The 55,396-nt window shown below is 41.9% G+C and carries 65 protein-coding genes, 2 pseudogenes and 1 riboswitch (2 of these 68 running past the window's edge); of the genes and pseudogenes, 11 read left to right on the top strand and 56 right to left on the bottom strand.

Annotated features, from left to right (window positions below; genetic code table 11):
* Nucleotides 1–391: the 5' end (the start) of a peptidase U32 family protein gene (locus tag F602_RS0106060; protein WP_018167070.1), read on the bottom strand. Its footprint begins 896 nt before the window's first position; 391 of the gene's 1,287 nt are visible here — the first part of the coding sequence; its start codon is at nucleotides 389–391; its stop codon lies off the left edge, out of view.
* 3 nt (nucleotides 392–394) lie between these two features.
* Entirely contained in the window at nucleotides 395–1,324 is a 930-nt protein-coding gene (locus F602_RS0106055; protein WP_026183334.1) for a peptidase U32 family protein, read from the bottom strand.
* Nucleotides 1,325–1,503: 179 nt separating this feature from the next.
* Here F602_RS0106055 and F602_RS0106050 point away from each other — a divergent pair, with 179 nt between their 5' ends.
* Complete coding sequence (locus F602_RS0106050; RefSeq protein WP_018167068.1) at nucleotides 1,504–1,818, top strand: DUF3270 domain-containing protein; 315 nt, start codon at nucleotides 1,504–1,506, stop codon at nucleotides 1,816–1,818.
* A gap of 74 nt (nucleotides 1,819–1,892) precedes the next feature.
* Here F602_RS0106050 and F602_RS0106045 read toward each other — a convergent pair whose 3' ends face one another.
* From F602_RS0106045 to F602_RS0106005, 9 genes are all read right to left on the bottom strand, one after another.
* Nucleotides 1,893–2,318, bottom strand: coding sequence for a YtxH domain-containing protein (locus F602_RS0106045; protein WP_018167067.1), 426 nt, complete (start codon nucleotides 2,316–2,318; stop codon nucleotides 1,893–1,895).
* 1 nt (nucleotide 2,319) lies between these two features.
* A complete protein-coding gene (locus F602_RS0106040; protein ID WP_018167066.1) occupies nucleotides 2,320–2,721 on the bottom strand; it encodes a DUF948 domain-containing protein in 402 nt (133 codons plus the stop codon).
* 11 nt (nucleotides 2,722–2,732) lie between these two features.
* Nucleotides 2,733–3,515, bottom strand: coding sequence for a prolipoprotein diacylglyceryl transferase (lgt, locus tag F602_RS0106035; protein WP_018167065.1), 783 nt, complete (start codon nucleotides 3,513–3,515; stop codon nucleotides 2,733–2,735).
* The gene (hprK, locus tag F602_RS0106030) at nucleotides 3,512–4,453 is read right to left on the bottom strand and encodes an HPr(Ser) kinase/phosphatase (RefSeq protein WP_018167064.1); all 942 of its coding nucleotides are present in this window, start codon (nucleotides 4,451–4,453) and stop codon (nucleotides 3,512–3,514) included. The genes lgt and hprK overlap by 4 nt, the downstream gene beginning before the upstream one ends.
* 81 nt (nucleotides 4,454–4,534) lie before the next feature.
* On the bottom strand, nucleotides 4,535–5,041 hold the full coding sequence (locus F602_RS0106025) for an NUDIX hydrolase (RefSeq protein WP_018167063.1): 507 nt from the start codon (nucleotides 5,039–5,041) through the stop codon (nucleotides 4,535–4,537).
* Nucleotides 5,041–5,310, bottom strand: coding sequence for a PspC domain-containing protein (locus F602_RS0106020; RefSeq protein ID WP_018167062.1), 270 nt, complete (start codon nucleotides 5,308–5,310; stop codon nucleotides 5,041–5,043). The genes F602_RS0106025 and F602_RS0106020 overlap by 1 nt, the downstream gene beginning before the upstream one ends.
* On the bottom strand, nucleotides 5,294–6,061 hold the full coding sequence (locus F602_RS0106015; RefSeq protein WP_018167061.1) for a hypothetical protein: 768 nt from the start codon (nucleotides 6,059–6,061) through the stop codon (nucleotides 5,294–5,296). The genes F602_RS0106020 and F602_RS0106015 overlap by 17 nt, the downstream gene beginning before the upstream one ends.
* A gap of 71 nt (nucleotides 6,062–6,132) precedes the next feature.
* The gene (locus tag F602_RS0106010; protein WP_018167060.1) at nucleotides 6,133–6,564 is read right to left on the bottom strand and encodes a SprT family protein; all 432 of its coding nucleotides are present in this window, start codon (nucleotides 6,562–6,564) and stop codon (nucleotides 6,133–6,135) included.
* On the bottom strand, nucleotides 6,551–8,680 hold the full coding sequence (locus F602_RS0106005; RefSeq protein WP_018167059.1) for a Tex family protein: 2,130 nt from the start codon (nucleotides 8,678–8,680) through the stop codon (nucleotides 6,551–6,553). Before F602_RS0106005 ends, F602_RS0106010 begins: the two co-directional genes overlap by 14 nt.
* 79 nt (nucleotides 8,681–8,759) lie before the next feature.
* Between F602_RS0106005 and F602_RS0106000 the strand changes: the two genes are divergently transcribed.
* Complete coding sequence (locus F602_RS0106000; RefSeq protein WP_018167058.1) at nucleotides 8,760–9,170, top strand: hypothetical protein; 411 nt, start codon at nucleotides 8,760–8,762, stop codon at nucleotides 9,168–9,170.
* A gap of 50 nt (nucleotides 9,171–9,220) precedes the next feature.
* On the opposite strand, the gene F602_RS0105995 is transcribed toward F602_RS0106000, so the two are convergent.
* From F602_RS0105995 to metK, 9 genes are all read right to left on the bottom strand, one after another.
* Complete coding sequence (locus F602_RS0105995; protein ID WP_026183331.1) at nucleotides 9,221–9,736, bottom strand: QueT transporter family protein; 516 nt, start codon at nucleotides 9,734–9,736, stop codon at nucleotides 9,221–9,223.
* Nucleotides 9,737–9,834: riboswitch (PreQ1 riboswitch) on the bottom strand.
* Nucleotides 9,835–9,896: 62 nt separating this feature from the next.
* Nucleotides 9,897–10,604 (bottom strand): B3/B4 domain-containing protein, encoded by a 708-nt coding sequence (locus tag F602_RS0105990; RefSeq protein ID WP_018167056.1) that lies wholly within the window; start codon nucleotides 10,602–10,604, stop codon nucleotides 9,897–9,899.
* A gap of 105 nt (nucleotides 10,605–10,709) precedes the next feature.
* Nucleotides 10,710–11,645 (bottom strand): YihY/virulence factor BrkB family protein, encoded by a 936-nt coding sequence (locus F602_RS0105985; protein WP_018167055.1) that lies wholly within the window; start codon nucleotides 11,643–11,645, stop codon nucleotides 10,710–10,712.
* Between the two features lie 41 nt (nucleotides 11,646–11,686).
* Complete coding sequence (locus F602_RS0105980) at nucleotides 11,687–12,547, bottom strand: methionyl aminopeptidase (RefSeq protein ID WP_018167054.1); 861 nt, start codon at nucleotides 12,545–12,547, stop codon at nucleotides 11,687–11,689.
* Nucleotides 12,544–13,119: a GNAT family N-acetyltransferase gene (locus F602_RS0105975; RefSeq protein WP_026183330.1), complete on the bottom strand. Its 576-nt coding sequence runs from the start codon at nucleotides 13,117–13,119 to the stop codon at nucleotides 12,544–12,546. Before F602_RS0105975 ends, F602_RS0105980 begins: the two co-directional genes overlap by 4 nt.
* 70 nt (nucleotides 13,120–13,189) lie before the next feature.
* Nucleotides 13,190–14,449: a UDP-N-acetylglucosamine 1-carboxyvinyltransferase gene (locus F602_RS0105970; RefSeq protein WP_018167052.1), complete on the bottom strand. Its 1,260-nt coding sequence runs from the start codon at nucleotides 14,447–14,449 to the stop codon at nucleotides 13,190–13,192.
* A 174-nt stretch (nucleotides 14,450–14,623) separates the two neighbouring features.
* Nucleotides 14,624–15,553 (bottom strand): cysteine peptidase family C39 domain-containing protein, encoded by a 930-nt coding sequence (locus F602_RS0105965; protein WP_026183329.1) that lies wholly within the window; start codon nucleotides 15,551–15,553, stop codon nucleotides 14,624–14,626.
* 17 nt (nucleotides 15,554–15,570) lie between these two features.
* A complete protein-coding gene (locus F602_RS0105960) occupies nucleotides 15,571–16,404 on the bottom strand; it encodes an AraC family transcriptional regulator (RefSeq protein WP_018167050.1) in 834 nt (277 codons plus the stop codon).
* A 131-nt stretch (nucleotides 16,405–16,535) separates the two neighbouring features.
* Complete coding sequence (gene metK, locus F602_RS0105955) at nucleotides 16,536–17,726, bottom strand: methionine adenosyltransferase (RefSeq protein WP_018167049.1); 1,191 nt, start codon at nucleotides 17,724–17,726, stop codon at nucleotides 16,536–16,538.
* A gap of 395 nt (nucleotides 17,727–18,121) precedes the next feature.
* Between metK and F602_RS0105950 the strand changes: the two genes are divergently transcribed.
* Complete coding sequence (locus F602_RS0105950) at nucleotides 18,122–19,027, top strand: hypothetical protein (protein ID WP_018167048.1); 906 nt, start codon at nucleotides 18,122–18,124, stop codon at nucleotides 19,025–19,027.
* Nucleotides 19,028–19,076: 49 nt separating this feature from the next.
* Here the strand turns inward: F602_RS0105950 and F602_RS0105945 are convergent, their stop codons facing one another.
* Nucleotides 19,077–19,544: a deoxycytidylate deaminase gene (locus F602_RS0105945; RefSeq protein WP_018167047.1), complete on the bottom strand. Its 468-nt coding sequence runs from the start codon at nucleotides 19,542–19,544 to the stop codon at nucleotides 19,077–19,079.
* Nucleotides 19,545–19,707: 163 nt separating this feature from the next.
* Here F602_RS0105945 and ypfJ point away from each other — a divergent pair, with 163 nt between their 5' ends.
* Entirely contained in the window at nucleotides 19,708–20,613 is a 906-nt protein-coding gene (gene ypfJ / locus F602_RS0105940; RefSeq protein WP_018167046.1) for a KPN_02809 family neutral zinc metallopeptidase, read from the top strand.
* Nucleotides 20,614–20,621: 8 nt separating this feature from the next.
* Nucleotides 20,622–20,978 (top strand): thioesterase family protein, encoded by a 357-nt coding sequence (locus F602_RS0105935; protein ID WP_018167045.1) that lies wholly within the window; start codon nucleotides 20,622–20,624, stop codon nucleotides 20,976–20,978.
* A gap of 49 nt (nucleotides 20,979–21,027) precedes the next feature.
* Here F602_RS0105935 and F602_RS0105930 read toward each other — a convergent pair whose 3' ends face one another.
* Nucleotides 21,028–22,062, bottom strand: a complete 1,035-nt coding sequence (locus F602_RS0105930; protein WP_018167044.1) for a M42 family metallopeptidase — start codon at nucleotides 22,060–22,062, stop codon at nucleotides 21,028–21,030.
* Between the two features lie 72 nt (nucleotides 22,063–22,134).
* Here F602_RS0105930 and birA point away from each other — a divergent pair, with 72 nt between their 5' ends.
* Entirely contained in the window at nucleotides 22,135–23,070 is a 936-nt protein-coding gene (birA, locus tag F602_RS0105925) for a bifunctional biotin--[acetyl-CoA-carboxylase] ligase/biotin operon repressor BirA (RefSeq protein WP_018167043.1), read from the top strand.
* On the opposite strand, the gene F602_RS0105920 is transcribed toward birA, so the two are convergent.
* The 10 genes from F602_RS0105920 to udk form a co-directional block, all read right to left on the bottom strand.
* Entirely contained in the window at nucleotides 23,051–23,245 is a 195-nt protein-coding gene (locus tag F602_RS0105920; RefSeq protein WP_018167042.1) for a DUF3272 family protein, read from the bottom strand. The two genes, birA and F602_RS0105920, sit on opposite strands and share 20 nt — an antisense overlap.
* A 48-nt stretch (nucleotides 23,246–23,293) precedes the next feature.
* Entirely contained in the window at nucleotides 23,294–24,964 is a 1,671-nt protein-coding gene (dnaX, locus tag F602_RS0105915) for a DNA polymerase III subunit gamma/tau (RefSeq protein WP_018167041.1), read from the bottom strand.
* Nucleotides 24,964–25,461 carry a GAF domain-containing protein gene (locus F602_RS0105910; protein WP_026183327.1) on the bottom strand — a complete coding sequence of 166 codons (498 nt, stop codon included), beginning with the start codon at nucleotides 25,459–25,461 and terminating at the stop codon, nucleotides 24,964–24,966. The genes dnaX and F602_RS0105910 overlap by 1 nt, the downstream gene beginning before the upstream one ends.
* Nucleotides 25,462–25,527: 66 nt before the next feature.
* On the bottom strand, nucleotides 25,528–26,121 hold the full coding sequence (gene leuD / locus F602_RS0105905; protein ID WP_018167039.1) for a 3-isopropylmalate dehydratase small subunit: 594 nt from the start codon (nucleotides 26,119–26,121) through the stop codon (nucleotides 25,528–25,530).
* A gap of 6 nt (nucleotides 26,122–26,127) precedes the next feature.
* Nucleotides 26,128–27,510 (bottom strand): 3-isopropylmalate dehydratase large subunit, encoded by a 1,383-nt coding sequence (leuC, locus tag F602_RS0105900; RefSeq protein ID WP_018167038.1) that lies wholly within the window; start codon nucleotides 27,508–27,510, stop codon nucleotides 26,128–26,130.
* A 3-nt stretch (nucleotides 27,511–27,513) separates the two neighbouring features.
* Complete coding sequence (locus tag F602_RS0105895; RefSeq protein ID WP_018167037.1) at nucleotides 27,514–27,783, bottom strand: DUF1294 domain-containing protein; 270 nt, start codon at nucleotides 27,781–27,783, stop codon at nucleotides 27,514–27,516.
* Complete coding sequence (gene leuB, locus F602_RS0105890) at nucleotides 27,780–28,817, bottom strand: 3-isopropylmalate dehydrogenase (RefSeq protein WP_018167036.1); 1,038 nt, start codon at nucleotides 28,815–28,817, stop codon at nucleotides 27,780–27,782. The genes F602_RS0105895 and leuB overlap by 4 nt, the downstream gene beginning before the upstream one ends.
* A gap of 26 nt (nucleotides 28,818–28,843) precedes the next feature.
* Entirely contained in the window at nucleotides 28,844–30,382 is a 1,539-nt protein-coding gene (locus tag F602_RS0105885) for a 2-isopropylmalate synthase (protein WP_018167035.1), read from the bottom strand.
* Between the two features lie 270 nt (nucleotides 30,383–30,652).
* Nucleotides 30,653–31,195: a PadR family transcriptional regulator gene (locus F602_RS0105880; protein ID WP_018167034.1), complete on the bottom strand. Its 543-nt coding sequence runs from the start codon at nucleotides 31,193–31,195 to the stop codon at nucleotides 30,653–30,655.
* Nucleotide 31,196: 1 nt separating this feature from the next.
* Nucleotides 31,197–31,826 carry a uridine kinase gene (gene udk / locus F602_RS0105875; protein WP_018167033.1) on the bottom strand — a complete coding sequence of 210 codons (630 nt, stop codon included), beginning with the start codon at nucleotides 31,824–31,826 and terminating at the stop codon, nucleotides 31,197–31,199.
* A gap of 122 nt (nucleotides 31,827–31,948) precedes the next feature.
* Here udk and F602_RS0105870 point away from each other — a divergent pair, with 122 nt between their 5' ends.
* Entirely contained in the window at nucleotides 31,949–33,031 is a 1,083-nt protein-coding gene (locus F602_RS0105870) for a DEAD/DEAH box helicase (RefSeq protein WP_018167032.1), read from the top strand.
* A 30-nt stretch (nucleotides 33,032–33,061) separates the two neighbouring features.
* Here F602_RS0105870 and F602_RS0105865 read toward each other — a convergent pair whose 3' ends face one another.
* From F602_RS0105865 to F602_RS0105855, 3 genes are all read right to left on the bottom strand, one after another.
* Nucleotides 33,062–34,459, bottom strand: coding sequence for a polysaccharide deacetylase family protein (locus F602_RS0105865; protein ID WP_018167031.1), 1,398 nt, complete (start codon nucleotides 34,457–34,459; stop codon nucleotides 33,062–33,064).
* 142 nt (nucleotides 34,460–34,601) lie between these two features.
* Entirely contained in the window at nucleotides 34,602–34,985 is a 384-nt protein-coding gene (gene gloA, locus F602_RS0105860; RefSeq protein WP_018167030.1) for a lactoylglutathione lyase, read from the bottom strand.
* An 84-nt stretch (nucleotides 34,986–35,069) separates the two neighbouring features.
* On the bottom strand, nucleotides 35,070–35,765 hold the full coding sequence (locus F602_RS0105855; RefSeq protein ID WP_018167029.1) for a phosphoglycerate mutase: 696 nt from the start codon (nucleotides 35,763–35,765) through the stop codon (nucleotides 35,070–35,072).
* 211 nt (nucleotides 35,766–35,976) lie between these two features.
* Between F602_RS0105855 and F602_RS0105850 the strand changes: the two genes are divergently transcribed.
* The 3 genes from F602_RS0105850 (at nucleotide 35,977) to F602_RS0105840 (ending at nucleotide 39,656) form a co-directional block, all read left to right on the top strand.
* Nucleotides 35,977–37,170: an acetyl-CoA C-acetyltransferase gene (locus tag F602_RS0105850; RefSeq protein ID WP_018167028.1), complete on the top strand. Its 1,194-nt coding sequence runs from the start codon at nucleotides 35,977–35,979 to the stop codon at nucleotides 37,168–37,170.
* A 2-nt stretch (nucleotides 37,171–37,172) separates the two neighbouring features.
* On the top strand, nucleotides 37,173–38,333 hold the full coding sequence (locus F602_RS0105845; RefSeq protein WP_018167027.1) for a hydroxymethylglutaryl-CoA synthase: 1,161 nt from the start codon (nucleotides 37,173–37,175) through the stop codon (nucleotides 38,331–38,333).
* A gap of 63 nt (nucleotides 38,334–38,396) precedes the next feature.
* Entirely contained in the window at nucleotides 38,397–39,656 is a 1,260-nt protein-coding gene (locus F602_RS0105840) for a hydroxymethylglutaryl-CoA reductase, degradative (protein ID WP_018167026.1), read from the top strand.
* 20 nt (nucleotides 39,657–39,676) lie between these two features.
* On the opposite strand, the gene F602_RS0105835 is transcribed toward F602_RS0105840, so the two are convergent.
* The 4 genes from F602_RS0105835 to F602_RS0105820 all read right to left on the bottom strand — a co-directional run bounded on the left by F602_RS0105835 (nucleotide 39,677) and on the right by F602_RS0105820 (nucleotide 42,349).
* Entirely contained in the window at nucleotides 39,677–40,168 is a 492-nt protein-coding gene (locus F602_RS0105835) for a GNAT family N-acetyltransferase (RefSeq protein WP_040839937.1), read from the bottom strand.
* Nucleotides 40,169–40,477: 309 nt separating this feature from the next.
* A complete protein-coding gene (locus F602_RS0105830; protein WP_018167024.1) occupies nucleotides 40,478–40,783 on the bottom strand; it encodes a hypothetical protein in 306 nt (101 codons plus the stop codon).
* Nucleotides 40,784–40,974: 191 nt separating this feature from the next.
* Nucleotides 40,975–42,030, bottom strand: coding sequence for a DUF389 domain-containing protein (locus F602_RS0105825; protein ID WP_018167023.1), 1,056 nt, complete (start codon nucleotides 42,028–42,030; stop codon nucleotides 40,975–40,977).
* Nucleotides 42,020–42,349 carry a potassium channel family protein gene (locus F602_RS0105820; protein ID WP_026183326.1) on the bottom strand — a complete coding sequence of 110 codons (330 nt, stop codon included), beginning with the start codon at nucleotides 42,347–42,349 and terminating at the stop codon, nucleotides 42,020–42,022. The genes F602_RS0105825 and F602_RS0105820 overlap by 11 nt, the downstream gene beginning before the upstream one ends.
* A gap of 252 nt (nucleotides 42,350–42,601) precedes the next feature.
* Between F602_RS0105820 and F602_RS10900 the strand changes: the two genes are divergently transcribed.
* Nucleotides 42,602–42,748, top strand: coding sequence for a hypothetical protein (locus F602_RS10900; RefSeq protein WP_156801866.1), 147 nt, complete (start codon nucleotides 42,602–42,604; stop codon nucleotides 42,746–42,748).
* 559 nt (nucleotides 42,749–43,307) lie between these two features.
* Here the strand turns inward: F602_RS10900 and tehB are convergent.
* The 17 genes and pseudogenes from tehB to era all read right to left on the bottom strand — a co-directional run.
* Nucleotides 43,308–44,165, bottom strand: a complete 858-nt coding sequence (tehB, locus tag F602_RS0105815) for an SAM-dependent methyltransferase TehB (RefSeq protein ID WP_018167021.1) — start codon at nucleotides 44,163–44,165, stop codon at nucleotides 43,308–43,310.
* Between the two features lie 8 nt (nucleotides 44,166–44,173).
* Nucleotides 44,174–44,641: an SsrA-binding protein SmpB gene (gene smpB, locus F602_RS0105810; RefSeq protein ID WP_018167020.1), complete on the bottom strand. Its 468-nt coding sequence runs from the start codon at nucleotides 44,639–44,641 to the stop codon at nucleotides 44,174–44,176.
* Nucleotides 44,604–46,937 carry a ribonuclease R gene (gene rnr / locus F602_RS0105805; RefSeq protein WP_018167019.1) on the bottom strand — a complete coding sequence of 778 codons (2,334 nt, stop codon included), beginning with the start codon at nucleotides 46,935–46,937 and terminating at the stop codon, nucleotides 44,604–44,606. Before rnr ends, smpB begins: the two co-directional genes overlap by 38 nt.
* A gap of 59 nt (nucleotides 46,938–46,996) precedes the next feature.
* Nucleotides 46,997–47,233 carry a preprotein translocase subunit SecG gene (gene secG, locus F602_RS0105800; protein WP_018167018.1) on the bottom strand — a complete coding sequence of 79 codons (237 nt, stop codon included), beginning with the start codon at nucleotides 47,231–47,233 and terminating at the stop codon, nucleotides 46,997–46,999.
* 46 nt (nucleotides 47,234–47,279) lie between these two features.
* Entirely contained in the window at nucleotides 47,280–47,429 is a 150-nt protein-coding gene (gene rpmG, locus F602_RS10740) for a 50S ribosomal protein L33 (RefSeq protein WP_083915244.1), read from the bottom strand.
* Nucleotides 47,430–47,628: 199 nt separating this feature from the next.
* The gene (gene coaE / locus F602_RS0105795) at nucleotides 47,629–48,216 is read right to left on the bottom strand and encodes a dephospho-CoA kinase (RefSeq protein ID WP_026183325.1); all 588 of its coding nucleotides are present in this window, start codon (nucleotides 48,214–48,216) and stop codon (nucleotides 47,629–47,631) included.
* Nucleotides 48,217–48,287: 71 nt separating this feature from the next.
* Complete coding sequence (locus F602_RS10390; protein ID WP_124776154.1) at nucleotides 48,288–48,743, bottom strand: hypothetical protein; 456 nt, start codon at nucleotides 48,741–48,743, stop codon at nucleotides 48,288–48,290.
* A 2-nt stretch (nucleotides 48,744–48,745) separates the two neighbouring features.
* Nucleotides 48,746–49,573, bottom strand: a complete 828-nt coding sequence (gene mutM / locus F602_RS0105785) for a DNA-formamidopyrimidine glycosylase (protein WP_026183324.1) — start codon at nucleotides 49,571–49,573, stop codon at nucleotides 48,746–48,748.
* 205 nt (nucleotides 49,574–49,778) lie between these two features.
* A complete protein-coding gene (locus tag F602_RS0105780) occupies nucleotides 49,779–50,597 on the bottom strand; it encodes a transporter substrate-binding domain-containing protein (protein ID WP_018167014.1) in 819 nt (272 codons plus the stop codon).
* A 104-nt stretch (nucleotides 50,598–50,701) separates the two neighbouring features.
* Complete coding sequence (locus F602_RS0105775; protein ID WP_018167013.1) at nucleotides 50,702–51,826, bottom strand: aminotransferase; 1,125 nt, start codon at nucleotides 51,824–51,826, stop codon at nucleotides 50,702–50,704.
* Between the two features lie 114 nt (nucleotides 51,827–51,940).
* A pseudogene (locus tag F602_RS10385) lies at nucleotides 51,941–52,270 on the bottom strand (NUDIX domain-containing protein); the annotation flags it as partial.
* A 35-nt stretch (nucleotides 52,271–52,305) separates the two neighbouring features.
* Nucleotides 52,306–52,827, bottom strand: a complete 522-nt coding sequence (locus F602_RS0105765; protein ID WP_018167011.1) for an ATP-binding protein — start codon at nucleotides 52,825–52,827, stop codon at nucleotides 52,306–52,308.
* Between the two features lies 1 nt (nucleotide 52,828).
* Nucleotides 52,829–53,212, bottom strand: coding sequence for an ASCH domain-containing protein (locus tag F602_RS0105760; protein WP_018167010.1), 384 nt, complete (start codon nucleotides 53,210–53,212; stop codon nucleotides 52,829–52,831).
* Nucleotides 53,190–54,239: a GNAT family N-acetyltransferase gene (locus F602_RS0105755; RefSeq protein WP_018167009.1), complete on the bottom strand. Its 1,050-nt coding sequence runs from the start codon at nucleotides 54,237–54,239 to the stop codon at nucleotides 53,190–53,192. The genes F602_RS0105760 and F602_RS0105755 overlap by 23 nt, the downstream gene beginning before the upstream one ends.
* 53 nt (nucleotides 54,240–54,292) lie before the next feature.
* Nucleotides 54,293–54,454: pseudogene (locus F602_RS10380) on the bottom strand (DNA mismatch repair protein MutT); the annotation flags it as partial.
* 442 nt (nucleotides 54,455–54,896) lie between these two features.
* On the bottom strand, nucleotides 54,897–55,319 hold the full coding sequence (locus F602_RS0105745) for a hypothetical protein (RefSeq protein WP_018167007.1): 423 nt from the start codon (nucleotides 55,317–55,319) through the stop codon (nucleotides 54,897–54,899).
* A protein-coding gene (era, locus tag F602_RS0105740; protein ID WP_018167006.1) for a GTPase Era crosses the window boundary here: on the bottom strand, nucleotides 55,319–55,396 show its 3' end. Its footprint extends 822 nt past the window's final position; only the last 78 of its 900 coding nucleotides appear in the window; its start codon lies off the right edge, out of view — the gene reads right to left on this strand; the stop codon is at nucleotides 55,319–55,321. The genes F602_RS0105745 and era overlap by 1 nt, the downstream gene beginning before the upstream one ends.

Here is a 55,396-nt window from a genome sequence, read left to right as displayed (position 1 = left end):
ATGATTCATAGTTGGTAGAAGAAGCTTGTGTAGATAGGTGGATTTCAAGGCCAGGTGCTTCTGTGGCACAGATGACAATCAGAGCAGGATCTGATACGATTACCGCATCTAAGCCCATATCCCTCAATTCACGGAACCAGGCTCCCGCCCCTTCTTCATTACCTTCATGAGTCACCATATTGGCAGCCACATAGACCTTGGCTCCGCGAGCATGAGCATATTCGATGCCCTCTCGCATCTGTTCCATAGAAAAATTCCCTGCTCGGCTACGCAAACCATAGGCTTGGCCACCAACAAAGACAGCATCCGCACCGTAATCAACAGCTACTTTAAGCTTTTCCAAAGTTCCCGCAGGCGATAACACCTCAGGACGTTTTAATGTTTTTGACATTTTTTACTTTACCTTATCCTTATCATAATCGTAAAAGCCTGTGTCCAAACCACGCTCTGCTGGATGGAGTTTGCGTACTTCTTCTTCCAAGAGAAAGGCCTGATCATAACTGAATTGGCCTCTTTCAATCAAATCACGAGCTTGAACAAATAGCTTAGTAAGGGCCACAAAATTCTGTCCTGGGCAGAAAATGCCGTCCAGCTTCCAGTTGCGGTAACCATGCTCCACTAACTCTATGAGCTTCGTCATCAGACTAATATCGTTATTGATAAAAATATGGGTTCCATGTTTGTCTTCAAAAATAGAGTAGTGACTATCTGGATCCCCTGGTTCTGCCAGAAAAAGACCTCGCTCTTTTGACTTATCGTTTTCTTCTGCTCCAATGAAATTATAATAATTCTGCAAGAGAGTCCGCTTCGAGTGGTGGATAACAGAAGCACCATAGACCAGTATTTCTGCTGGAATGGCCAAGTTTTCTGCAATAGCAAAGAGTTCCTCTGATGGAATCTCTCGTGCCAAAACAGCTTCAACTGCTCCATGGTCCTTCCAGAAGTTGATTTGACGACTAGATGTTACAAAGACAGATGTATCGTAGATCAATTTAAAATTGTAGCCGTCACGCTTGTTGATATAGAAAACACCTGCGTCGCCAACTACCAAATAGTCTACCTGAATCTCTTTCATCAGATCCATGAAGGGCTTGATATTGTCCATCATATCTTGATGCATCAAAGCATTTGCAGCTACTGTCAGTTCTTTTCCAGCCGTATGAACCAGATGTGCTATTTCCCGCAACTCATCGTGACTAAAATTTTTAGGCAGCCGTAAACCACAATCTTCTTCTCCAACATAGATACGATCAACGCCAGCTGCTAGAAGATTCTTTACCTGTTCAATACTTTCAGCAGTTGCTGTAATAATTATTTTCTCCATAAGAATCATTATAGCAAAAACCAGACTAGCTGATAAGATTTTATGAGAAATTTAATGTTCTGACTTTTCTAATCCTCTTTTACCTAATTCTAAGAGCCATTGTAACCTGATTGTAATATTTTTGTTACAATTCATCAGTATAAATATGGTATGCTGAGTTGTAGAAAAAAGGAGACCGTATGGCATTAAGACAAGAACGGCCTGACCCATCCCTGTATGAAGAACACCTCCCGAAAGAGCAACAGGCCACCTATCAAGAATATCAAGCGCGAAAACCCCACGAAAATCGTTTAAGAGAATTATTGTTTTTTGTTAATTTAGCGATTTTTAGCATTATCACCGTCATGGCGACTTATGTGTATCTATCCATGAAATTTCCAGCTTTCCTAGCTTTTGTACTAGGAATAGCAACTGGATTTTTAGCCTTACGAGTGATTCAAATTGCTCTTCGTAAACAATACAATCGTATGAGAATTAAGAGACGCTCTCGATAAGCGTCCTTTTTTTCTGAAAACGGATACAAAAACTATAAACCCCCTTGAACTCTATGTTCAAGGGGGTCTTCCTTTTACAAGTTAATTTCAATATCATCTTGTACAACAACATCTTCTTCAGGAACTTCAATGATAGGCGCTACTTCCTCATCTTTAGTTGCCTCAGAACCCTTCGTTTCTGAAAACTTATCCTTAATCTGTCCTGTCAAATCTTGGACTTTTTCCTTACCTGTTTGAAGAAGGTCATCAATCGTCAAATCACCAGATTCTAACTGGCTCTTGACATCTTCAAACTTATCCACTGCCTGATCTTTTAGATCTTGAGCTTTATTGACCAAATCAGCGTTGATTTCTTCATGATTTTCCTGGTAATCTTTGACAAAGTCTGTCACTTGTTTTTTAATTTTTTTACCAGATTCAGTTGCTAGAAAAGCCGCTGCTGCTGCACCTCCAGCAACTCCTAATATAACGCTAGTGAAAATACCGAATTTTTTTGCCATCTTATGATCCTTTCTTTTTTTTGCCTAAAATAGATGAAAACAAATTGAGGGTGGTTAAGATTCCACCTGCTTTAGCTGTATTTTTTACACCAGTTCTGGCTTTGCCCGTAAGACCACGTGCAGAATGATTCAGATCTGATACAGACACAGACAAATCTGCCACAGCTGTAAAGAGGGGATTGAGAGTAGCTACCTTTCCGTTGACATCTTCTACCAAAACATTGGCTTTTGCCAATAATTCATTGGTCTGATAGAGGGTCACATTGACATCGCTCGTCAACACTTTCAAGGTTTGTTGGGTTTCTTCTGCAACAACAGATAGTTTTTTAAGGAAAAGAACCAGATAAACGGCTACTGCGATAATAACGATAGCCACAACTAATAAAAATATTTCAAGTGTCATATAAAATCTCCTTATTCAGACTGATAATAGGGAATATCTTGCTGTTTCCGACGGAAAAGAAAGAATACGAGGCCTGCTCCTACCAAGAGGAGTGATAACCATTGGGAGACGCGAAGACCTGCTAGCATGAGGCTATCTGTCCGCATACCTTCGATAACGAAACGGCCAACACCGTACCACACGAGGTAAAAGAGGGTAATCTCTCCTTGTTTAAAGAACTTGGCTTTTCTACGTAAGATAAGAATGAGGATAAAACCAAGTAAATTCCAAAGTGACTCGTAGAGGAAGGTGGGCTGACGGTAGCTACCCTCGATATACATTTGGTCTCGGATAAAGCCAGGTAGATAATCTAGGTTCGCTACTTTATTACCATAGGCTTCTTGATTAAAGAAGTTCCCCCAGCGACCGATGGATTGGGCAATCATCACTGATGGGGCAGCAATATCTAAAAAATCCCAAGTATTGATAAAGCGATGGCGTGTAAAAAATATCAAAACCAAAAATCCTGCTAAGAGTCCTCCATAAATGGCAATGCCACCATTCCAAACAGCAAAAATTTCTAGTGGATTGTCTTTATATTGCTCCCAAGAAAAGAGGACATAATAGAGACGGGCCCCAATAATGGCTAATGGAAAAGCGTAAAGAATAAAGTCGTAGACATCATCTGCTAGAATCTTCTTACGAGGAGCCTCCTTGGCAGATAGATAGACCGCTAGGACTAAGCCTAGCACGATACTAAGAGCATACCAGCGTATACTAATCGGTCCCAGTTGGAAGGCTATTGGGTCAATCATTTCTTATCACCCTCTTCCTTATTGGTTTCGATGAGTCTAGCCAAACGGCGTTCAAAGCTCTTGGTTGCATCAAAGCCCATCTGCTTCGCTCGATAGTTCATCGCAGCAGCTTCAATCACAACGGAAATATTACGCCCTGTGGTGACTGGTATGCGAACCTGTGGCAATTCAATACCTGCAATTTCAATTGTTTCACCACCATTACCCAGACGATCAAACATTTTTCCTTTTTCAAAGTTTTCCAAATAGATGGCTAGTTGGACCTGAGATGACTCTTTTACTGCACTAGCCCCGTATAGGCTCATAATATCAATAATCCCCACACCTCGTATTTCCAAAAGGTGACGAAGAATTTCAGCTGGTTCTCCCCAGAGGGTCACATCATCCTTGGCATAAACATCCACGCGGTCATCTGCAACAATCCGGTGACCACGCTTGACCAACTCCAACCCCGTTTCACTCTTACCAATACCGGAATCCCCTTGGATGAGAACTCCCATACCATAGATATCCATCAAGACACCATGCACACTGGTCCGTTTAGCAAGACGAGAATCCAAGAAAGAAGACAACTCACCAGCCAAGCGACTTGTTGCTGACTTGCTCTGGAAAATAGCAATTCTATTTTCCTTAGCTGCCTGAAACATCTCTTCTGGAATATCCAGACCACGCGCTACAATGACTACTGGCGTTTCTGGCTGAAACATTTGACGGAAAATCTGATGGCGATTGTGAGGCGTCATAGACATGACATAGGACCACTCTTTCATCCCAATCAGCTGAATCCGCTCTGGCGAATAATAATCAAAATACCCTGTCATCTCCAAACCTGGTCTGGTGATATCAGAGGTTGTAATTTCCTTGTTCAGAAGTTCCTCTGTCCCATAAACACAGGTTACCTGAACATGATTGATTAAATCTTTAACAAACGCTGTCATCCATAATCCTCGTTCTTTCTAATAATGTTATTATACCATAAGAAAGCGTTATTTTCTTTGTTTTGACACTAAAAAAAGCGATTAGTCGCTTTCTTTCCCTAGGTAACCTAAGAGTTGTTGACGCTGATTTTTGAAGACTGGTTGCTCAACTAAAAAGCTTTCTATCTCATTAGGAGCAACCCAACAATGGGCATCAGTCTCGCCTGCTTGATAAGAAAGAGCATCTTTGTCACAGGAAACTGTCACCAAGTAGGTATCAAAATGGGTTAAGTGCTTCTTTTCTGTGAAAGAAAAAAGAAAATCCATCTGCTCAGCTGCCAAGCCCGTTTCCTCTAAAAGTTCACGCTTGGCTGCATCTAGAGAGGATTCTCCTTGATGAACAGAACCACCAGCACCCAACTCATACACTCCTGGATAATGACTTTTTTGACTGGATCTTCTCATAAAGAGCCAGTGCCCATCTTCATGCTGAACCCAGATATTGACTGCTAGATGATAAAATCCTTCTGGATAAGGAAACGCAGTGCGCTCCAGCAAAACATGTGGAATCAGGTTCCGATGTTCATCATAAGCATCCCAGATTTCCATCAAAAGAAGCCACCACCGTCAATTTTTTCAGCATCCTTTCGCTTACGTGGTCCACTACCATAACGTTCTGCATCCATTTCTTCCTTAATTGGCAGAAAGATAGAGGCTGCAATGTAGAGACCTACAGGTATCATTCTTGCCCTTGTAAAAAAGAGAATAGCTAGAAAAACTCCTCGGACCAACCAGATATCCCACTTAAACTTATCAGCTAGACCTGCTAAGACACCTGTCAACAGCCGATTTCTTCTTAATCTATAAAATTCGTACATCTTTTATTCCTTTCAAGATAACGGGACTGGCTTGTGTCTGCACCTGCAGATAGACCACCTTATCTCCGCTTTTTTCACAAATATAGGGACTAGTTTGCTTTTTCCTGTTGATAACCAACTGGCCCTGACTACTTTCAAAACGACCCTTTAGGCCTTGCTCCTTAGACATAACTAGGTGAATAGGAGCTTGGCGAAGTTCCAAATGGAGGTGCTGGGTGAACGTTCGACATGGCGTCACTCGAATATCCTGTTGCTTTTTATCCGAATGGCTATGAATTGAAACATCCTCAAAGGGAAGAAAATCTAAGCGAGCGTCCGCCTGACCCAAACCTAGATCTAAAACAGACATCCAGCAGTCTGGTAAAGATACGGTGATGTAGCAAGGCAGAGTGGATGAAAAATGTAAGGATTTATTTTCCACATAAATCTGTGGCAAAACCTTATCCTGAGGCAATTGGGGATAAGAAATTCCAAAATAAATATCCGGCTCCTTACCCTTTTGAAAAATAATTTTCCCTTCGCTCAGATTGATGTTCATAGACTCTACCGCTGAAAAACGAAAATCTTGTTTCAATTTTGAGGAAGAGAAAATTTTCAGACTTGGAAGGCTAAAAGACAACCGTGTTTTTTCTTCCACAAAAAGAAAATCTGGTTCCTCCTCCAGTTCCATGAAACAGGCCTTTGCTTCTTCCTTGGTCAAGATCCCTTTTTCATACAATTCTATCAAACGTTTTTGGCGCTCATCTACCATAATCTTCACCTCTAATCATAACTAGTATATCATTTTTTTGCAAAAAGAAATCAGCCCAAGGGCTGATTTCTTTATTGAGTGATTAGTCGACCACGACACTTACCACAACGGTATTTGTGGGTATTGATTCGTCGTCTACGTTGGTAGTCTTGACCACACAGCAGGCAACGATAGCGATGACAATTTTGTACCTTCTCTACCAGTTGTGGTGTAAAACGTAAACCATCAACTTGCTGAAGCAAGGTTTTAAAGTCCTTGTCTTTATGCCGGTAGCCTTTCTTCTCGAAAAAAAGATGGTAATGGCAGAGTTCATGACGGACAATCTTGCGAAAAACAGCTAGACCATGAATGTCTAAGATTTTAGGATTAAAATCCAAATGACCATCCTTTGGGAAAAACCGACCACCCGTTGTCCGTAGGCGGGTATTCCATCTAGCCTCATGTCTAAAAACCTTACCAAAATCTTCCTTGGAAACCTGTTGGACATAGCTAGTTAGATTCACGAGGAGCCACCAAAGTCAAGTTGACCTTTTCACGTGCTGTATCCAGCTTATGCACCCAAACAGTCACTAGATCTCCGACAGAAACCACTTGACTAGGATGCTTGATAAAGTTATTGCTCATATGGGAGATGTGGATTAGCCCATCCTCGTGAATACCGATGTCCACAAAGGCACCAAAATCAACCACATTGCGGACGACTCCCTCTAGCTTCTGACCAATTTTTAGATCGTTGAAATCCAGAACATCCTGACGCAAAACAGGAGCCGCAAATTCATCCCGTAGGTCACGACCTGGCTTGAGCAGGTCCGCTAAAATATCCTTGAAGGTTTCTTGTCCTAGACCCAATTTTTCAGCCATTTCTGCTATATTGAGAGCCCGTAACCTTTCTTGAGCTTGCTCATCCAACTCAGTAATCCCCAGCAGTCGAAAGAGCTCTGTCACAGCTGCATAGGATTCTGGGTGAACACCCGTATTGTCGAGAAAATTGTCTCCGTTTGGAATCCGCAAGAAACCTGCTGCCTGTTCAAACGCTTTCTCACCGAGACGTGGGACTTGTTTCAACTGATTCCTAGTTTTAAGAGTACCGTGTTCTTCGCGGTACTTAACAATATTTTCAGAGATGGTCTTATTGAGACCTGCTATATGAGAAAGTAAAGCAGAGCTAGCAGTATTGACATTGACACCGACTTGGTTCACTACCGTATCGACGACAAAGTCCAGTCCTTCTGATAATTTCTTCTGGTTGACATCGTGTTGGTATTGACCAACACCGATTGATTTTGGATCTATTTTGACCAACTCAGCTAGTGGATCTTGGAGACGGCGTGCAATGGAAATAGCAGAACGTTTCTCAACCGTCAAATCGGGAAATTCCTGACGAGCCAATTCAGATGCAGAATAGACTGAGGCTCCACTCTCATTGACAATAACATAGCTGACTTCTGGAAAATCCTGCAAGATTTCTGCTACGAAACTTTCTGACTCCCGACTGGCTGTCCCATTACCAATGGCGATGATTTCCACTTCAAACTGACCCAATAAGTCTGCCAAGTCCTTCTTAGCTTGGATAATCTGGCTAGTGGACGCTGGTTTGACTGGGTAGATGACATGAGTGGTCAAGAGTTTTCCGGTCGCATCAACTACCGCCAACTTTGCTCCTGTCCGAAAGGCTGGATCAAATCCAAGAACTGTTTTACCTTTTAAAGGTGGTACTAGAAGGAGATTGCGTAAGTTTTCAGAAAAGAGCTTGATAGCACCATCTTCTGCCGCTTCAGTCAATTCTGTTCGCACGCGACGCTCCATGGCTGGTAAAATTTTCTTTTTTACAGCCTGAGAGATAGCTTCCTCAATGTAGCTATTTTTCTGAGGAAAACGGATAGCAAAGAAGCGTAAAATCTTGTCCAGATTATGCTCAAAGCTGATCTTAAGGACTCCCATTTTTTCTCCACGATTGAGGGCCAGAGTACGGTATCCCTGCATCTTATTGACTTTTTCTGAAAAATCATAATAGATTTGGAAAACCATTTTTTCATCTGCTGCCTGATCTTTGAGACTGGAGAGAATAGCGGAATAGTGCAAAATTTCCTGATAAGTCCAGGCTCTCAGCTTGGTATCTTCTGAGATAGCTTCTGTCAAAATATCCACTGCCCCTGCCAGACAAGCTTCTGGGCTAGTAAAGCTGTCAGAAACAAATTGTTGGGCCTCTTTTTCCAAGTCAGCTACATTTTGAAGAATGAGACGGGCCAAGGGGAAAAGGCCTGCTTCACGTGCAATCGTAGCCTTGGTTCGGCGCTTTTCCTTATAGGGAAGGTATAATTCCTCCACATCGGCCAATTTTTCCGCTTCTTCAATGGCTTTTTTGAGTTCTGGCGTCAGTTTTCCTTGCTCCTCAATCTTGGCCAATACTGCCTCCTTTCGCTCAGATAAGGCAGTCAGAGACTTATCGAGGTCAATAATTCCTTTGATGATGACCTCATCCAGATTTCCTGTCGCCTCCTTACGATATCGAGCAATAAATGGAATCGTATTGCCTTCAGCTGTGAGAGTCAAAACCGTATCAATTTGCTTTAAACTTACACCCAATTCCTGGGAAATTTTTTCATATTTTTTGTCCATAAGACCATTATAACATAAGACCCATTTGACGCTAGTAGCTACTTAAGTTAAAATAGGATAAAAATAAGGGAGATAGCTGATGGACTGGGAAAAAATGGAGACCCTGGAAAAAAAAGGCTTCAAAGGCTATATTCGGCCAAGGAGAGATGATGATTACGAGCTGGCAGAAGACTTCCAGAGAGATAAGTTTGCCAGAAGGATGCTTCAAATTATCTTTTCTCTCCTAATAGTTTCAGAATCCTATCACTTTTTCCAACTCCAGAAAGAGGAATTGTTCCGATTAGATGATTGGAGTAATGAGGCCTTATTGGAAGCTATCTATGAAGCTCTAACCAAGGACAGCTGGCCTCTTTACCTCTATCTCGAGAATCAAAATAGTCTATTGGTGCTCAATAAGAGCCAAGCCTGCCCTATCTACTCACAAAATGAAGTCTGGCTAGAAACACTAAAAGAGCAGCTAGAGACACATGGATTAGCATTTGAAATATAAAAAAGCCAGGATAATATATCCCGGCTTTTTTGACCTCCCAGTCAGGTTGTTTATTTTGTAAAGTCTATTTGTTTGGCTAGGCGTTCGATGACAAATGCTCCAACCAAGAGCGAAGCCAATTCCCCCACACCAGTTGTGAACCAGGTAAAAAAGAAAGGCAGTTGGTAGAGGACCGTTAACTCAAGAGCGATGGTAAACATGCTAAGGGCAAAGAAAATAGAAAAGTAAAAAAATGCCTTATTAAAAAGTCCACCTAAGATACGCTCATTCATGTATTTTTTAAAGAGGAAGACACCCAGTGTCACAAAGACCAGAGTAGAACCACCTCCAACAAAGACATCAATCAACTCAAAACTGTAAAAATTGGCAATCATACAGCCAATAGTCACAGCGATAATGTACTTGCGATGATAGAAAGTAAGGAAATTGAGCATCTCTGACACTCGGAATTGATAAGCCCCATAAGCAATGGTATTGAGGGGTGGGGTCATAGTCAGAGCCACATAAAGGGCTGCAACTAAAGCAATCTGGACGAGATCTAGGGCTGTCCATTTTTTCGTATTCATCATTGTTTCTCCTTTGGCGGCTATACCGCTTGTAATATGCTTGGCTAAAGGGAGGAAGTGCCAAGGGTTGCTTTCACAACGTTGCCTAGTATAGCATATTTGAAGGAGAAATGGTAGTATTTTTGACAAACAATTGAAAAAGCCTTTCATAGGCCTTTTCTTATATCGTCACGGATGGTTGCTGGTGCGTCAAATGAGTCACTTGTCCAGTAACATCAAAATAATCATGAATAAGCTGGTTCAAAGCCTCCATAGCCTCCTGGGCACGTACTTTTTGCCTAGGGTTAACAGCCTCGATGACCAAAATCGCATCCTTGGTATTCTCCGTCAACATAGTCCGTTGTGCTTCTCGCCAATTCAGATTGCGGCAAACAGCCCCTGCTTCGTCATAATAGATGATTTCTTCAGGCAGGGCAGGGGCATCCTCTTCTGCTCCCAGAGGGAAGAAGGATTCACCTCCCTTGGCCTTGCCTAAGTGCAGGTCTCCCTGAATACTGGCCACATCCTCTCCACCACAAGGTAGGGCATAAGCGAGAGAAATGCTGTTGTAGAGGTCTACTAACGGATTGATGGGACGAAATTCACGTCCTTGACTGACCCGTTTGAGTAGTGCCTCAATAGAAGAACGAGCTCCCTTTTTGGTTTTGAACTTACCGAAGGCCTCCCGCCACTCCTGAATCACTTCATTCTGCGAAAAAGCTTCATCAGGTAAAAATGCAAGAGCTTTTTTACTAGCCTGATGGAGTAGATCCTGAAAATAAGGATCCTGACTCTCATCTACCTGATTGTTCAAGCCCTTGACTGATAAGATCGAAATCTGTGCATCTGGAAATACTTCCCAGAAATTGTCATCTACAATCACCTTCATAAGTAGCTCCTTTTACATACTATTTTATCATTATTGTAATCTTATTAGCCATTTTTTTCAAGTAATAACAAAACAAGCTCGAGCGAGCTTGCTGATTTGGTTCTTTTAATGCTGTTTATTATTAGCACCTGTCTTGCGAAAGCGGGCCTTGAGGCGGTTGAAAACGGTGAATATATCTCCAGCTCGGGTGGAAAATTCTCCTACAAACATCCGTTGGACAGTCGCATTCAATACCGCACCTGTAATCAGAATACTGGCCATAAAGACAAACCAGAGCATGAGGACTAAAATCACCACCGAAGTGACAAAACGGAAGTCCATCAGACGTGCTGCATAGGAATTGACATAGATAGCAAAGAGATTGCCCACTGTTCCCATGACAACCATGACAAAAATGGCTCCAGGTACGACAAAACGAATTTTCTTAATCCGTACATTGGGTAGGAAAAAGTAGAGCATCAAAAGAGCCAAAAAGAGGGCTAAATAGATGATTGGTGTCGTCTGATTAGCTAAATCTAAGTAAATAGCCTGTTCTAAGTCCAAGAAATGCTGTAAGGTCTGCAAGACCGTTTTGCCAAAAGCAAGGACCAAAACGCTCAGGGTAATGATGAGTTGGAGACCGATTCCCAAAAAAATTCCTACTACGTGAGTGATGATAAAATCGCGGTTTTCGACCACTCCGTAAGCCTTGTTAAAAGCCTTTTGAAGAGCAGCCATGGATTTAGAGATAGCCCACAGAGTGGATACAATAGAAATCCCCAACCAAGAAGAGGAAGGCTGAGTCAGAGCAGTTGAGACTAAATTTGCAACTGTAGGATAGATTTGCTTGGGGAAAAGTTCCTCAATAACTCCTAAAACCTGACTGACATTAAATTGGAAATAGGGCAGAAGGCTGGCTAGCAACATAAGGGCTGGGAAAACAGAGACAATGATATAGTATGCAACAGCCACACTGGTAATGTCTATGTCGGCTGACATATAGAAGGAAAGAAAGGTTTTGATAAACTCTCTGAATTTAGATGATGCTTTTTTCTCTTTCATACTACTCCTTTCACACAAAGACTAGGTTTTCGTCTAAATGTTTAATACGTTCCTTCTTCGCCCTGGCTGGTCAAGATACGGGGACCATCTTTGGTGATGACAAATTGGTGTTCGTATTGGCAGGATAGACCTCCATCAATGGTCTTGTGTGCCCAACCTGTCTTCATGTCAGTATCGATTTCCCAAGTGCCTGTGTTAATCATTGGTTCGATGGTCAAGACCATCCCTTCCTTGAGACGAAGACCACGACCTGCTCGACCAAAATGTGGCACCATCGGCTCTTCATGCATAGTTGGCCCCACACCGTGCCCAACCAAATCACGGACAACTCCATAACCTCGACTCTCTGCATATTCCTGAATAGCTGCGCCAATGTCACCGATGCGATTTCCAACCTTGGCCTGTTCAATACCAATGTACAAGCATTGCTTGGTCACATCCATCAAGTCCTTGACTTCCTGAGAGACATTCCCAACTGCGTAAGCCCAGCAGGAATCTGCCAAACCACCGCTATAATCAACAGTGTATTTTTTCATGAGTTCAACATTGTTAAAATCCAGTTTGGAGACATCCAAGATAGACTTGTCCAAAGGTTCACTCAAGACCATATCCACCTTGAGTAAGTCGCCTTCTTTCAACTTATAGTGACGTGGAAAAGCATGAGCCACTTCGTCATTGATTCCACAACAAGTTGCGTAAGGATAGTCCATCATATGCCCATCCACGCCTATTTGAAGAGGTAAGACATTTGCCTCCTTGCAACGTTTGCGGACATATTCTTCTACATCCCATAGATCTAATCCTGGTTTAATCAAATCGCGCAAGCCAATATGAATGCTGGCTAGGAAATCCCCTGCTCGGTCCATAGCTTCAATTTCTCTTTGTGATTTAATGGTAATCATCTTTTCTTTTTATCTCTTTCTAATGCTACTAAGTGTTTTTTGGTGAGGTGATAATGTTTATATTCTCTCATTTTGTGGGTGTACCGATCACTTCCTCTGTACTGTCTAAGCAGCGTAAAGCCAGCTTTTTCAGCCACTTTTTGACTGGCAATATTTTCTAAATGAGCAATAATACTAATATCTGTCAAACCCAGCTCATAGAGGGCTAGGAAACTAATGTTTTGGACTGCTTCTGTTGCAAATCCCATTCCCCAGTAATCACTATGGATGAAATAGCCCAATTCTGCCTGTTTGGTTTGCTCATGTAATTTTTCAAAAGAAATAGCTCCAATCAATCGCTGGTTTCCCTTATTCACAATAGCCCACTTACCCAGCGGAGCTTTCATAAACATTTCCACCATCAAATCCATCGCTTCTTTTTTACTGGCTTTTACAGGAAAAATAAATTCCAGATTGTTGGGATTAGATACTACTTGGTAAAAATCCTCGCTATCTGTAGCTATAAAGGGGCGTAAGAATAAGCGTTCCGTTTCCAGACTGGCATAGGCAGCCAATTTTGTCCATATCATCATAGACTTCCTTTATGAAAAAAAGAGTGAGGATGCCAAAATTTCGGTATCTTCTCACTCAGGATAGAATGGTTTAGTCTTCAATCAACTGAATATCAGCACCCAAGTCCGTCAATTTTTCAATGATATTCGAATAGCCTCGCAGGATAAACTCAACATTGGTGATTTCAGTTTGACCTTGGGCCATCAGACCTGCAATAATCATCGCAGCTCCAGCTCGTAAGTCCGTAGCCTTCACTTGCGCACCAATCAGTTCATTAGGACCCTGATAGGTGATATAATTGCTTCGAGTGGCAATTTGAGCACCCATTTTCGCTAGTTCTGCTACATGTCCGACCCGCTTCTCATAAATGGTATCAATGATGCGGCCGTTTCCTGTAGTTTTCAGTAAAAGAGGAGTCAAAGGTTGTTGCAAATCCGTTGCCACTCCGGGATAAGGAGACGTTTTAATAGATACAGCCTTGAGCTGTTCTTGTTTTTCAACAAAAACGCTATCTTCTGAGACTGTCATCCGAACGCCCATCTCTTCTAGCTTGGCAATATAGGACTCTAAGTGCTCGTAAAGGACATTGTCAATTTGAATTCCCTGACCAACTGCTGCCGCTAGAGCGATATAGGTACCTGCCTCAATCCGGTCTGGGATGACTTGATGGCGTGTGCCATGCAACTTGTCCACTCCCTCGATGATAATGACATCTGTACCAGCACCCCGAACACGTGCCCCCATGTTATTGAGTAGAGTCGCTACATCAATGATTTCTGGTTCACGAGCCGCATTTTCAATAACAGTCCGACCATGAGCCTTGACAGCCGCCAACATGGTATTGATGGTCGCCCCAACACTGACAGTGTCCATAAAAATATGAGCTCCATGTAGATGCTTATCACCTGCTACCAAATGCATGTTCGAGCCTTCATAGGTCATACTCGCACCCATAGCCTCAAAAGCCTTCAGGTGCAAGTCAATGGGACGTGGCCCTAAATCACAGCCACCTGGCAAACCAACGATGGCCTGACCAAAACGACCTAACAAGGAACCATAAAAATAATAAGAGGCCCGTAGGCTATTAATCTTTCCAAAAGGCATTGGCATGTCCTGGACGCCGCGCGGATCAATCTCCAAACATTCTCCATCGCGCCGGACACTTGCACCCATAGTTTCCATGATATCAATCAAGCTATCAACGTCTGAAATAGCCGGAACTCCATCCAAGGTCACAATCCCGTCTGCCAAAATAATGGCTGGAATCAGGGCTACAACTGAGTTCTTAGCCCCACTAACCGTCACTTTCCCCGTTAACGGTCGCCCACCATTTATGATGATTTTTCTCATACAAATCAATCTCTTTTCTCATTTTCGCCAAAAAGGCATACGATTTATTGTATCACAATGGCTGAAAAATTGCTAGTAGAGTTATTTAAATAAGCCACATAGCCTCTTCCAAGATGGGGCTGCAGAAGAAAGAATGAAAACACGCTTACTGACCTGTTCAAGCGCGTTTTTTGTTTATTCTCTTCCCTTGTATTGTAGACATTTTTCCTTAAATTGATTATCCAATTGTGCAATATCCTGGAGGATGTCTGCAAGCGAGATGAAATCCTCCCGCAAGCTAGCCAAATGTGCCTGCCCGAACAGGTCAGCCATCTTTTCTTTCAAGACTGCTCTTTCAAGATCGTGTTTTCGGAGGAAGTGACTCAGATAATTGCTTCTTGCAGATGCTAATCTGAATGAAAAAAAGTCATGCAGTTGCTTTTGTTGCGAATTAAGACCATGGCTTCGAATAGAGTCTGCATAGGCTTGTATCACATTGCTTTGACTAGATTCGTAGCGCTTTTTCATGGTTAGAGAGAGTTTATGGTATATCTCCGCTGGACTTGGAGCTTCCACTCGCCGCAAATTCCCCCACATGGAAAAGGAACCTCTCTTATAAGCGATTGATTCTGCCTGCCAGGCGGGCAAGAAATCAGTAAAATTCATCTGCATGCAGGGATAGCCAGCTGGATCATGGAGACAGAGTTCATCCCCTATCAAATCATAGATGGTGACAAAATGATCTACCCCTTTTAGATATCCATGATTGGGGTTGTAGGTCAGATGCCCCATATCCAGAGGACCGACAATGACGGGACCGTTTTTCAATAAAGAAGCCAAGTTTTCTTTTATGTTGACGACATCCATTTCATCAGAAGGTCTCAAGTAATACTCGTCATATTCAAATCCCAGCATTTGTAAACAGTTGCTAATCGAAATATCTGGTTCACCATTGTCAAAGAAAACAAGGGGATGCCTTGGGTCATCGTTTAGAAAGTTTGCCCCGTTTCCCATAGCCATTAAGGCTTCCAAATAGGGAGGTTGGAAATCATAGCCATAGGCATGCAGGACCATGGCCGCCGAATGTGTATAGCAGAGGGGAATATCCCCGTAGTAAAGCTGCATGTGCATCGCTCCTTCCTTTATTTGACAATGGGAATCCAAAGCTCCATTTCGTAGTCAGGGCTATCCATATCTCCTTCTGCATAGACTTCAAAGTCTGGAGCTCCAGAATGGCGATAGCCTGTTTCAGGGAAAAACACTTCCAAAACATACTTCCAAGCTTGATGGATGGAGCCTGGAATGGGTCCTTTAACTGGGATGATGGCATAATCTGCTGCCTCAATTTCCAAGATAGTCAGGCCCAATGCCTTGGCTTTTCTCTGATCGGTCACATCATAGCCAGCCATGTAATTGATGATTTCTCCTTCTTTAACATCTGAGCAGACACCATAAGATTGGCCATTTCCAAGACTCGCCAGCGTTTCAAAAGACTGTTTTTCAAAAAGCTGATTCCAAGCAGAGGGACACAGGCTATTGTCGATAGCTTCTAGCAAGACGCCAGCCACAGCAAAGGCCGGTTTTTGTGCAATTTTGATATCCATATTTTTTCCTCCTGTTATTTTCAAGGATAGTTGCAGGGGCGGAAAAACCTTATAGGCACTTCCGCTCCTAACCTGAGAAGGTGTCACCCCATGAAACTTTTTGAAGGCCGCACTAAAGGCATCAGCCGAATCATAGCCGTATGTTAGAGCGATGTCAATAATCTTGGCAGAGGTTTGGGTCAAATCATGGACAGCTCGCGAAAGCCTGCGATTTCTCAGGTATTCTGCCAAGGTCATATCCGCCAAAATGGAGAAAAGCCTACTGAACATGGCATAGGGATAGCCAGACAGCTGCTGGATTTTCTTCGGATCTATGTCCGAATCCAGAGTTGTCTCCAAATATTTCATGGTTTGATTAAAATGATGCATCATCTTCTTCACCTCTCATAGACAGTATAACAGAAATCACATTGGCCTGCCCCAGAATTTTTGAACAAAGAAAATGGGGTTCTGATTGTAAAAAAACACCGTCCCAACAATGCTGGAACGATGTCCTGACGATCTTATTTGGTCGCTTCCTTCAAGGCCTCTACCTTATCCAATTTTTCCCATGGTAGGTCGATATCCATCCGCCCCATATGTCCATAGGCTGCTGTTTGGCGATAGATTGGGCGCTTGAGGTCTAACATTTGGATGATACCGGCCGGCCGTAAATCAAAGATTTGACGAACTGCTGCTTCAATCTTGCTTTCCGCAATGGTATTTGTTCCAAAGGTATCCACACGAACCGAAACTGGCTGGGCAACACCGATAGCATAAGCCAACTGTACCTCTACCTTGCTAGCCAGACCAGCTGCAACAATGTTTTTGGCGATATAGCGAGCCGCATAAGATGCGGAGCGGTCTACCTTGGTCGCATCCTTTCCTGAAAAGGCACCGCCACCATGACGGGCATAGCCACCATAAGTATCCACGATAATCTTACGACCTGTCAGACCGGAATCCCCTTGCGGACCACCGATGACAAAGCGACCGGTCGGATTGATGAAATACTTGGTTTTTTCATCCAGATATTCAGACGGAATGACTGTCTTGATAACTTTTTCAATCACATCTTGATGAATTTGCTCATTGGTCACATCTGGGTCATGTTGGGTTGAAATGACAACTGTATCCACTCGAGATGGTCTTCCATTCTCATCGTACTCGACAGTCACCTGTGACTTGGCATCTGGACGTAAGTAGGAAATGGCGCCAGATTTGCGCAAATCAGCTAATTTTTTGACCAATTTGTGAGAAAGTGAGATGGGCAAAGGCATGAGTTCAGGAGTCTCATCCACCGCAAAACCAAACATGAGACCTTGGTCTCCTGCTCCAATCAAATCCAGCGGATCTTGGCTGGCATCCTCACGCGCTTCTAGGGCCTCATTGACTCCCTGAGCAATATCTGGCGACTGCTCGACAAGTGATGGATGGACCCCAACAGATTCTGCCGCAAAACCATATTCGCCCTTTGTATAGCCAATCTCTGCAATGGTATCACGCACCACACGGTTGATGTCCACATAAGCTGTGGTTGAAATTTCTCCAAAAACATGGACGCTTCCAGTGTAAACAGCCGTTTCAGCTGCTACATGGGCATCTGGGTCCTGAGCCAAAATGGCATCCAAAATCGCATCGGAAATCTGGTCCGCAATCTTATCCGGATGCCCCTCCGAAACCGACTCAGACGTGAAAAGTTTACGTTCTGACATAAAAAATGTCCCCCTTAAAATAAATTGTTACCAAGGTTACAAAGCACCGACTAAAAGGAGGGGATTTGCGAGATAGTGAAGATATCGAGCAAAGCTTTTCTAGGATTTGCGAGATAGTGAAGATATCGAGCAAAGCTTTTCTAGGATTTGCGAGATAGTGAAGATACCAAGCAAAGCTTTTCTAGGATTTGCGAGATACCACAGATAGCTTTTGGAATAAAGCTATCCACTCTCCCTCTTTCAGTCGCCTTTTCGGGACTCAATAACTTCTCTATTGTACCACAACTTGGTAAAAACTACAGTGAAAATCAAAAATGATATGTCACAACATTCACAATCCTCACTATGACCCATATTCTCATAAAATGATATAATAAGAAAAAGGAGAAATTGCAATGAAAAAAACTATCGTATCTAGTTATTTCGTCCTAGCACTGGCTACTATGAGTGCGTGTGCTACCTCACCTGTTACAAAAGAAATAGATGTAGCAGAAAATACTGCAGCCTACTCTAAAACCTATCGCAAACAAACACTGGATGGCAGTTTGGCATCTTCTGACGAACTTGTCGTTGATGATACTAAAAGAAAAGAAGCATACGATCAGCTTCAGGAATACAAGGCAGGAATAAAAGAGAAAGCTATCCTAAATGCCCTTTCTATCGTGGATGAATTTTATATTTCAAACAACACCCTGCAAGCAACCCGAAAAGCCTATGGTGTTACCTCAGAGAACGATGTTTATGAAAAACTATTTTCTTTCTTCATAAAGGACAGGAAGGCTGATTTAAATTATAAAATGCCCTACAAAGGCACCACTTATAAGCTATCGGAAGTTGGACCAAAAGCGTTAAAAGTCAATATCAACTCACTCCAAGAGTCTGCAGCGTACGAGGTTGTTTTTTCAAAACTTGAAGACAACAAAGTCTACCTTCACCTGCGAGTTCCAATTGTCGACAGTTATCAATATTACGTTCAAGCAACTTATCGCGACAATTATGAAGAGTTTTTCTACCCGTTGGAAATGGAGTTAACTGCTGCACAAGGGAAAGACGATATCAACAAAAACTTACTCGTTTTGTATACCTATTATCTTGAAGCAGTTGGAGGGGAAGAGGGCTCTGTTGATTTAGCAGGTATGACTTGGGGAGAATTACGTGACATCTACCTTGTGTTAGATGTCAACAAAGACCAGTCAATCTCTATTTCTGACGAAATGTTGGGCGCAGTCAGCCAAGTAGATGCAAGCTCCGTCAATAAAAAATGGGAAAGCACCTTCCAAAAATGGGAAGCAGAAAATTGATAGACACAAAAATAAAGGCAGTTTGGTTGAGCTGCCTTTTTCTTTATTTTTAAATAAACTCCGCATCCAAAATGGCTTGTTTGACATTTGCAAGAGGGAGATGAACCAGCTCACATTCCTTTTCCTTATAAAGGTATTGGGCATAGTCATCCATGCGGTAAGGGGTAATGTAGACCACGCGCTTGCAACCTACCTGAAGCAGTTGCTTAGAGCAGTTGAGGCAGGGAAAATGGGTTACATAGGCTGTAAAACCTTTAGGAATACCCCGCTCAGCACCCTGTAAAATAGCATTGACTTCGGCATGAATCGTTCGCACACAGTGGCCATCCACCATCAAACATTCTTGGTCAAGACAGTGCTCCGTTCCAGATACTGAACCATTATAGCCTGTTGCGATAACCTTATTGTCTTTCACTAAAACCACTCCAACCTTGGCCCGCTTACAGGTGGCTCGATTGGCGATGAGCAGGGCTTGAGCTGCAAAATATTCATCCCAGGCTAAACGATTTGTTGACATACTCCACCTCACAATCCTTTTTGACTATTATACAATTTCTGAGACTATAAACAAAGAGAAATCTATATTTTCTCTTATAAAATACAAGTTTTCGGCACATTTTCTTTCTTTTTAGCTCAGCTTTCATTATAATAGAAAGAGAAATCAAAAGTTAGGAAACAATATGAAATTAGATGATTTAAAGCAAAGCAATCGTGTGGAGGACCGTCGTGGTCAGTCTGGTCCTTCCTTTGGCCGTGGCCCTTCAGGTGGCAATGGTATGAATGGACTCTTACTCCAACTCCTATTTTCTAGGGGGAAAGGTAAGTGGTTTATCATTGCCATATTAATTTTTAGCTTCTTTGTAGGCGGTGGTCATTTGGGTGACTTGATAGGATTAAACAGTCCCCAGACAAACTATGAAAAAAATTATACCCCATCAACTGTTTCTGACGAAGATGCCATCTTCATCAGCAAGGTTTTTGCTTCAACAGAAGAATTTTGGACACAGGAATTCAAAAAAGAAGGCCTCCGATACAATCCGCCTACTCTGGTCATCTATGACCATCAGACACAGACAGGTGGTTGTGGAGTTGGTTCTGCTAGTGCTGGCCCCTTTTATTGCCCAGCAGATAGCAAGGTTTACATCGATTTAACCTTCTATCAGGAATTATCCACCAAATACAAGGCAGCTGGAGATTTTGCCATGGCTTATGTTATCGCCCACGAAGTCGGCCATCATGTCCAAAATGAACTTGGAACGATGAAAGCCTACCAGCAAAAACGCCAAGGTCTATCTGATAAAGCAGCCAACGCCCTCAATGTTCGCTTAGAATTGCAAGCTGACTACTATGCCGGTGCCTGGGCCAATTATGTCGAAGGGCAAGGATTGCTAGAAGTTGGAGATATTGAAGAGGCTATGAATGCCGCCCACGCTGTTGGCGATGATACCCTACAAGAAGCGGCCTATGGTACAACTGTTCCGGATAGCTTTACTCATGGAACTTCCGAGCAACGGCAAAAATGGTTTATGCGTGGTTTCCAATATGGCGATCTTCGACATAGTGATACTTTTTCGGGAAATATTTAGGTATAGACATGAAAGAAAAAATTTATCATCCTCAACTTGAGCACAGTGCAAAAAACATGGGTTCAGGTGGTCTGGAAGTCTTATCTACGCCAGCCCTCGTAGCCTTTATGGAAAACCTAGCCTATGAAGTGCTACAAGAAAATCTACCTAAAGGACAAAGCTCCGTGGGTACTCAGATAAATATTGAGCACCTAGTTGCTTCCCCAATCCATCAAACTATTCGTATTCAAATCAATGAATGGAAAAAAGATGGGCGCAAGCACATGTTTACTCTACAAGCCTATGCCAATCAAACACTCTTGGCTACTGCCCAACATACCCGCTACATCGTAGATGTCGAACGTTTTCTAGGAAAACTAAGCTAATTCAAACACCGCCCTAGGATACTTCTAGGGCGGTGTATTTATATATTGCTTACTCTACCATTTCCGATTGCAAATAAACATCTACCATCTTCTCCGTAGCAACAACCGAGTCAATATGGGTACGCTCATAAGAATGGCTGGATTCAATACCAGCTCCCAGTAGAGCATGGCGGACATCAGCGCCGGCCCGCATTGCAGCAGAAGCATCCGAACCATAATAAGGATAAATGTCCAACTTATAAGGGATAGACTCTTTTTCCGCTAAGGCAACTAAGTGCTGGCGGAGTTCATAATGATAGGGTCCTGAGCCATCCTTGACACAGATGGAAACGGTGTATTCGTCTGTTTGTTGGTCATCCCCCATTGCCCCCATATCCACAGCTAGGTATTCGACAACTTGGTCCGGAATGCTAGAATTAGCCCCATAACCAATTTCTTCATTGTTTGAAAAATAAAAGTGGGTAGTGTAAGGCAGCTCGATGCCTTCTTTCTTGTAGGTTTTGAGCAGGTGGATGAGGATGGCGGCCGATACCTTGTCATCCAAGTGGCGGCTCTTGATAAAGCCTGAATCTGTCACGATTGTCCGTGGATCAAAAGAGATAAAATCTCCTACTTCGATGCCTAAAGCCTTCGTTTCTTCTGCTGTTTTTACCTTCTCATCCAGACGAATTTCCATATTAGTTTGATTGCGCTCAGCCGTGCTAGCATCCTTATAAACATGAACTGAAGTCTGGTGCATCAGGATAGTACCTGTATAGGTTTTTCCATTTTTAGCTACATGAATCAAGCAATTTTCTCCTTCGATTGAAGGATAACCAAAGCCACCCACCAAGTCCATTTTAATACGACCATCTGGTTTGATGGCTCGAACCATGGCACCCAGAGTATCCAAATGAGCTGTTACCATACGATGCTCTTTTTCATTTTTTCCTGGGACAGACACCAAAATTCCACCCTTTGGAGTCTTGGTAGCCTGATAACCAAAACTCTCCACCTCAGTCTGAATATAATCCATAATGGCAGTGGTAAAGCCAGTTGGCGATGGTGTGTTGGTTAATTTTACGATATAATCAAGTGTTTTCATCTCTTCTCCTTTGCTGTTACTAGTCAATTCCTATTCTACCATTTTCAAGAGGAATTTTGCTATAATAGACCTATGAAAACCTACGAAAAAATCTACTACACCCTTTTGGCAAAAAAGGACTATGTGAGCGGAGAGGACTTAGCCCAGCAGCTCCATGTGTCTAGGACTTCTATCTGGAAGGGAATACAAACTTTAGAGAAAAAAGGACTCACCATCGAATCTGTCAGACACCATGGTTACAAACTTCTCAAAGGCGACCTTTTGGTGCCCAGTCAACTCAGTCAAGACTTGGGGATTCCAGTCTTTTTTCACGAAGAAAGCCAATCTACCCAAACGGATGCCAAGATGGGGATTGACCACAATCATCCTACCCCTGCCCTCTACTTAGCCCCCCATCAAGAAGCTGCTAAAGGGCGCTATGGCAGACCCTTCTACGCAGCTAAAACTGGTGGGATATATATGAGCCTACACCTCGCTCCCGACGTTCCTTTAACAGCCTTCAAACCATACACTATCTTGGTGGCTGCTGCCATTATCAAAACCATACAAGAATTGACACAATTCCCCGTTCAAATCAAATGGGTCAATGATATCTACCTTAATGGCAAAAAAATCGCTGGTGTTCTAACAGAAGCTATCTCTTCTATGGAAGCCCAAACAGTGACTGATGTCATCATCGGAGTGGGGATCAACTTTCACCTACCAGCTTTCCCTGTAGAATTAGCTCAAAAGGCAGGAAATCTATTTGTAGAAAATCCTAGTATTACACGCCAAGAATTGATTTTAGCGATTTGGAAAAATTTCTTTGATACAGACGAAGAAGAGTTAATGACTATTTACAAAAAAAACTCACTCGTTTTGGGGAAACAAGTGAGCTTTGTGCGACAAGAAAAAACATACCAAGGTCTCGCCACACATGTGACCGATGCTGGACATCTGGTGGTACGCCTCGCAGATGGACAGGAAAAAATCCTCTCCAGTGGCGAAATTAGTCTTTCTTCTTGGTGAGGGTTTCCACCACGCGAATAAAGCGACTGACCCGATAGGTAAAATAAAGATTGCGGACCACTATCATTCCATAGAGGGTGGCCCAAAAATAGGAACCGGCTAGGATAGCCTCATTCATCCAGTAGGTGGATAGGGCAGTGACCACAGCCAGAAATAAAAACTCTGCTATTCTCATAGTTCTAGTATACCAAAAAATCAGCTCAAAGGCTGATTTTTGCTTTATCTAATCTTCCAAAATAGTGATTTCATCAACTAGGAATTGAAATTCTGCTGGTAGATCATTGGCTGGTTCTTCCGGTATGACTTCCTCTTTGCGTCCACGAGCCTTAGCAGAAAATTCCGCTCGGATATGTACCCACTGGTCCTGGGAAATGGCTAAGATTTGCGGTGAGAAGCCAGCAGCTTGACTGAGGATATTGCCAAACATGATATTGAGATTGTCTCTCTTCATGGTTTGTTCAGCATTGAATTCTGAGTCAAAGGCTAGGATAGCATGATTTTCATTAGCCGCAACAGGCTGGGAGCCATTAAGCAGGGCCTTATCAGCACCAGACAGGCTTTCAATAACTTCACCCCAGGCATTTTGTAAGCGGGTTAGATTTTCCCTAGCCTGATTTGGATTTTCCATAGCCTCTTGGAGAATGGCGTGAATCCGATTGGTATCTAAGCGATATTTTTTTGGTTGTTGGGGCTTTTGCGCAATCGGCTTGGTAGTCAAAACCTTGGTAGAGCTATTAGCCACTTGGTCTTGCAATTGGGCTAGCTGGCTCTTAAGTTGGGCGATTTCTGCTAATAAGTTTGCTGGTACATGAGGTTCTTGACCTCTAGCTTCTGGAACATCTGCCAAACGAATGGTCATCATTTCTGCATAGATTTTTGGTTGCGGACTGGACTTGATTTCCTGAAGGCCTGTGGTCACCCGATCAATCATGGCAAAGATTTGCTCTCTAGAAAAGGCGAGATTTTCCTCAAATGCAGGACTAGCATGAGTGTTCTCCCCACCTGTCTGCACGATGAGTAGATCCCGCAGGTAATAAAGCAAGTCTGTGGCAAAACGATTCATACTCTTGCCATTGTCAAAGATGATTTGGAGTTGGTTGAGAGCCTGTGGTATATTTCTCTCGCGAATAGAAGTTACGTACTCATCTAGCGCGCGCAAGCTGATAGAACCAGTAATTTCTTCAGCTATTTCCAGGGTCAGCTGGTTTTCCACTGTCAAACTGAGAGCCTGATCCAAAATAGATAGGGCATCCCGCATCCCACCTTCTGCTCGTCTAGCAATCATACTAATAGCTTGAGGATTATAACTGACACCTTCCTTGTCCAAAATAGCTACCAGATGACGCTCGATGTCTTGAACCTTAATGGACTTAAATTCAAAGCGCTGAACCCTAGACAAAATGGTAGCTGGAATCTTGTGCAGTTCGGTTGTTGCTAGGATAAAAACCACATTTTCTGTTGGTTCCTCTAAGGTTTTCAGCAAGGCATTGAAAGCTCCCATGGAAAGCATGTGAACCTCGTCGATGATATATACTTTGTAGGTGACTAGGCTAGGCGCATAAGTTGACTTATCCCGAATATCACGAATTTCATCAACTCCATTATTGGATGCGGCATCAATTTCAATCACATCTTCCAGACTTCCTTCCGTAATGGCTTGGCAAACATAGCAGTCATTACAAGGCTCTCCTTTAACTTGATTGGGGCAGTTCATGGCCTTAGCAAAAATCTTTGCCGCAGACGTTTTTCCTGTTCCTCGAGGACCAGAAAACAAATAGGCATGGCTGATTTTACCTTGCTCAATAGCCTGACGAAGGGTCGTTGCGACCACCTCTTGACCTACCATTTCCTCAAAGGTCTGGCTGCGGTATTTGCGATACAAAGCTTGGTACATTAGTTTTTCTCTCCAAACATAGCAAAGTTCCAGTCAGTTTTTTCAACCAAAATTGCTACAAATTTTTCTAGATATTCTTGATCAACAGCATCGTAATCGGCCTTCAAACGAGAATCCAAGTCTAAAACACCCAGAAGCTGACCATCCTTCATCATAGGTACTACGATTTCAGACATGGCTGCCGAGTCACAAGAAATATAATTTTCGTGAGTGGTCACATCGTCTACGATAATGGTCTGTTGGGTCTGAGCAGATTCTCCACAAACACCTTTTCCAAGAGCTATATGAACGCAGGAAACGCCACCCTGAAAAGGTCCCAAAATCAATTCGTTTCCATCAAAAAGATAAAAACCTGTAAAGACAGAATGAGGCAGGGCTTGATTTAGTAAGGCCGAGGCATTGGATAAATTGGCCAGAGCATTGCGTTCACCCTCCAAAAGTGCCTCGACTTGGGCAATCAGTAGTTGGTAATTGGATAATTTTTCTGAAGCTATCATAAGAACCATTATAGCATAAATCAAGCCAGTAAAAAACCGAAAGATACGTGATCTTTCAGCTCCATTTTATTCTTGCCAATAAGCTGGACGATTTCTCTCATATTGTGCAATTAAGTCCTCGTATTGTAGCGTAATACCAATGTCATCCAAGCCATTGATGAGCTTGTGCTTCCATTCTTGGTCTATATCAAAACCAAAATTCCCAATTGGAGTTAGGATTTTCTGATTGGGCAAATCAACTGTGACTTCATCAGTTGGCTCCAGCTGGGCAAGTTTCTCACGAACTTCTCGTGGCTGAACAATGGGCAACATGCCGTTATTGAGTTCGTTGTTGTAGTGAATATCACCAAAAGAACCAGCGATGACCACCTTAAAACCATAATCTGCAAGAGCCCAGGCAGCATGCTCACGTGAAGACCCCGCTCCGAAATTATCTCCAGTAATCAGGATGGTGGCCCCACGATACTCTTCTTTGTTGAAGATAAAGTCAGGATTCTCCGTATAAAGATGATCCGAGTAGCGCCAGGCGTACATGAGATATTTACCAAAACCATTTTTATCAATAAGTTTCAAAAATTGCTTTGGCAAAATCTGGTCGGTATCAATATTATCATTCATGAGAGGAACAGTGGTTCCACTATAAACTGTGAATTTTTCCATACTACCTCACATCCCTTCTAGCACTTTCCTAACATCCACAAAGCGACCATGGATGGCTGCAACTGCGGCCATGGCAGGACTGCAAAGGTGAGTCTTAGCTCCGAAACCTTGGCGATCCTCGAAGTTTCGATTACTCGTAGAGGCACAGTGGAGACCTTCTGGTACCTTATCCGGATTCATCCCCAAGCACATCGAACAACCAGGGTCACGCCATTCAAATCCTGCTTCCATAAAAATTTTATCTAAGCCCAGTTTTTCGGCCGCTCTTTTTACTGGTCGTGAACCAGGTACCACGATAGCTGTCAGGTTTGCTGCAATTTTTTTTCCTTCTACAAACTGAGCAGCTAACTTCAAATCACTGAGACGAGCATTGGTACAAGAACCGATAAAAACATAACCCAATTCAATATCTGCTGGTGTCTGACCAGGATGCAATCCCATATAAGCGTATGCTCGTTCATCATTTATATCCTGGATCGCTGGAAAGACTTGATCAAAGGATACACCCATCGAAGGATTGGTTCCCCAAGTTACCATAGGTGCTAAATCGGAGACATCCATCGTGATTTCCTTATCATACACAGCATCCTCATCCGAGACCAAGGTCTTCCAGTCACTGACCGCATCTTCAAAATTTTTAGGCACGCATGTCTTATCCCTCAAATAATCATAAGTGATCTGGTCTGGATTCATGATGCCAATTTTTGAGCCAAATTCGATAGACATATTGCAAATAGTCATACGCTCTTCCATGCTCAGTGTATCGACTGCTTCACCTACAAACTCAGCTGCATAGCCTACTCCCAGAGCCACTCCATGTCGGGCGATGAGAGCAAGTATATAATCCTTGGCATAGACACCCTTTGGAGGACTCCCAACAAAGCGAATCAAGAGTTTCTTGGGCTTGACCTGCCAGATAGTCTGCGTGGCGAAAACATGTTCCACCTCAGAGGTTCCGATACCAAAAGCTAAGGCACCAAACGCTCCGTGAGTCGCCGTATGACTATCACCACAAACAATCAACTTCCCAGGCTGAGTGCGACCTGTTTCTGGGCCTATCATGTGAACAATACCCTGATTTTCTGAACCGTGAGCAGCATGGTCAATACCAAAATCAATCAGATTTTCTGCTAATTTGTCCATCTGAGCCTTGGAAATAGCATCTCGGATATCAAAAATATTGACTGTTGGAACGTTGTGATCGAAAGTCCCATAGGTCAAATCGGGCCTGCGAACCTTTCGTTGATTGTCCTTGAGTCCTTGAAAAGCCTGTGGACTGGTCACCTCATGGATATAATGTTGATCTACATACATGAGCTGAGGTTGACCTTCTACACCTGTTACCAGATGGCGTTCCCATAGTTTATCTACAATTGATTTTCCAGCCATCCTCTACCTCCAAATCATGTAAAAAATCCCCAAGAGAAATACTACACCAACCAGCCAAGCTAACTTGAAATACCACTTACGGGTCTTGTGGTGGAAAAAATAACCAGCACTTAAGGCTCCCAGACCCCCAAGAGCCAGAGACATTCCTAATAAAATCTTTTCGGGAATTCGGTACTGACCTTTCTGTGCCTTGCCTTTGTCCAAACCATAAACTAAGAAAACAAAAAAATTCCAAATAAAAATCACAAAACTCAGTGCTTGCTGTCTTGTCATAACTGTTTCATAATGGCTTCTGTCATTTCTTGTGTGGAAGCCTTTCCTCCTAAATCTGCTGTTAAAATTCCTTTTTTAAAGGCCTTATCTACTGCCTTCTCAATACGATTTGCAGCCTCATATTCACCAAAAGATTCCCGCAACATCATCGCCACCGAAAGAATCATACTGACAGGATTAGCAATCCCCTTGCCTGCTATATCCGGTGCAGACCCATGAATCGGCTCATAAAGGCTAGGCCCATCCGATGAATGAGAGACTGAGGGCATCACACCGAGAGTACCTGGTAAAACACTAGCCTCATCAGACAAGATGTCACCAAAAAGATTTTCTGTCACGAGAACATCAAAGTGAGCCGGTCTTGTAATCATGAGCATGGCTGCACTATCTACTAGCTGATGTTCTAGGGTCACATCTGGATAATCCTTGGCTACTTGATCTGCCACCTTGCGCCAAAGTTTAGAAGTCGCCAGAACATTTTGTTTGTCGATACTAGTCACCAACTTACGTCGATCTCTAGCAATCTCAAAGGCCCGACGCAAAATACGTTCAATCTCTTCTGCAGAATAGTCATTGATATCCTGTGCCTTTCTGTCTTCCAGAATATGGTCTCCAAAATAGATACCTCCTGTCAATTCCCGCACCATAACAAAGTCCACTCCGGCAATTCGTTCTGCCTTGAGAGGAGACAAATGGGCTAGACTTTCAAAAATTTTGACTGGACGAATATTGGCATAGAGCTTGAGCTCTTTTCGGATAGCTAGCAAACCTTGCTCCGGCCGAACTGGTGCCTGATCGTACTGAGGTCCCCCAATCGCAGCAAGCAAAATAGCATCAGCCGACTTGGCTGCCGCTAAAGTATCTGTTGGCAAGGGATGACCGACCGCATCAATTCCAGCACCACCAAATGCCTTTTCCTTAACTTGATAATCAAAACCAATCTTTTTAGCAATAGTTGCTAAAACCTGCAAGCCCGCACTCATTATTTCTGGACCAATCCCATCTCCAGCTAGGGCTACAATTATTTTTGTCATTTCACATTACTTTCTTGATTTATCTTTTACGACAGACGGGCTAGTTGCCCTTCATTTTCCTTTTGCACCATGATATTGGCATTGATGTAGGCAATAGCTGCAGCCTTCAACACATCAAAATCTATACCACTTGCATTGAAAATAGTATCTGTATCCACATTTTCAACCGATACATGCACAACAGCCTGAGCATCAATCCCTTCCGTCACCGCATCGATGCTAAAGGTATCCAAACGAACTGTTTGGTTGAAGAATTTATCAATAGCATTGAAAATCGCTTCAACGGAACCCTGACCATCTGCCAACAAATCAACTGTCTCAGCCTCTTGGTTCATCATGATGACCGTAGCAGTAATAGTCTCATCTATATTGGAAGATAGTTTGAGATCACTAAAATGGAATCCTTCCACATTTTCAACCGTGGTCCCTGCTACCAAGGCACGGATATCAGCATCGGTAATTTCATGCTTTTTATCTGCCAGATTTTTAAACTTGGCAAATAGAACCATCAGCTCTGCTTCATCAAAATCCAGCTGCAATTCCTTGAGTTTCTCAACAAAGGCATGGCGTCCAGAGAGCTTGCCAAGAGGGAGCGAATTGGATTGGACACCCACCAACTCAGGGGTAATAATCTCATAGGTTAGAGGGTTTTTGAGGACGCCATCCTGATGAATTCCAGATTCGTGAGAGAAGGCATTTGCACCCACCACAGCCTTATTTTTTGGAATGGGCAAGCCGGAAAAACGTGAGACCATTTCTGAGGTATTGACTGTTTCCTTGAGGACGATGGGGCTCTCCACTTGATAGTAGTCCTCTCGAATATTGAGGGCTACCGCTACTTCTTCCAACGCGGCATTTCCTGCCCGCTCACCAATACCATTGATGGTTCCTTCAACGCGACCAGCTCCGTTTTTAATAGCAGAAAGTGTATTGGCCACAGCCATTCCTAAGTCATTGTGACAATGCGGACTGTAGCGAATATCGCGGTTTGTTTGAACATTTTCGATGAGATATTTAAAAATATAACCGTATTCTTCAGGCGTCGTAAAGCCTACTGTATCAGGAATATTGATGTAGCTAGCTCCTGCATCAACCGCAGTTTGAACAACTTCCAAAAGGAAATCCAATTCTGTCCGAGTCGCATCCTCAGGTGAAAACTCAACCACGTCAAACTTGGACCGGGCATAGGAGACATGCTCCCTAATGGCTCGTAGGATTTCTTCCTTGCTTTTATGCAACTTAAACTCTCGATGGATGGGGCTGGTTGCAATAAAAACATGACATTGGGGAAATTTTGCATCCTTCAAAGCGTCATAGCAAGCATCAATATCTGCCTTAACGGAGCGAGCCAAGCCTGTCACTGCCGTCCTAGTCATGGCTTTGGCAATCGCTTGAACCGCTGCAAACGAATCAGGACTAGCTGCTGGAAAACCAGCTTCAATGGCTGAAATTCCCCACTTTTCCAACTGCTTGGCGATAGCAACTTTTTCCTTAATCGAAAAATTTACTCCTGGTGTCTGTTCTCCGTCCCGAAGACTGGTATCTAAAAATTCAACTGTTCTCATAAGCTTTCCTCACTTTTTGGAAAAATAAAACATCCCACTTTCTCAAGCGAGATGTCTACATTCCCGCTTGGTAAGCCAAACAGGACTAATGCTGGTTTGCACTAGTCCTCTCGCCGCAACAATAAATTTTGACTGCTGTACTGATTCATTTGGCTGGCTCCTTGAGATAGAATAGATTTATTTTACTGTATTTTAGGATATATGTCAAGAATTTTCTTTATTATCAAAATTGTCTGATAATTATATATAAAAACAAAAGGCCAACTACTATCAGCCTTTATGTTTTGAAAGGGTTGTTTTGAGCCAATCAATCTGACCCTTGTTTCTAGCAATTGCTCTTTCTAAGACTAGATAATGTCCATAATTATTGGCAATATAGTCTTTATCAAAGAGAGTTTCCTTACGGTTTAAGAGATGTTGAAGGTGTTTTTCCAAGAGGAGGATTTGCCCCTCTAAATGTCCTACAATCCGCTCATCATCCATACTGCTGATAAAGAACATCTTCAGAGAGAAAATATCTCTCTGTTGAGGAGTTTCCTCATTAGGAACCGTCAGCCACTCATCTAATGAGGACTGACCAAGTTCCGTCATGGTGTAATGTCGTTCCTTATCATTATTGGGTACTGGATGGACTTCCAAAAGACCTTCTTGGACCATGCGCTTCAGCTCAGGATAGACTTGACTATGCGCTACCTGCCAAAACTCTCCGATTTCCCGATAAACAAAGTCTGTAATCTGCTTACCCGATACCCGACTACCACTAGCACAAATCACACCCAAGATGATATGAGGTAGAATTCTTTGTTTAGACATTTTAATTTCTTTCCCTTAAAATACTTTCGACTTTCGTATTAATGAGGTCAATAGCGACAATATTAGATACCCCTTCTGGAATGACAATATCTGCATAGCGCTTGCTAGGTTCGATAAATTGATGGTACATGGGCTTGACAACTGAGGTATATTGGTCAATGACACTTTCTAAACTCCGACCCCGCTCCACCATATCGCGTTTTATCCGACGGATAATTCGAATATCATCATCCGTATCTACAAATAGTTTGATATCCATCAAATCACGAAGTCTCTTGTCCTCCAATACCAAGATTCCCTCTACAATAAAGACATCTTGAGGTTCCTGATGATAAGTTTTGTCACTACGAGTATGCTGGGTATAATCATAGATGGGAATGTCTACTGCTCGCCCAGCCAAGAGCTCACTTAAGTGGTAAATCATCAAGTCTGTATCAAAGGCTAGGGGATGGTCATAGTTGGTCAGCACCCGTTCCTCAAAAGTCAGATGGGACTGATTTTTATAATAAGAGTCATGCTCAATCATCGAAATGCGAGCGTCTGGAAAATTATCTAGAATAGCACGAGATACACTCGTTTTTCCACTTCCTGAACCACCTGTTACACCAATTATAATCGGTTTCTTTGTCATCATTGTCTCCTATTTTTTACTGCACCTATTTTACCATGAAACATGATATAATAAAAGATGAAATACTCAAAAACAGGGAAAATCAGACCTCTCTTTGTTTTGAAGACTAGAAAGAAGCAAATATGCACCAACATTTCCCAAACAGCTGGCAAGACCAGCTCCAACAGCTGAATTTTTCTGAAGCTACTTCCATCCAAGAAAAAGCTTTTCATCCTATTTTTGAGGGGAAAAATCTACTGGGAATTAGCCCTACAGGAACAGGTAAAACCTTAGCCTATCTATGGCCAACCCTACTGAAGCTAACCCCTAAAAAAGCCCAACAACTCCTCATCCTCTCCCCCAATACTGAGCTGGCCGGTCAAATTTTTGACGTTTGTAAAACTTGGGCTGAGCCACTGGGGCTGACTCCTCAACTTTTTCTATCTGGCTCTAGTCAGAAACGCCAGATTGAACGCTTAAAAAAAGGACCAGAAATCCTGATCGGAACCCCTGGTCGCATCTTTGAATTGATTAAGCTCAAGAAAATCAAGATGATGAATGTCGATATCATCGTTTTGGATGAATTTGATGAGCTCTTTAGTGACTCTCAATTCCACTTTGTGGATAAAATTCTTCACTACGTAGCACGCAACCATCAGCTCATTTATATGAGCGCGACAGCCAAATTTGACCGTCAAAAAATTGCAGAAAATAGTGTCATCATTGATGTGACCGACCATTCTTTAGATAATATCCAGCATGGCTACATCTTAGTGGATAAGCGAGACAGACTGGAATTGCTACGAAAATTTACCAACATACCTGATTTCCGAGCTCTTACTTTTTTTAATAATTTGTCAGATTTAGGAGCCAGTGAAGACAAGCTAGCCTATCGACAAGCCAATGTCGTCTCCCTAGCTTCTGATGTCAATGTGAAGTTCCGAAAGATCATCATTGAGCGCTTTAAAGAGAAGGAGATTACCCTCCTTCTAGCTACTGATTTGGTTGCTCGGGGCATCGACATTGATAATTTGGAATGTGTGATCAACTTCGATCTTCCCCGCAATCAGGAGGCCTACACTCACCGTGCTGGTCGTACCGGGCGCATGGGAAAAGAAGGCCTAGTCATTACCTTTATTTCAAACCCTAACGACCTAAAAACACTGAAACAATATGCTCCTGTGTCTGAGTTGGTACTAAAAAATCAACAACTGTACAAAGTATAAAACGACCTTTTAGAGGTCGTTTTATCTTGTCTACTGAACTGGCTGCCTTGCATCACGGTCGTAATAAATAAGGTTAGGATTAAGATTTGGACCAAGTAGATTGGAAAGTGTCCCGAGTGAATAATCCTGTTCCTTTAGATAATAGATGATAGACTCGACTGCATCCACCGTTGGTTGATGAATATCGTGTAATAAGATGATACTTCCCGGTCGAGTATTGGTCTTCACCACTTCCAAGATTGCTTTAGCATCTCTACTTTTCCAATCCAAACTATCCACAGACCAATACATGACTGGTAAGTTCATCGCCTCCATAACCTTCTGATTTACAGCACCATAGGGTGGTCGAATCATCTGTGGTCTCTGACCTGTAATCTTCTCGAGAGCCGATTGAGTCTGCTCGACTTCCTGTTTGACTTGTTCTGAAGAAAGGGTTGTAAAATTGGGATGGCTCCAAGAATGATTGGCAATCTCATGTCCCTCTGCCACCATACGCTTAATAATCCCCTCATTGCCGGCAATATTTTGACCTAAAATGAAAAATGTCGCCTTAATATTGTGTTTTTTCAAAATATCTAGAAGCGCTGGCGTGGTTTTTGGATTAGGACCATCGTCGAAAGTCAGAGCAACCATTCTCTCTGTCGCTTTGCGCTGTTTCTCAGCTTGGTAAGTTTCATAGGCTTTGCGATCCGCTTCCACTAAATAATGTTCTCTCACAACATCAAAAAACTCGTTGATTGCCACTGTCACAGTAGGAAGTCCAACTTCCTGCTCTGAAAGGTGAAGAACAATCTGACTCGCTTCATAGGTAAACTCCACATGCTGCAAATCCAAGTCTTCAAAAGTAGCAAGGTAGGCCTTAACATGCTCGGGAGCTGCTTGCTGGCTCTCTAAGTCAGCTTTTATTTTTTCTGCAAACAAGCCCTTTGCCCTTCCCATATCCGCAAACAAATCAGACAAACTAAAACGCTGATTGCTTTCTGTCAATAAGATCTCCTGAGGCTTTTCGTTATCCAAAGGTTGAATCTTAAAACCAGAAACTTTGTAAGCTTCCGAAAAAATCTCAACTCGTCTCACATTTGGAATATGGCTCGGCATGTCTACTGTCGAAACAAACAATAGCTCCTTCATCTTGCCTGTTGATTTTTCTTTAGCCCGTGTACCCTGCTTAATTCTTTGATGAATTATTTTTTCAACCGGAGCGATGCGATGACCTTCCGAATCCTTAGGAAAATAAGCTATAACGTACCGATAATCAACATTTCCCTTCTGTTGATCGTACTGACCTTTTGGAATAAAATGCGTTTGTTTTGACTCGATAAACCGTGTTATTTCTCGATTTTGTAAGACTTTGTATAAATAAAAACTGGATACACCCAACAAGGCAACCAGTAACAGATTAACAATAATAAGGACTATCTTCTTCACTTCTCTAAACTCTTTCTTTTCTATCCAAACTATACTAATGCATTTGTCAGTCTCTGTCAATGGATATCATAAAAAAACTTGAAATTTTAGTCTTCCACACAAAAAATTGAGCCAAATAGCTCAATTTTGCGGTTATAGAGAATTAGTCTGCCCGAATCACTTCGACACGATAGCCGTCAGGGTCTGTCACAAAGTAATAGCGCCCTGGATTGCCTGGCAAACCTGACAAATCAGTAGTTTGATAGCCTAACGCCTTGTGTTTCGCATTGTCCCCTTCAAGGTCATCTGAGGAGAGAGCCAGGTGTGAAAAACCATCTCCCACTGTGTAAGGTCCATGACCATAATTGTAGGTCAATTCAATTTCAAAATCATCACCGGGGAGTGCTAAATAAACTAGGGTAAACTTGTGTTCTGGATAATCCTTGCGACGGGTTTCCTTGAAACCAAAGGCTTCCTCATAAAATTTTTGAGATGCTTCTAAATTTTCAACCCGTAAGCAAGCATGCAACATTTTCAAACTAGCCATGGTAAACTCCTTATCTTTTTTTCTTATTTTAGTATAGCATAAATCAAAGAAAAAGACTGAAATCAGATTTCAGTCTTTCCTTTCTTATTCACCACCGAGGTAATATTCAGCAGTTACATTCAATTTTTCATCAAATTCAAAAACAAGCGGTGGGAAGTTTGGAATTTCTACATCCATGATTTCCTCATCTGACAAGCCTTTAATGTGTTTTACAAGGGCGCGGATAGAGTTGCCGTGTGCTCCAACGAAAACATTTTTTCCATCAACCAAGTCTGGACCAATCTTATCTTCCCAGAATGGAAGAGCACGTTCCAAGGTTACTTTCAAGTTTTCGGCATCTGGGATAACAGAGTCATCCAAGTGTGCATAACGGCGATCTGTGTGTGCAGAATATGGATCATCCTTAGCCATGTTTGGAGGTAAAGTATCGTATGAACGACGCCAGATATGAACTTGCTCATCGCCAAATTCCTCAGCTGCTTCAGCCTTATTTTTACCAGTCAAACCACCGTAGTGACGTTCATTCAAGCGCCATGATTTTTCAACTGGAACCCAAAGTTGGTCTGAATGTTCCAATGCCAAGTTGGTTGTTTTGATTGCGCGTGTCAAAACAGAAGTATAGGCTTTATCAAACTCGATACCAGCTTCTTTGATCAACTTACCTGCATCGATGGCTTGCTGTGTTCCTTTTTCAGACAAATCAACATCAGCCCAGCCAGTGAAAAGGTTGGCTTTGTTCCATTCTGACTCACCGTGGCGAGCAAAAACCAATTTTACCATTATAAAACTCCTCTATTTAATTTACTTACAGTTCCTATTTTACCCAAAAAACTTAAAAAAAGCTAGTCTTTCTATGGTCTGTGTGCGTTTTCATCTTGAAAGAGAGAAAATCAGCCCCCAGACTGAGACTATTTTGTCATTTTTATGGCTAAAAATGGTATAATGATAAGGCTAAAAAGTTCAATGTTAGAAGAAAGATTGAAGAAAACACATGAAAAAAGTTGCGATTGTTGCTGCTTATCGCTCTGCTATTGGGAGTTTTGGTGGCAGTCTCAAGGATATGAAATTGGCTGACCTAGGTGCTCAGGTCTTGGCTTATACCTTAAAGAAATCAAACATTTCTCCAGATGTAGTAGAGGAAGTGATCATTGGAAATGTGCTTGGCGCGGGCCAAGGACAAAATGTTGCTCGTCAGATTGCTTTGGGAGCAGGCATTCCCGATACAACTTCTGCCTTTGTTGTCAACAAGGTTTGTGGTTCTGGCCTAAAGGCTGTTCAACTGGCAGCCCAGTCTATCCTAGCTGGAGATCAAGAGGTGGTCGTAGCAGGTGGTATTGAAATCATGAGCCAAGCCCCTTATTTATCTAGAGATAGTCGCTTTGGTAAAAAATTAGGTAGTATCACCTTAGAAGATAGTCTCCTAATAGATGGCTTGACCGATGCATTCAGTGGTGAGCATATGGGAATCACAGCAGAAAATATAGCTGAAAGATACCAGATTACTCGTACAGAACAAGATGCCTTTGCTCTTGCCAGTCAAGAAAAAGCCCTTAGGGCGGTTGAAAATGGACGATTTGCAGATGAAATTGTCCCCTTGACAGTGAAGAGCGGTCGCAAGGATATACTGTTTGACCAAGATGAGTATCCTAGAGAAACCAGCTTGGAGAAACTAACCAACCTCAGACCCGCCTTTAAAAAAGATGGTAGCGTAACTGCGGGCAACGCTTCAGGTATCAATGACGGTTGCGCCATGCTCATACTTATGTCAAAAACCAAAGTCACTGAGCTCGGTCTAGAGCCACTAGCTTATATTGAGTCTTCTGCCATTAGCGGTCTAGACCCAGCTTATATGGGACTAGGACCAATCACTGCTAGCCAAAAAGCACTAGCTAAAATCAAGAAGAACATCATAGATATAGACCTCTTTGAAGTCAACGAGGCCTTTGCTGCCCAGTCTATCCCTGTCCTCTCTGAACTGGGTATAGACCCTGAAAAAGTCAATGTCAACGGTGGTGCCATTGCCCTAGGCCATCCTATTGGTGCTAGCGGAGCTCGCATCCTGGTGACCTTGATTCATGAATTAGAAAAACGAAATGGTCATCTGGGACTCTGCACCCTCTGTATCGGAGGAGGACAGGGCATTAGCATGATTATTTCCAATGCAAAAAAACACAATAAGGAATAAAGATGAACATCGGTATTGATAAAATTGGCTTTGCGGCTCCAAATTATGTCCTAGATTTAGCGGATTTAGCCCAAGCGCGAAATATTGACCCAAATAAATTTAAACTTGGCTTGCTTCAAAGCCAAATGGCAGTGGCCCCTGTCACCCAAGACATCGTCACTCTAGGAGCTCAAGCTGCTCAAGCTATCCTTTCTGAGAAGGATAAGGATCAGATTGACATGATCATCGTTGGCACAGAATCTAGTATTGACCAGAGTAAGGCTGCTGCAGTTTTTATTCATGGATTACTGGACATCAATCCATTTGCCCGTTCCATTGAAATCAAGGAAGCCTGCTACGGCGCTACAGCTGGTCTAATTCTAGCTAAAACGCATATTGCCCAACATCCAAACTCTAAAGTATTGGTCATTGCTAGTGATATTGCCAAGTATGGCATTGCTTCTGCTGGTGAGGCAACACAAGGAGCTGGAGCTATCGCTATGTTGATCTCCGCTGACCCCTCAATCCTGATTCTACATAATGACAGTGTCTGCCAAACCCGTGATATCATGGATTTCTGGCGTCCAAACGAAGACAAATATCCGCGTGTCAACGGTAAGTTCTCAACAGAACAATATACAGACTGCCTGACAACTACTTTTGCTGAATATCAGAAACGAACTGGCAAAAAACTAGCTGATTTTGCTGCTATGTGCCTACACATTCCTTTCTCGAAACAAGGCTTGAAAGGAATTCAGGCGATTGCACAAGAGGACAGTAAAACTCTCAACCGATTGACCGAGCGTTTCCAAGAAGCGATTGTCTACAACAAAATCGTTGGCAACATCTACACCGGATCGATTTTCCTCTCCTTCCTCTCACTCTTGGAAAATAGCCAAAGTCTAAAGGCTGGAGACAACATCCTCTTTTACAGCTATGGTAGTGGGGCTGTCTGTGAACTCTTCAGTGGGCAATTGGTCGATGGATATCAGCAACACTTGCAACCTGACCGCTTGCATACTCTCAACCAACGGACTCCATTAAGCGTTACGGCTTATGAAGCTCTCTTCTTTGAGGAGATCCAAGTAGATGAAACAGGTCAGGCTGTTGATTTACCTGTGGATGAAACTGATTTTGCCCTAGTAGACATTCAAGATCACAAACGTGTGTATCATAAAAAATAAATGGAGCCAAATGGCTGTCAGTTGGCATCAGCCAGCTGATTTTTTATTAGATGAGGAGACCCTATGTCAAGATTTTCTGGATTTTATAAAAAAACACGGCAGGAACGGATTGATATTCTCAATCAAGAACGGATGTTGCAAGCAAAAACAGTGGAGATTTTGAGAAAAAATCAAAATTTGCCAGAGAATATTGCCGGTAAAATGGCTGAAAACCATCTCGGAACCTTTTGCCTGCCTTTTTCGGTCGTTCCTGAATTTCTCCTAGATGGTCAAGAGTACAGTCTGCCTATGGTGACTGAAGAACCTTCCGTGGTAGCAGCCTGCTCTTTTGGTGCAAAAATCATCGGTCGTTCCGGTGGTTTCACCTCTGACATTCAAAATCGTCTCATGATTGGTCAAGTAGCTCTCTACAATGTGGCTGAACCGCAAGTGGCTCAGAAAAATATAGAACAAGAGACTGCTACTATTTTGTCCTTGGCCAACCAAGCTCATCCTTCTATTGTCAAGCGGGGTGGAGGTGCTAGAACATTACGGACCGAAATAAAGGACCAATTTCTCATCGTCTACCTATCTGTCGACGTCAAAGAGGCCATGGGAGCCAATATCCTGAACACCATGTTGGAAGGTATTAAGGATTATCTGGAGGAAATCAGTCGAGGCAAAGCCTTGATGGCCATTCTTTCTAACTATGCGAGTGAATCTCTGGTAACAGCACGCTGTCGGATTACCATCTCTAGTCTTGCTACCAGCGCAGCTTTGGCACAAGAAACAGCCGAAAAAATAGCACTGGCCAGCCAACTCGCTCAAATTGACACCTACCGAGCTACGACACATAATAAGGGAATTTTCAATGGTATCGATGGCTTGGTGGTCGCTACAGGCAATGACTGGAGAGCAGTTGAAGCCGGCGCCCATGCCTATGCCGCTAGGGATGGCCATTATCGTGGTTTGTCAACTTGGACGATTGATAGGGAAGAGTTACTGGGTCAAATGACCCTTCCTATGCCCATTGCGACCGTCGGTGGATCGATTGGTCTTAATCCTAAGGTTCAGGCAGCATTTGACATTTTGGGGCAACCCAATGCGCGAACGCTAGCTAGCCTTATTGTAGCGGTGGGTCTCTGTCAAAATTTTGCAGCTCTTAGGGCTCTAGTGACAACCGGTATCCAAGCAGGACATATGAAACTTCAGGCGAAATCACTGGCCATCTTGGCAGGAGCCACTGAATCTGAAGCAGATATCATCGCACAACAACTGCGAAAGGAACAACATACAAATCTAGAAACGGCCAAACAACTACTGGCCACTTTGAGGAGAAACTAAAAAGAGGCCATGGCCTCTTTTTACGTATCTAACCGCAACTCCATTCTAGTCTTTTGGGCTTCTAAACCCTGTCTTTCATAAAAGGACTTAGCTCCATGATTAGCATCCCACACATCCAGAGTGAGATTGTGACAGCCTTCTTTCTTGGCTAAATCTACCGCAAAATCATACAGTTGCTTCCCAATTTTCTGCCCACGCGCCTCCTGAGCCACACAGAGATCTTCGATGAAAAGTGTCTTAATAGGTTCTAATACCGGACTAGTTGCCTTTGCAATCTGACAGAACATATGACCCAAAATCTTCCCATCAGTCTCATATACAAAAATAGGGGTTTCAGGATGGGACATTAAGTCTGCCAATTCAGAAGAAGAAAATTTCTTACCAACAGGGCGAAAAATATCCGGGCGAACCCCATGATGTACCTGCAAAATTTCCTGCAAGAGTTGATTGAGAGCAGGAATATCTACCACAGTCGCTTGTCGAATCACGTTTGAACACCTCCATTTTTGCATCCTATCTTATCACAGAAGATCTTTTTTGTAAAATAGGTCTCCAGACGGATGTTTTATTTAAAAATTCCTTTATACTATAAGTGTATCCTAAAATTTTTCATAAATCTCCTGAAAAGTCCAACTCAAAATGAGTTGGACTTTTCGTTTTATAGACGGCAAATTGGGTGGTTGATGAAGATAGTAAGTCCTTTTTATTCAGGAGAAAATTGACAATAATAATAGCAATTTAACACTTCTATTCCATCATTTTTTTATTTTTCTTCTGCTATATCCTAAATGATTATCTAACTTCCTTCAAGAGATATAGGTTTAACTCCTTACAAATGCCATACCTAGCACAGTTCCCCAATAATATTTCCACCTCGTTTTTTCAAGGTACTTTTTCAAAATTATTAATTCGTTTTTATTAGATTTATTTTCAAGTATCTCATCACACACAAAAGGATACAACTTGTAGGCCAAATAACTAATCTGTTCCCCATTCTGTAACCCCTTGGCACTGCTTAATAATTCTTTTCGCAACTTTGAACTAATGATGATATGTTTATTATTATAAATTTGTTCAATCTGCCGATAGTATCCATCTCTCTTTTGACGACTATTAGTCAAAAACATTACTTTCGTCTCCCATCTCTTCTTGTGCAATGATAGAACCCTAACCATCTGGAATTATCCACTACTCAACACCCGCCAGAATTTTTATATCCAAAACATCAAATTGTGTAATTGTTTCTGTATTCATCACGAATACCTATCTAAATGTTAATTGTATTTCGAATATGATTTGAATAAATGCTGAATTGTTCCTAGTCCTTGTCCTTTTCCTTGTTGGACTCTACTAGTGTATCTTTACTATTATCTTTTTCAGCTAATTTTTGGTCAATGTAGATGTCAATATTATCATATAAGGTCTTGATGGACTCTTCACTGAGATTAGGTGTATCGACTACTTGATTGACAATTAAAGTCATTGATGACAGTCCATAATCTGCTTGTTTTGCTTCGATAGCTTGTAGGTCTTGGTCTGAGAGCCGCTCTCCCACTAGTGTCAGATTCAACCGATCTCGGGTTTCATTATAGTTCTGGCTAATAATTGTCTGCTGGGCAAACTCTGTCTTGATAAATTGACTAATGGCATCTCGTTTGGCATATTGAAGCGTGAGGTTTACTCCTGAATAGATAGCCGGCATGATCAAGATGATGATCAAGGCCAAGAGACCAAGACGGACTTTCAGGCTAATCTCTCTAAAGGAAGAAAGAGCTGATTTGCGCATCAAGAGAAGCGAACCAATCAGATTGGTCAACATGATAAAGATACAATTGATGAAGAAGAGATAGAGAGCACCAAAGAAAAATTGAGAATTTCCATTTGCCAAGCCATAACCAGCCGTACAGATAGGTGGCATGAGAGCTGTCGCAATCGCAACCCCTGGCACGATGTTATTGGCTTCTTTTTTGCGAGAGCCGATAACGCCAGCAATTCCTCCAGCAATAGCAATCAAAACATCCCAGATAGTCGGAGAAGTCCGAGCTACCAACTCACTACTGGCGTGAGTCAAAGGTGAAATCCAAAAATAAAGAGTGGAAACCAAGAGGCTGACAATGACTTGGGTACTTAACAACTGCAAGGATTGTTTGACCAAACGTAGGTCAAAAAGAGCCAAGCCAAACCCCATCCCAACAATCGGAGTCATCAAGGGTGAAATCAGCATAGCTCCAATGATAACTGCTGTTGAGTTCATATTTAGTCCAATAGATGCAATAAAAATCGCACACATCAAGATGACCGTATCCCTCAGTCTTACATGTAGATCATCGTATAGCTTCTCGCGGTATTCGCGTGTTGAATAATTACCAGTCATTTTTTCTCTCCTTTTTCTGATTCAAACTAGTATAGAAATTGATAATAACAGCTGATAAGCAGCCAAAGAAAATAAGCCCATAAATGGTTAACAAGACGCTAGTAAGCCTCCCAATCAAGGTGATTGCCAAGAAATCTCCATAGCCCACCGTCGTCGAGGTGACAAAAGCATACCATAAACCATCTCCATAATTGGTAATCCCAGGCTCAACTAAAAAGAGAACCATGCCCGCACCAAAGATAAAAGTTACAAAGCTTAGTACAAATTGACTAAAACCCGTTACACGTATAATATGCCGTAGCATATTTAAACGTTTCATCATCTTCTACTCCTTTTCATCCTTCTATTTTTTCTATTTTCATCCGTAGCAGTCAGCATCGGATTTCCTTCTAGAGTGCTAGTCTTTGCAAGATTCTGCCAGCAGACAGGACCGCATTAGGCCATCACTCCTAGTAAAAACGATAGATTACTAGCAACTGATTGCAGTGAAAATACAACTCAAATACCATTGCATAAAGTAGCTAAAATGACTGTCCTAGGTGCGGCATGCCAGGTATAGCTCCAAGGACGAATGGGGTATCGCTTGGATACTACTAGCACGCAGTCAGTTATCTTGCAGAGACTCTACCTCAAACGAAATCCTGATAATGATTCCCAGACTCATCGGTGTTTTGATGAACGGCAAGAAGGCTACTACCAGATAAGATATCCTGCGTAGCTCATCTTTTTTATCATTCTTGATAATAGCATCATCTCCTTAGACCGTTTAGGAGGTTTTAATCACCGTTTACGTTTGAAGGAACTTATGTTATATCTTTTTAATATACTAACTCCGCCAGAAAGAAGACACCCTTGATGGAGATTTTCCCTAATTCAATGACTAGTCTTTTACAGCTATCATTGTAAAACTCTACTTGCTAGAAAAAAACAAAAAGCCCCATATAAAGCTATCACTCCATTACCGTGAATATAAGAGTCATATTTCCATTACATATTTTATCATAAAACTCAAGAGACTTCCGGATGAAAAGATGCATTTGTATCTAAGTAATATCTGAGAGCAGTCTGAACAGGCTAACACTATTATTAGTAGTAACCACATTGATTCCCCAAGGTTGTTTGAAGACCATTACCGAGCCTTTGGTGTGATGAATACTACCTATAATAAGTTATGGAAGTCAATCCACAAACAAATACATGCCTGCCTAGATACACCTCACAAGCGCGAATAAAGCTAATTTTTCCCGGCAAAAAAGACTGAGTTTTCTCAGTCTTTCTTACTTTTTCTGGGCCAGCATAGTTGCAAAGCGCATGCGCATACGCTTGCCGTTCTCATCCAATTTGTGTAGCTCCCCAAAGTCTTCGTTGTACTTGATCAATTTCCAGTCCTTGTAATAGTCCTTCAGTTCACCTGCTGCAAACGTAAAGTTAAAATTCATAGGACAGGGAGCATCGGCTGTATCCATGGCTGCCACAATCAGGTTGTAACCTCCAATATTGGTCACCTCCTGCATATTGCGGATAATATCAGGTACTCGATCTCTTTGCAAGGACATAAAAACGACAGTCGAGATAATCCAATCATAATCTTGACTCAGATTAGCAGAGTTGATATCATAAACCCCAACTTGAAGATCTATATCCTCTAACTCCATCACTTCTTGCAAAATATCTAAACTCTCTTGACTGTAGTCTACAGCTGTCACATCAAAACCTTTCTTAGCCAAATAGAGAGCATTGCGTCCTCGACCACAGCCCAAATCCAACACCTTGCAAGGCTGAGTGATGGTTTGTAGAGCTTCGATAACCTCAGAATGGGTTCTGGTATAGCCATATTTTTTAACTAAGTAATCTTCTTCTGTGCAGAAAAATTCTAGGAAAAACTCTGTATCCTCTGTCAAAAGTGTCACTCTATGCCAGGCTTGGGGCTCCACCATGGGAATATCTGATTCCGGACCATAAACGACAACCGAGACAATCTCGTTGTCATCTGAAATAGCTTCAAATTGTAGTTGACCCTTGAGCACTTTTATTTTTCCCCAAGTTCCAACCTTAGTATTGTGCTTATGAGTGATTTCTGGTGGTACCGTTTCTCGGTTCCAGATAGGCATGCGTTTGTAGGCTCTTAGTGTCATCTTTTCTCCTATCGACTATTGATAGCTTTCATGGTCCGTTTTAAATCCCGCTCTTGCTCGCGACGTTTGATAGACTCACGTTTATCATAGTCATGCTTTCCTTTTGCTAATCCAAGTAAGACCTTGGCAAAACCATCTTTGATATATACTTTTAGAGGAACTAGGGTCATCCCCATTCCCTTGACCTCACCCTCTAGCTGGGCAATCTGTTTTTTACGTAAAAGTAGCTTACGTGTCCTAGTTGGGTCCTGATTCCAGATATTGCCCTCCTCATAAGGGGCGATGTGGACATTGACCAGCCAGGCTTCCCCATGTTTGATTTGAGCAAAACCATCCTTTAGGTTGATTCTAGCTGCTCGAACAGACTTAATCTCCGTTCCTGTTAGAACCAGGCCAGCTTCAATAGTGTCTACAATGGTATAATCATGACGTGCTTTCTTATTTTGCGCGACGACTCTTCCTTCGCCCTTGGCCATGTTTTCCTCCTTTTTTTGCTACATCTTTATAAAATTTCTTAGTCTTGCCTGATGAAACTTTTTTATCATTTTTTCGGGCAAATCTAGCTTTCTTGCCATCTGATGTCTTTCGATTTTTGCGAAAGGCTTCTTTCCTATCCTTTTTGGGAGCTTTTTCTAAAATATCTAGGTCTGATACTACGTGGATAAAATCAATCTCACCTGTCAGTTTATCTGCTCGCTCTAACTTGATGCGAATGGGTTGACCAACACGAAAGACAAGACCAGATTTTTCACCGTGAAGACTGAGAGTTCGCTCATTGTAGTGGAAAAATTCAGGCAAATTGGTAATGTGAATCAAACCTTCGACTGTGTTGGGGAGTTCTACGAAAAGTCCAAATTTAACCACGCTGGAAATGACACCATCGAACTCCTGACCAACAAATTCCTGCATAAATTCAGCTTTCTTCATCGCCTCAACTTCTCGTTCAGCCTCGATGGCACGACGCTCTAAGCTTGAGGTTTGCTTGGCAATCTCAGGAATGACTTGGTCAAAATGAGCAATTTTTTCATCGGTCAATTGACTATATTCCCGTACCATACGATGTACTAAAAGGTCAGGATACCGCCGAATCGGGCTAGTAAAGTGGGTATAGAACTTCGCACCAAGTCCATAGTGACCATGATTGTGCTCGGAATATCTGGCTTGTTGCATCGAACGTAACAGCATCATATTAAGAACCTCTGCATAAGGTTCGTCCTTGATGCGCTCCATCAATTCTTGCAAAGCCTCCTGACTGATAGAGTTGGCAGTCCCACGAATCGGAAGACCAAAGGTACTCGCGTAATCAATGAACTGCTGCACCTTTTCAACCTTTGGTTCCTCATGAATCCGATAGATGAAGGGCAACTCTCGTTTTGCAAAATGCTCAGCAACACACTCATTGGCGGCCAACATAAAGGACTCAATCATCCGCTCAGCAATACCTCGTTGACGGAGAACAATATCGACTGGTAGTCCTTCTTTATTGACTAGAATTTTAGCTTCACTGGTGTCAAAATTGAGAGCTCCGCGGCGCATGCGCATCGCTTCTAACGTGGCATGAAGCTTGGCCATCAGCTCTACACTGGGCATAATTGTCTTAAATTCAGCAATTTTCTCCACATCTCCAGCTAGCATGTCATTGACATCCGAATAAGTCATACGGAAAGTTGTCTTAATCACTGTTTGACCTATCCAAGACTTGACCACTCGCCCTTTTTTGTCAATCTCCATGATAGCCGATTGAGTCAATCGGTCTACACCGGGATTAAGAGAACAGATTCCATTGGAGAGACGCTCTGGTAGCATAGGGACCACTCGGTCAGTCACATAGACAGAAGTCCCACGACTGAGAGCTTCCTGATCTAAGGCAGACCCTTCGGTCACATAATAAGAAACATCAGCAATGTGAACTCCCAGTTCTATGTTGCCATTTTTTAATTGCTTGATATGGACAGCGTCATCTAGGTCCTTAGCATCTGCACCGTCAATGGTAAAGGTGATTTTATCCCGCAAATCCAAACGACCTTCCATATCCTTCTCAGATGGAGCTTCTGGCACACGGTCTGCCTCTGCCAAGACAGCTTCTGGAAATTCAGACACAATATCCATGGATTCTAAAATTTCCAGAACATCCATCCCCGCATCATCCTTGTGACCAACTACTTCTCGTAAACTAGCCACAAAATAATCATGTTTTTTGCTGGGATATTTTTCAATATCGACCTTGATAATCTCCGTACCATCTAAGACCAACGGTGTCTTTTTAACATAGATTTTCTGGGTGATTTTCTGATTTTTTGACTTGATATACCCTGCGTATTTCGGCTTCTCCTCGTCCAAAATCAGGAGTCCGACAGCTGATTTTTGGGCATGCTCTAGGATATCAATGACCTTCGCTTCCGCTGCAGTTCCCTTCATCCGATCCGCAACTTTTGTGATGATGACTTCGACTGTGTCACCTTCGATAGCATGGTTGACATCATTGCGACCAACAAAAAGGTCTTCTTCTTCCTCATCAACAGATACAAAGCCAAAACCATTCTTATGAGCCCTAAAAATACCCGTTACGGTTGGCTGTTTCTTTTGCTTTTTAGGTGGCAAATCAACCTTGCCATCTCTTGTAAAAATCAGCTCCCGTCTACTTTCCATTTTGGAAATCAACTTGATGAGTTCAGTAAAATTTTTTGCTTTTAAAACTCCCAGTTGATCTGCTAGCTGGTCCACGGGGAGGGGACCATTCATTTCTAATAATGTTTTAATTTCGTTTTTCATTGTTTCCTTTACTATAAAAAAGAGCCAAGAACAAGTCCCAGCCCACTATTTTATCTACTTTATCTACTTGAAATAACAACCAAGGCAAGTGCGATGACCAGCCATGCAAAGACTAAGATAGCGGTCAGACGTTGCATCACAGCCTCGAATCCACGAGCCTTTGTTCGCTCGAACAAGGCACCTGAGCCTGCCGCATCGAAAACGTTGCTAGATTGATTTTTAGCTGGCTGCATGAAAATAACAGCGACAATAATAACAGATAAGATTAATAGAGTGGTTAATAGAATTTGATACATTTTTCTTTCACTTTCTTTGATAACTCACAATAGTATACCATAAAACCTATTTAGTTTCAAGATGAAGGGTTACTTTTCTTTCCTTGGGACAATATTTTAGAACCTCTATCTTTTGAGGATGGGTCTTACTATTCTTGCTGGTCAGATAATTTTTGTTGCCACACTGGGAGCACTGCAAATTGATTTTGACTCTCACATGATTTCCTTTGCTTTTATATGATTGATAAACACGATAATGAAGCAGAACAGCTAGTAACAGTCAAAAAGTTACCTGAATAGGTACCCCGTTCATATTGCTTCCAATCGACCATACTAGGGTACAGTCATCTTCATTTCTACATATCTGTGAATAGTATATCACAAAAAGAGGAGAAAACAGCCATTTTCTCCTTTTCTTATAGATTTTTCAAGGCTAGCTGTACCTGTTTTTTTAAATCCTCAGGACTACCATTATTATCCAATAGCAAGTCAGCATACTGTTTCTTGTCTGACAAGGGCATTTGAGTGGCAATCCGCTGTTTGGCCTGAACTTGGCTGTAGCCATTTCTCTCCATCAAGCGCTGGAGTTGTTGATGCTCATCTACATACACTAACCATATCTGATCAAACCAATCCAGGTAATCCAGCTCCACCAAGAGAGGAATATCCATGAATATCACATCTGCCCTCTCTAACAAGCTGTCCCTTTCCTGTGCCAAAGCCTGACGGATGATATGATTTTGCAAACTCGCTGATTTTGCTTGATTTTCAGGGCTAGAAAAAATCAATTGAGATAGTTTAGGTCGGTCCAGTTGACCCTCTGCCGTTAGAATGTCAGGACCCAACCAACCGAGCAGAGCTTGATAGAGCTTGCCTCCCTTAGACTGCAAGTCATGAACAATCTCATCTGCATCAATGACCTGATAGCCAGCACGGCGAATTTCCTCAACGACCGTTGATTTGCCAGAGGCAATGCCTCCTGTAATTCCAATTATTTTTGTCATCTTTTTATCATTCGGGACATAAAGCACTGTCCTCTCTTTCTATTAAATAACCGCCACATCATTCTTCACTACTATTTGTATTCAAGCAGTTTCTTCCATCTTCTCTGCCTATGCTTATAAAAAAGCTGGGCAAAGACAATGACTAAGTACGTAAAAGCTCCCGCTGAAATCTGCAATTGGTCTTCGTAAAGGGTGCCTTGTCCTTCTTTTTTAATTGTTATCATATGTCTCCATTGCTTGATGAATTGACTATGGCCATCATCAAGTATCTGAAAAACAGGTGATTTCGGAAATGAAATTACAATTGCTTGTTTTCCAAGCGGTATAAAGCCAAACAAATATAAGTGAAACCAGTAAGTACCATTGGTCCATTGATGTGAAAGTTCCTGACCTTTAACTGGCCGGAAAATTAAAAGTGGACTTGATACAAAGTATAAGGTGGCGACGTTTTTGACCAACTTACTAACCTTATCAGGTGGAGTATCAAAGTAGGTAGTTAGCTTAAAAGATGCTGATTTATTAACCATTTTTATTTTCCCTTCTTTTGACACTTGGGGCAAAAATGACTGCCCCGCCCTCCTACTTGAATCTTTTGAATGGCCCTGCCACAGCGTGGACAAGGCTGACCAGTCTGACCATAGACCTGCAAGTAATCCTGCATGGTCCCATCCAACCCCAAGGCATTGCGATAGGTGCGAATGGTTGAGCCCCCCTTTTCAATGCCCAACTGCAAGATACGAATGGTTTCATCATGCAGTCGCTTTATTTCAGCCTTTTTGAGGGAATTGCCCAATCGTTCAGGATGAACCTTGCTTGCCCAAAGGACCTCATCCACGTAGATATTCCCCAGACCTGCTACTAGCTTTTGCTCCAAAAGTAGGGGTTTGATAAACTTTTTAGAAGCTAAAATACCACGCTCAAAAGGGGCCAACTTAAATACTTCCTTGGTTGGCTCTGGTCCGATTTTTTTGGAAAAAAAGTAGTCAGCTTCTTTTGATTTGGCAATGAGTTCAAAGGTACCGAACTTGCGTACATCCTGATAAACCAAGGTCGATCCATCATCCAGACTAAAGAAAAAATGAAAATGTTTGTTCTCTGGTAACTCATCCAAAAAGAGCAGGTACTTCCCCTCCATTCGCAGGTGGGAAATCAAGATTTCTTGCCCCAAATCAAAAATCAAGTATTTCCCTCGACGGCGCACCGCCTCAATCGTTTGACCAGACAGATCCATCACAAAAGTTTCACTATTTGTCTTGATCATCTTAGGTACGCGCACCTGAACTGATTGGATGGTTTTTCCTACCACCAAGCGCTCCAAACCACGCCTTACCGTCTCCACTTCAGGTAATTCTGGCATATTCGAGATACAAAGCCATAGGCATGTTTGATGTGCACATATGGACTTGCCTTTCTAGTTCATTTTATATAGCATAAGTGTTCTATTCTACACAGTCTCTGGTCCATCTTCACAAATTAAGAACCAAGCACCGTCATTTCTATTCTTTATTATACAAAAAAAGCCAGACTAAGCCTAGCTTTTTATATCCATTGCAAGCAATGGTTTATTCTTCAATAGCTGATCCTGTTAATTCAGCTGCTTTTAAAATGTAGTCTTTGTAAGTACCATCTTCAACCAGTTTGACAACAACTTTATCAATCGCCTTTTTAAGCTCTGGACTATCTTTTGGCATGGCAACCACTTTGGCATCCCCTTCTGCAACTGTCAGGGCTAGCTCTGACATAGCAATATCAGCATTTTGGGATATATAACCAGCTCCAACCGGTGCTTCAAGAACAACCGCATCCAATTGCCCAGACTTCAATTGTGCAATCGCATCTCCCATCACTGGTAGGGCGACAATATTTGCACCTTTGAGTTGCTCCTTGGATAGACCTTCTTCAATCGAACCCTTTAAGACACCAATGCTTTTACCAGAAAAATCATCTAAAGTTTTATAGTTGTCGACCTTATCCGCTGCAACTAAGATAGCATTTTCAGTCGTGTAGTAGCTTTCTGAAAAATCATATACCTTGGCACGGTCTCCTGTATAAGAAAGGCCCGAAATGGCGATATCTACCTTACCATTTTGGACGCTAGACAGGACATTGTCAAAGTTCATAGTAGACAATTCCAACTCCACACCCAATTCATCAGCGATATCCTGTGCCAAATCAATATCAGAACCTACAACAGTATCTTTGCCATCCACCAAGGCTCGGAATTCAAAGGGAGCGTAGTCGGGACTCACCGCTACTACCAGTTTTCCTTTTTCCTTAATGGCTGCTAAACTATCTGTTTTCCCTGCAGACCCTCCACAAGCAGTTAGCGCCAGTGCTGAAAAGGCAGTCGCCAATCCCAAAACAATTTTCTTTATTTTCATCTCTAACTCCTCATTTTTCAGATAATAAAAGCCTGTCAATAAACTAACAGGCTCTATTGTATATTATTTTTATTCATTTGTCAATTATTTTTTTGTATAAAAATTCAATAATAGGAGTATTGTTTCAAAAAATCAGATAGAAGGTAGAGCCCCTTCTGCAAGACCTCCGTCTGGCAACAATAGCCCAAACGAGCATGACCTGGAAGGTCAAAACGATTCCCTGGAACTAATAGAACACCTTTTTCTTTCAAAAGAGACAAGCAGAAATCCTCTATATCCTGATCCAAATGGAACTGAATAAAGGAGGTCGGTGTGACTGCTGGTGAAATCAGAGAAACTAGCGGTTCTTCTTCTACCCAGTCTTCAAGGATTTTGAGATTAGTCAAAACCAGCTGCTTATTGCGCTCCAAGATAGCGTGATGATGTTGCAAAGCCAGTGTCGCTACCATGTCATCAAAGACACCCGCGCAAATCAAGGTATAGTCACGGTAATCTCGGAAAACCTCACAGAGCTCCCTACTCGCTGCTACCCAACCAATCCGGACTCCCGGCAGAGAATAGGTTTTCGATAGAGAATTGACTGAAATCCCCTTATCATACAGGTCGCAGATAGCAGGTACATCCAAGCTATCATCAAAAGTCTTATAGACTTCATCCGATAGGATATAGGCACCGACAGACTGGGCAATGTCTACCAATTCCAGCAGAAAATCACGGTCCATCACAGCCCCAGTTGGATTATTGGCATTGTTGATACAAATGAGTTTGGTATCTGGGCGAATCAGCTGACGCAGTTCATCCAAGTCTGGTAGCCATTGATTCTCCTTTTTAATAGACCAAAAATCCACCTCTGCTCCGAAAGACTTGGGAATATCATAGAGCTGCTGGTAGCTAGGATAGAGGGAAATGACATGGTCCCCAGGCTCCACCAGACTATAGAGTGCCAATAAATTAGCCCCCGTACCCCCATTGGTCTGAAGAATATTTTCACTTGCCTGTCTCTCATAAAGACTAGCCACTGCCTCCTTAAAATCTGGCGAACCCTCGATCCAGCCATAATTTAGAGTTGCCTCACGAAGTTTTTTGAAAAAGGCTGAGCCATCTATCCGTGTCAGCTCAAACAGTTCATCCAAATCCATGGACCGGATGGAGACTGAGGCCAGGTCATAGCTCGCTGACTGTTCATGGACATTGAGCCACTCCTCCACACCAAAACGAGGTAATCTCATGATACATTCCACACTTTCTTTTTATCTGAATCAGTATACGTTAGTCTGCCAAAAAAAGCAAGTCAGCTGAATAAACATACAAAAAACTGGATACTGATCCAGTTTTTCTGATTTCTAGTGCCCCATCTTAAAATTATTGGCGAAATATTCATCCAGCATAAGGCGGTGCTTAGGTGAGAGGGTCTCCAAATCTTGGATTTCTTCCTTTGAGAAAAAGCCCAGTCGGAGGGTTTCTTCATTATGAAAATCTCCTATTTCCACATTACCAGTGGCTTCCATCTCATAGAGCATGACCACTGTCTGTACAACATCACCATTCGGATAAACTTCTTCAAAGTTGGTATAAACATTCAAAAAGCGGATAGGATCAACTTCAATACCTGTTTCCTCACGAAACTCGCGAATGAGAGTATCAACCGATGATTCACCTAACTCCATCGCCCCCTCTTATGTCAAGTAACTGACATGAAAATTAAAACTTATGGTTTTAAGAATCCAAGTACCTCTTCAATCCGCACTCCATCATTAATTTCTAATAGCGGAATATTCTTTTCCACAGAGAATTGCTGAGCCCTTTTTGTTTCAGTTTCTTGAAAATTATCTATAAGATCAATGTTCCATAAAGTTCTGTCTCTATTTTCCAATCTATCTTTGATAACAGATGGCAACTCTCTCTTAAGGACTACTTTTCTAATATCAATGCCATCAAATGTTTCAAACGGCAATTCAACAATATCTCCATTTTTATCTAGTAAAGTAAAATGGCCATCAAGAACCACTAATTCATCTTTCAAAAATGAATACTCTTTTAATTTTTCTTTCCATAAGAATTGGTTATTTTGGATATTTTTAGTATACTTCTCGTCTCTTTTGATATCATTTCCAGCTTGCCTAATCAAATCACTAATAGATAAAGCTGTCAAATCGATACTTTCCTTCAGTTTATTCAATAGTGTCGTCTTACCAACACCATGAATCCCCACTAATAAGATATAACTCAACTCAGTATCTCCCTATGTAACAAAACGATTGCGGAGCAACTTTTATACTTGAATCAAATTCAGACAGTTCCAAATGCTCTTCATATTCGATAAACTTTTTTATCTTTATTGCAAATCCACTTTCCCTATCTTTGAAATAATCATAAAAGAACTCTTCCGAAATACCAGAAAATTTTCGAGTCTCATTCCATAATGTATCTAAATTTTTTTCAATAATTTCTGCAATTTCAAACTCTCCTACAACTTTACCATAAGGCTTTGTCGCATAAACAACTATTGAAGAAATATCTGAACGTTTGAAAACCTTCTTTCTATACTCAAATTTCTTCCTCCCTTCAATAATTTCTGCTACAAATTCTGGTTTAATTGATAATAAAGCTTTCATTTACTCCACCCATTTCTAAAATGTGACAAAATTGATCCTGTGATAATTGAACACAGGTCCACCTCTCTGCGTTTATACCTACTACATCTCTTAAATCTCTTCGAATAATACGCTTATTCAATGAGACATTATAAATCATCTTTATTACGAACTTAGGATATTGTTGATTCCAAAATTTTAACAATTCATCTTTTGTAAAGATTGTACCTTTTCCACAATAGGTTTCAAAATCATCATAATTATTAAAATCATCAATTTTTAGAACTTCACCAACTGTACAAATTGTTGAAGCAACAGAACTAAATTCTGCTGGAACTCCATCTTCAGCAGTACGATAAATCACGATGTGATCACCTGGTTTCATATCAAGAACTTGCTTAGCTGCACTGATATAAATTTTTTCGCTGGAATTTGTTACTGATAAATCTTCGATAACATGATTTTTTTCCGTACGTAGTTGAGATTCTGGAAACATCTTCGTATGGTATTTAGGGAATATTGAAAGTAAATATTTAGAACTATCCTCTAATAAAGATAATCGTGGGAAATCTTTATAAATATCATTGAAAACATATAAATCTTTAAAGTAGACTAATTCCCCGTTACTTTTGCTTCCCCATTGACGAAAACCGAAGCGTTCAAAAAGAGCAATTAAAGCAGTTTGTTTGGGGAATAAGGTCACATAAGTAAAATCATGGCCTTCATTTAACATCTTTCTTAAAATGATACTCAAAAATCGTTGACCGAGAACCGTCCCGTGTGAATCAATTTTAAAAGTTCCAATTTTTAGACGTCTTCTTTCATCAAAATGAGGATTAATACTATTATCTGTTTCTACTTCATCTTTAAGATAAAGAAAACCTAGTAATCTCCCACCAACAATCAGTACATAGGCTTCATCTCCACTAGTAGCCTTTTTAGCCAGCCACTTATCGAAACCAGGATAATCATCTCTTAATGAGTCAAAAAAGACATCTCGTAAGTTTAGGTCTCGAATAAGAATTTTTTGAATTGCATCATTTTTCATATGTAACCTCCTCAATGAAAATTATAACATTTTTATAAATAAAATATCCCACCAACTTCTAAATAACCACCTGGTAGCCCCCAACTGTGTTTATCTCCTCGAAGTTGCAGAAGAATTTTGCCCTCTTCATTAGCCAAAATCCCGCCAGCAAAATTGAGAATGACTTTATCCTGCCCCACCTTGGAGCGGATGTAGGAGATGTAGTCTTGGTTCATATTTACTCCTTTAGCAATCACTAATCTGCCAATTGTAGCCGTCAGGAGGCTAAAACTGTAATTTTCTTAAAATGAATTACTTCATATTCACGCGAAACTCCCTGACTTCTAGCCCACTATGAAGATGAATGGGATAGTCAACTTTTCGAAAAGTTTGATGCAGGGCAGCGCCTAGCGAAAAATTAAAACCATGTCTAAAAGAATGGGATATCTGACTGAGCATTTCTGCACTCCACCCTCAATTCTTAATTGGACATTAGCGTAAGACAGGAAATAAACATTGTCCTTAGAACGCTCGTACTCCAATTAAAATTCTAAGAGTTCAACATCGAAAGTGCTGGTCTTTTTAATATCTACTACAACATTTATAGGATGAGAACGTTGTATTCCTTAGGGTTTTATCTTCTGTGTTTTTACCACGAATAATAACACCATTATAAATTTACTTTAATTCATAAGCACTTCTACAATAAAAAAATGACATGGTAGAAACTACAAAAAATGCGACACTTGTCAATAAGATAGCTATTGATAATCCTGAAGAAACCTGTTCCACATGACCAGCTGAATCACTAACTCTTTCTAAAGGAAAATCCCCAGCGGATGGGAGTAGATAGACAAATGGTGTCAAACTGCAAATGAACCCCCAGAAAATTGCTTTATTGCTCTTTAAGTTAAACATCATTAACCCTGCAATAGGTAAGGCTATAAAAATCAAAGGTATACCAAACGAAAATATGCTCAAAAATAGAATCACACTACCCATCCAAGCCCAGACTAGACTTAATAATAAGATTAACAACGATACATAAGCTATCCTTAACATGATAAGTCTCTTATCTTTTGACTGTTCATTATTTTCCATCAATACTCCTTCGCATTATACCCAAAATCTGCTAAGTCAAGCTTTTTATCGCGCCAGTTTTTCTTGACTTTGACCCA

The organism is Streptococcus minor DSM 17118 (assembly GCF_000377005.1).
Lineage (GTDB): Bacteria > Bacillota > Bacilli > Lactobacillales > Streptococcaceae > Streptococcus > Streptococcus minor.
This window is presented reverse-complemented; position numbering and strand designations above follow the sequence as displayed.

Excerpts from the sequence above, each read along its gene's own strand:
- F602_RS0105895 (WP_018167037.1), bottom strand. The coding sequence starts at position 27,783 with ATGACAAGACAGCAAGCACTGAGTTTTGTGATTTTTATTTGGAATTTT.
- udk (WP_018167033.1), bottom strand. The coding sequence starts at position 31,826 with ATGACAAAGAAACCGATTATAATTGGTGTAACAGGTGGTTCAGGAAGT.
- F602_RS0105820 (WP_026183326.1), bottom strand. The coding sequence starts at position 42,349 with ATGAAACGTTTAAATATGCTACGGCATATTATACGTGTAACGGGTTTT.
- F602_RS0105990 (WP_018167056.1), bottom strand. The coding sequence starts at position 10,604 with ATGAAGGTGATTGTAGATGACAATTTCTGGGAAGTATTTCCAGATGCA.
- F602_RS0105930 (WP_018167044.1), bottom strand. The coding sequence starts at position 22,062 with ATGAAAACACTTGATTATATCGTAAAATTAACCAACACACCATCGCCA.
- F602_RS0106050 (WP_018167068.1), top strand. The coding sequence starts at position 1,504 with ATGGCATTAAGACAAGAACGGCCTGACCCATCCCTGTATGAAGAACAC.
- F602_RS0105850 (WP_018167028.1), top strand. The coding sequence starts at position 35,977 with ATGAAAAAAGTTGCGATTGTTGCTGCTTATCGCTCTGCTATTGGGAGT.
- F602_RS0106055 (WP_026183334.1), bottom strand. The coding sequence starts at position 1,324 with ATGGAGAAAATAATTATTACAGCAACTGCTGAAAGTATTGAACAGGTA.
- F602_RS0105945 (WP_018167047.1), bottom strand. The coding sequence starts at position 19,544 with ATGTCAACAAATCGTTTAGCCTGGGATGAATATTTTGCAGCTCAAGCC.
- secG (WP_018167018.1), bottom strand. The coding sequence starts at position 47,233 with ATGTATCAAATTCTATTAACCACTCTATTAATCTTATCTGTTATTATT.
- F602_RS0105960 (WP_018167050.1), bottom strand. The coding sequence starts at position 16,404 with ATGATGCATCATTTTAATCAAACCATGAAATATTTGGAGACAACTCTG.
- F602_RS0106040 (WP_018167066.1), bottom strand. The coding sequence starts at position 2,721 with ATGACACTTGAAATATTTTTATTAGTTGTGGCTATCGTTATTATCGCA.
- rnr (WP_018167019.1), bottom strand. The coding sequence starts at position 46,937 with ATGAAAAACGAAATTAAAACATTATTAGAAATGAATGGTCCCCTCCCC.
- F602_RS0105835 (WP_040839937.1), bottom strand. The coding sequence starts at position 40,168 with ATGCAAAAATGGAGGTGTTCAAACGTGATTCGACAAGCGACTGTGGTA.
- F602_RS0105980 (WP_018167054.1), bottom strand. The coding sequence starts at position 12,547 with ATGATTACCATTAAATCACAAAGAGAAATTGAAGCTATGGACCGAGCA.
- smpB (WP_018167020.1), bottom strand. The coding sequence starts at position 44,641 with ATGGCCAAGGGCGAAGGAAGAGTCGTCGCGCAAAATAAGAAAGCACGT.
- birA (WP_018167043.1), top strand. The coding sequence starts at position 22,135 with ATGAAAACCTACGAAAAAATCTACTACACCCTTTTGGCAAAAAAGGAC.
- F602_RS0105760 (WP_018167010.1), bottom strand. The coding sequence starts at position 53,212 with ATGAAAGCTTTATTATCAATTAAACCAGAATTTGTAGCAGAAATTATT.
- leuC (WP_018167038.1), bottom strand. The coding sequence starts at position 27,510 with ATGGCTGGAAAATCAATTGTAGATAAACTATGGGAACGCCATCTGGTA.
- F602_RS0105840 (WP_018167026.1), top strand. The coding sequence starts at position 38,397 with ATGTCAAGATTTTCTGGATTTTATAAAAAAACACGGCAGGAACGGATT.
- F602_RS0105870 (WP_018167032.1), top strand. The coding sequence starts at position 31,949 with ATGCACCAACATTTCCCAAACAGCTGGCAAGACCAGCTCCAACAGCTG.
- F602_RS0105845 (WP_018167027.1), top strand. The coding sequence starts at position 37,173 with ATGAACATCGGTATTGATAAAATTGGCTTTGCGGCTCCAAATTATGTC.
- mutM (WP_026183324.1), bottom strand. The coding sequence starts at position 49,573 with ATGCCAGAATTACCTGAAGTGGAGACGGTAAGGCGTGGTTTGGAGCGC.
- F602_RS0106015 (WP_018167061.1), bottom strand. The coding sequence starts at position 6,061 with ATGGTAGATGAGCGCCAAAAACGTTTGATAGAATTGTATGAAAAAGGG.
- F602_RS0105880 (WP_018167034.1), bottom strand. The coding sequence starts at position 31,195 with ATGTCTAAACAAAGAATTCTACCTCATATCATCTTGGGTGTGATTTGT.
- F602_RS0106000 (WP_018167058.1), top strand. The coding sequence starts at position 8,760 with ATGGACTGGGAAAAAATGGAGACCCTGGAAAAAAAAGGCTTCAAAGGC.
- F602_RS0105950 (WP_018167048.1), top strand. The coding sequence starts at position 18,122 with ATGAAAAAAACTATCGTATCTAGTTATTTCGTCCTAGCACTGGCTACT.
- leuD (WP_018167039.1), bottom strand. The coding sequence starts at position 26,121 with ATGGAAAAATTCACAGTTTATAGTGGAACCACTGTTCCTCTCATGAAT.
- F602_RS0105745 (WP_018167007.1), bottom strand. The coding sequence starts at position 55,319 with ATGGAAAATAATGAACAGTCAAAAGATAAGAGACTTATCATGTTAAGG.
- F602_RS0105985 (WP_018167055.1), bottom strand. The coding sequence starts at position 11,645 with ATGAAAGAGAAAAAAGCATCATCTAAATTCAGAGAGTTTATCAAAACC.
- F602_RS0105885 (WP_018167035.1), bottom strand. The coding sequence starts at position 30,382 with ATGAGAACAGTTGAATTTTTAGATACCAGTCTTCGGGACGGAGAACAG.
- F602_RS0106005 (WP_018167059.1), bottom strand. The coding sequence starts at position 8,680 with ATGGACAAAAAATATGAAAAAATTTCCCAGGAATTGGGTGTAAGTTTA.
- F602_RS0105970 (WP_018167052.1), bottom strand. The coding sequence starts at position 14,449 with ATGAGAAAAATCATCATAAATGGTGGGCGACCGTTAACGGGGAAAGTG.
- leuB (WP_018167036.1), bottom strand. The coding sequence starts at position 28,817 with ATGACAAAAATAATTGTAGCCCTAGCTGGAGATGGGATTGGTCCAGAA.
- coaE (WP_026183325.1), bottom strand. The coding sequence starts at position 48,216 with ATGACAAAAATAATTGGAATTACAGGAGGCATTGCCTCTGGCAAATCA.
- tehB (WP_018167021.1), bottom strand. The coding sequence starts at position 44,165 with ATGACACTAAGAGCCTACAAACGCATGCCTATCTGGAACCGAGAAACG.
- gloA (WP_018167030.1), bottom strand. The coding sequence starts at position 34,985 with ATGGCTAGTTTGAAAATGTTGCATGCTTGCTTACGGGTTGAAAATTTA.
- F602_RS0105855 (WP_018167029.1), bottom strand. The coding sequence starts at position 35,765 with ATGGTAAAATTGGTTTTTGCTCGCCACGGTGAGTCAGAATGGAACAAA.
- F602_RS0105775 (WP_018167013.1), bottom strand. The coding sequence starts at position 51,826 with ATGAGATTACCTCGTTTTGGTGTGGAGGAGTGGCTCAATGTCCATGAA.
- F602_RS0105920 (WP_018167042.1), bottom strand. The coding sequence starts at position 23,245 with ATGAGAATAGCAGAGTTTTTATTTCTGGCTGTGGTCACTGCCCTATCC.
- F602_RS0105780 (WP_018167014.1), bottom strand. The coding sequence starts at position 50,597 with ATGAAAATAAAGAAAATTGTTTTGGGATTGGCGACTGCCTTTTCAGCA.
- F602_RS0105755 (WP_018167009.1), bottom strand. The coding sequence starts at position 54,239 with ATGAAAAATGATGCAATTCAAAAAATTCTTATTCGAGACCTAAACTTA.
- F602_RS0105825 (WP_018167023.1), bottom strand. The coding sequence starts at position 42,030 with ATGACTGGTAATTATTCAACACGCGAATACCGCGAGAAGCTATACGAT.
- F602_RS10900 (WP_156801866.1), top strand. The coding sequence starts at position 42,602 with ATGGGGTATCGCTTGGATACTACTAGCACGCAGTCAGTTATCTTGCAG.
- F602_RS0105995 (WP_026183331.1), bottom strand. The coding sequence starts at position 9,736 with ATGAATACGAAAAAATGGACAGCCCTAGATCTCGTCCAGATTGCTTTA.
- F602_RS0105910 (WP_026183327.1), bottom strand. The coding sequence starts at position 25,461 with ATGATAGCTTCAGAAAAATTATCCAATTACCAACTACTGATTGCCCAA.
- F602_RS0105935 (WP_018167045.1), top strand. The coding sequence starts at position 20,622 with ATGAAAGAAAAAATTTATCATCCTCAACTTGAGCACAGTGCAAAAAAC.
- F602_RS0106025 (WP_018167063.1), bottom strand. The coding sequence starts at position 5,041 with ATGGAAATCTGGGATGCTTATGATGAACATCGGAACCTGATTCCACAT.
- F602_RS0106020 (WP_018167062.1), bottom strand. The coding sequence starts at position 5,310 with ATGTACGAATTTTATAGATTAAGAAGAAATCGGCTGTTGACAGGTGTC.
- F602_RS0106045 (WP_018167067.1), bottom strand. The coding sequence starts at position 2,318 with ATGGCAAAAAAATTCGGTATTTTCACTAGCGTTATATTAGGAGTTGCT.
- F602_RS0105975 (WP_026183330.1), bottom strand. The coding sequence starts at position 13,119 with ATGATGATATGGACAAAATTGGCTGCCTATGCCAGTCTGGAAACGGAA.
- ypfJ (WP_018167046.1), top strand. The coding sequence starts at position 19,708 with ATGAAATTAGATGATTTAAAGCAAAGCAATCGTGTGGAGGACCGTCGT.
- dnaX (WP_018167041.1), bottom strand. The coding sequence starts at position 24,964 with ATGTACCAAGCTTTGTATCGCAAATACCGCAGCCAGACCTTTGAGGAA.
- lgt (WP_018167065.1), bottom strand. The coding sequence starts at position 3,515 with ATGATTGACCCAATAGCCTTCCAACTGGGACCGATTAGTATACGCTGG.
- F602_RS0105830 (WP_018167024.1), bottom strand. The coding sequence starts at position 40,783 with ATGTTTTTGACTAATAGTCGTCAAAAGAGAGATGGATACTATCGGCAG.
- hprK (WP_018167064.1), bottom strand. The coding sequence starts at position 4,453 with ATGACAGCGTTTGTTAAAGATTTAATCAATCATGTTCAGGTAACCTGT.
- F602_RS10390 (WP_124776154.1), bottom strand. The coding sequence starts at position 48,743 with ATGGTTAATAAATCAGCATCTTTTAAGCTAACTACCTACTTTGATACT.
- F602_RS0105965 (WP_026183329.1), bottom strand. The coding sequence starts at position 15,553 with ATGCAGCTTTACTACGGGGATATTCCCCTCTGCTATACACATTCGGCG.
- metK (WP_018167049.1), bottom strand. The coding sequence starts at position 17,726 with ATGTCAGAACGTAAACTTTTCACGTCTGAGTCGGTTTCGGAGGGGCAT.